Origin of the sequence: Burkholderia anthina (genome assembly GCF_902498995.1) — a bacterium.
GTDB lineage: Bacteria > Pseudomonadota > Gammaproteobacteria > Burkholderiales > Burkholderiaceae > Burkholderia > Burkholderia anthina.
Genome location: NZ_CABVLY010000035.1, coordinates 1 through 56,497, shown reverse-complemented (window position 1 = coordinate 56,497; position 56,497 = coordinate 1). Strand labels below are relative to the sequence as shown.

General features: G+C 66.3%; 51 protein-coding genes, 1 tRNA gene and 1 pseudogene (1 of these 53 cut by a window edge). 32 read left to right on the top strand and 21 right to left on the bottom strand.

Annotated features, from left to right (window positions below):
* On the bottom strand, positions 1-632 hold the 5' portion of the coding sequence (locus tag BME24068_RS31410) for a fatty acid desaturase (protein WP_174928397.1). 481 nt of this gene lie to the left of the window's left edge; 632 of the gene's 1,113 nt are visible here — the first part of the coding sequence; its start codon is at positions 630-632; the stop codon falls past the left edge of the window.
* Positions 633-858: 226 nt separating this feature from the next.
* Between BME24068_RS31410 and BME24068_RS31405 the strand changes: the two genes are divergently transcribed.
* Positions 859-1,896 (top strand): AraC family transcriptional regulator, encoded by a 1,038-nt coding sequence (locus BME24068_RS31405; RefSeq protein WP_174928396.1) that lies wholly within the window; start codon positions 859-861, stop codon positions 1,894-1,896.
* Positions 1,897-1,959: 63 nt separating this feature from the next.
* Here the strand turns inward: BME24068_RS31405 and BME24068_RS31400 are convergent, their stop codons facing one another.
* The 5 genes from BME24068_RS31400 to cysD form a co-directional block, all read right to left on the bottom strand.
* Positions 1,960-3,009 carry a lactonase family protein gene (locus BME24068_RS31400; protein WP_174928395.1) on the bottom strand — a complete coding sequence of 350 codons (1,050 nt, stop codon included), beginning with the start codon at positions 3,007-3,009 and terminating at the stop codon, positions 1,960-1,962.
* Positions 2,996-4,357, bottom strand: a complete 1,362-nt coding sequence (locus BME24068_RS31395; protein WP_174928394.1) for an MFS transporter — start codon at positions 4,355-4,357, stop codon at positions 2,996-2,998. The genes BME24068_RS31400 and BME24068_RS31395 overlap by 14 nt, the downstream gene beginning before the upstream one ends.
* 254 nt (positions 4,358-4,611) lie before the next feature.
* The gene (locus tag BME24068_RS31390) at positions 4,612-5,799 is read right to left on the bottom strand and encodes a helix-turn-helix transcriptional regulator (RefSeq protein ID WP_174928393.1); all 1,188 of its coding nucleotides are present in this window, start codon (positions 5,797-5,799) and stop codon (positions 4,612-4,614) included.
* Between the two features lie 121 nt (positions 5,800-5,920).
* A complete protein-coding gene (cysN, locus tag BME24068_RS31385) occupies positions 5,921-7,834 on the bottom strand; it encodes a sulfate adenylyltransferase subunit CysN (protein WP_174928392.1) in 1,914 nt (637 codons plus the stop codon).
* On the bottom strand, positions 7,834-8,799 hold the full coding sequence (gene cysD, locus BME24068_RS31380; protein ID WP_279608815.1) for a sulfate adenylyltransferase subunit CysD: 966 nt from the start codon (positions 8,797-8,799) through the stop codon (positions 7,834-7,836). The genes cysN and cysD overlap by 1 nt, the downstream gene beginning before the upstream one ends.
* A 144-nt stretch (positions 8,800-8,943) precedes the next feature.
* Here cysD and BME24068_RS31375 point away from each other — a divergent pair, with 144 nt between their 5' ends.
* Genes BME24068_RS31375 through BME24068_RS31360 form a run of 4 tightly spaced genes read left to right on the top strand, consistent with a single transcriptional unit; the run spans position 8,944 to position 13,072 of the window.
* Positions 8,944-10,053, top strand: a complete 1,110-nt coding sequence (locus BME24068_RS31375) for a DUF1214 domain-containing protein (RefSeq protein WP_174928390.1) — start codon at positions 8,944-8,946, stop codon at positions 10,051-10,053.
* Positions 10,050-11,243, top strand: coding sequence for a sulfotransferase family protein (locus tag BME24068_RS31370; RefSeq protein ID WP_174928389.1), 1,194 nt, complete (start codon positions 10,050-10,052; stop codon positions 11,241-11,243). Before BME24068_RS31375 ends, BME24068_RS31370 begins: the two co-directional genes overlap by 4 nt.
* A gap of 39 nt (positions 11,244-11,282) precedes the next feature.
* Complete coding sequence (locus tag BME24068_RS31365; RefSeq protein ID WP_174928388.1) at positions 11,283-12,074, top strand: SDR family oxidoreductase; 792 nt, start codon at positions 11,283-11,285, stop codon at positions 12,072-12,074.
* A 17-nt stretch (positions 12,075-12,091) separates the two neighbouring features.
* Entirely contained in the window at positions 12,092-13,072 is a 981-nt protein-coding gene (locus BME24068_RS31360) for an acetyltransferase (RefSeq protein WP_174928387.1), read from the top strand.
* 65 nt (positions 13,073-13,137) lie between these two features.
* Here BME24068_RS31360 and BME24068_RS31355 read toward each other — a convergent pair whose 3' ends face one another.
* Positions 13,138-13,590 carry a nuclear transport factor 2 family protein gene (locus BME24068_RS31355; protein WP_174928386.1) on the bottom strand — a complete coding sequence of 151 codons (453 nt, stop codon included), beginning with the start codon at positions 13,588-13,590 and terminating at the stop codon, positions 13,138-13,140.
* A gap of 13 nt (positions 13,591-13,603) precedes the next feature.
* Positions 13,604-14,083, bottom strand: coding sequence for an SRPBCC domain-containing protein (locus tag BME24068_RS31350; protein WP_174928385.1), 480 nt, complete (start codon positions 14,081-14,083; stop codon positions 13,604-13,606).
* A gap of 243 nt (positions 14,084-14,326) precedes the next feature.
* Here BME24068_RS31350 and BME24068_RS35595 point away from each other — a divergent pair.
* A pseudogene (locus BME24068_RS35595) lies at positions 14,327-14,485 on the top strand (deoxyribodipyrimidine photo-lyase); the annotation flags it as partial.
* A gap of 72 nt (positions 14,486-14,557) precedes the next feature.
* Here BME24068_RS35595 and BME24068_RS35350 read toward each other — a convergent pair.
* From BME24068_RS35350 to BME24068_RS31340, 3 genes are all read right to left on the bottom strand, one after another.
* Complete coding sequence (locus tag BME24068_RS35350) at positions 14,558-14,680, bottom strand: hypothetical protein (protein WP_275404940.1); 123 nt, start codon at positions 14,678-14,680, stop codon at positions 14,558-14,560.
* Positions 14,671-15,903 carry an MFS transporter gene (locus BME24068_RS31345; protein WP_239007600.1) on the bottom strand — a complete coding sequence of 411 codons (1,233 nt, stop codon included), beginning with the start codon at positions 15,901-15,903 and terminating at the stop codon, positions 14,671-14,673. Before BME24068_RS31345 ends, BME24068_RS35350 begins: the two co-directional genes overlap by 10 nt.
* A gap of 306 nt (positions 15,904-16,209) precedes the next feature.
* The gene (locus BME24068_RS31340) at positions 16,210-17,151 is read right to left on the bottom strand and encodes a LysR substrate-binding domain-containing protein (RefSeq protein WP_115531448.1); all 942 of its coding nucleotides are present in this window, start codon (positions 17,149-17,151) and stop codon (positions 16,210-16,212) included.
* A 120-nt stretch (positions 17,152-17,271) separates the two neighbouring features.
* Here BME24068_RS31340 and BME24068_RS31335 point away from each other — a divergent pair, with 120 nt between their 5' ends.
* Entirely contained in the window at positions 17,272-18,327 is a 1,056-nt protein-coding gene (locus tag BME24068_RS31335; RefSeq protein ID WP_174928384.1) for an alpha/beta hydrolase family protein, read from the top strand.
* Between the two features lie 203 nt (positions 18,328-18,530).
* Entirely contained in the window at positions 18,531-19,283 is a 753-nt protein-coding gene (locus BME24068_RS31330) for a 4'-phosphopantetheinyl transferase family protein (protein WP_174928383.1), read from the top strand.
* Positions 19,284-19,304: 21 nt separating this feature from the next.
* Here BME24068_RS31330 and BME24068_RS31325 read toward each other — a convergent pair whose 3' ends face one another.
* Positions 19,305-20,225 (bottom strand): glutamate/aspartate ABC transporter substrate-binding protein, encoded by a 921-nt coding sequence (locus BME24068_RS31325; RefSeq protein ID WP_174928382.1) that lies wholly within the window; start codon positions 20,223-20,225, stop codon positions 19,305-19,307.
* 226 nt (positions 20,226-20,451) lie between these two features.
* On the opposite strand from BME24068_RS31325, the gene hutH reads away from it, so the two are divergent.
* The 10 genes from hutH to BME24068_RS31275 all read left to right on the top strand — a co-directional run bounded on the left by hutH (position 20,452) and on the right by BME24068_RS31275 (position 32,807).
* Complete coding sequence (gene hutH / locus BME24068_RS31320) at positions 20,452-21,975, top strand: histidine ammonia-lyase (RefSeq protein ID WP_174928381.1); 1,524 nt, start codon at positions 20,452-20,454, stop codon at positions 21,973-21,975.
* Between the two features lie 4 nt (positions 21,976-21,979).
* Entirely contained in the window at positions 21,980-22,675 is a 696-nt protein-coding gene (gene hutC / locus BME24068_RS31315) for a histidine utilization transcriptional repressor HutC (protein ID WP_174928380.1), read from the top strand.
* A gap of 39 nt (positions 22,676-22,714) precedes the next feature.
* Entirely contained in the window at positions 22,715-24,403 is a 1,689-nt protein-coding gene (gene hutU / locus BME24068_RS31310) for a urocanate hydratase (RefSeq protein WP_174928379.1), read from the top strand.
* A gap of 2 nt (positions 24,404-24,405) precedes the next feature.
* Positions 24,406-25,017: a HutD/Ves family protein gene (locus BME24068_RS31305; protein WP_174928378.1), complete on the top strand. Its 612-nt coding sequence runs from the start codon at positions 24,406-24,408 to the stop codon at positions 25,015-25,017.
* A 4-nt stretch (positions 25,018-25,021) separates the two neighbouring features.
* Positions 25,022-26,266, top strand: a complete 1,245-nt coding sequence (gene hutI, locus BME24068_RS31300) for an imidazolonepropionase (RefSeq protein WP_174928377.1) — start codon at positions 25,022-25,024, stop codon at positions 26,264-26,266.
* A 2-nt stretch (positions 26,267-26,268) separates the two neighbouring features.
* A complete protein-coding gene (locus tag BME24068_RS31295) occupies positions 26,269-27,645 on the top strand; it encodes a formimidoylglutamate deiminase (RefSeq protein WP_174928376.1) in 1,377 nt (458 codons plus the stop codon).
* A 60-nt stretch (positions 27,646-27,705) separates the two neighbouring features.
* A complete protein-coding gene (gene hutG / locus BME24068_RS31290; RefSeq protein ID WP_174928375.1) occupies positions 27,706-28,503 on the top strand; it encodes an N-formylglutamate deformylase in 798 nt (265 codons plus the stop codon).
* 724 nt (positions 28,504-29,227) lie between these two features.
* Complete coding sequence (locus BME24068_RS31285; RefSeq protein ID WP_174928374.1) at positions 29,228-30,034, top strand: gamma-glutamyl-gamma-aminobutyrate hydrolase family protein; 807 nt, start codon at positions 29,228-29,230, stop codon at positions 30,032-30,034.
* A gap of 12 nt (positions 30,035-30,046) precedes the next feature.
* On the top strand, positions 30,047-31,384 hold the full coding sequence (locus tag BME24068_RS31280; protein ID WP_174928373.1) for a glutamine synthetase family protein: 1,338 nt from the start codon (positions 30,047-30,049) through the stop codon (positions 31,382-31,384).
* Positions 31,385-31,412: 28 nt separating this feature from the next.
* Positions 31,413-32,807 carry an aspartate aminotransferase family protein gene (locus BME24068_RS31275; protein WP_174928372.1) on the top strand — a complete coding sequence of 465 codons (1,395 nt, stop codon included), beginning with the start codon at positions 31,413-31,415 and terminating at the stop codon, positions 32,805-32,807.
* An 18-nt stretch (positions 32,808-32,825) separates the two neighbouring features.
* Here BME24068_RS31275 and cysC read toward each other — a convergent pair whose 3' ends face one another.
* Positions 32,826-33,368, bottom strand: a complete 543-nt coding sequence (gene cysC / locus BME24068_RS31270; RefSeq protein ID WP_174928371.1) for an adenylyl-sulfate kinase — start codon at positions 33,366-33,368, stop codon at positions 32,826-32,828.
* 599 nt (positions 33,369-33,967) lie between these two features.
* On the opposite strand from cysC, the gene BME24068_RS31265 reads away from it, so the two are divergent.
* Both BME24068_RS31265 and BME24068_RS31260 read left to right on the top strand, forming a co-directional pair.
* Positions 33,968-34,438, top strand: coding sequence for a hypothetical protein (locus BME24068_RS31265; RefSeq protein WP_239007599.1), 471 nt, complete (start codon positions 33,968-33,970; stop codon positions 34,436-34,438).
* Positions 34,435-34,638 (top strand): hypothetical protein, encoded by a 204-nt coding sequence (locus BME24068_RS31260; RefSeq protein ID WP_096508634.1) that lies wholly within the window; start codon positions 34,435-34,437, stop codon positions 34,636-34,638. The genes BME24068_RS31265 and BME24068_RS31260 overlap by 4 nt, the downstream gene beginning before the upstream one ends.
* Before the next feature lie 246 nt (positions 34,639-34,884).
* Here BME24068_RS31260 and BME24068_RS31255 read toward each other — a convergent pair whose 3' ends face one another.
* On the bottom strand, positions 34,885-35,193 hold the full coding sequence (locus BME24068_RS31255; RefSeq protein ID WP_174928370.1) for a hypothetical protein: 309 nt from the start codon (positions 35,191-35,193) through the stop codon (positions 34,885-34,887).
* A gap of 22 nt (positions 35,194-35,215) precedes the next feature.
* On the bottom strand, positions 35,216-35,821 hold the full coding sequence (locus BME24068_RS31250) for a DUF6680 family protein (protein WP_174928369.1): 606 nt from the start codon (positions 35,819-35,821) through the stop codon (positions 35,216-35,218).
* Positions 35,822-36,620: 799 nt separating this feature from the next.
* Here BME24068_RS31250 and BME24068_RS31245 point away from each other — a divergent pair.
* From BME24068_RS31245 to BME24068_RS31225, 5 genes are all read left to right on the top strand, one after another.
* Entirely contained in the window at positions 36,621-37,118 is a 498-nt protein-coding gene (locus tag BME24068_RS31245) for a hypothetical protein (RefSeq protein ID WP_174928368.1), read from the top strand.
* Positions 37,108-37,854, top strand: a complete 747-nt coding sequence (locus tag BME24068_RS31240; RefSeq protein WP_174928367.1) for a hypothetical protein — start codon at positions 37,108-37,110, stop codon at positions 37,852-37,854. Before BME24068_RS31245 ends, BME24068_RS31240 begins: the two co-directional genes overlap by 11 nt.
* A 157-nt stretch (positions 37,855-38,011) precedes the next feature.
* Positions 38,012-38,968 carry a reverse transcriptase family protein gene (locus tag BME24068_RS31235; protein ID WP_174928366.1) on the top strand — a complete coding sequence of 319 codons (957 nt, stop codon included), beginning with the start codon at positions 38,012-38,014 and terminating at the stop codon, positions 38,966-38,968.
* A 362-nt stretch (positions 38,969-39,330) separates the two neighbouring features.
* Entirely contained in the window at positions 39,331-41,643 is a 2,313-nt protein-coding gene (locus BME24068_RS31230) for an ATP-dependent nuclease (protein WP_338138544.1), read from the top strand.
* Positions 41,640-43,514: a UvrD-helicase domain-containing protein gene (locus BME24068_RS31225; protein ID WP_174928365.1), complete on the top strand. Its 1,875-nt coding sequence runs from the start codon at positions 41,640-41,642 to the stop codon at positions 43,512-43,514. Before BME24068_RS31230 ends, BME24068_RS31225 begins: the two co-directional genes overlap by 4 nt.
* 231 nt (positions 43,515-43,745) lie before the next feature.
* Here the strand turns inward: BME24068_RS31225 and BME24068_RS31220 are convergent.
* Positions 43,746-43,820, bottom strand: a tRNA-Val gene (locus BME24068_RS31220).
* A gap of 83 nt (positions 43,821-43,903) precedes the next feature.
* Positions 43,904-44,386 (bottom strand): Lrp/AsnC family transcriptional regulator, encoded by a 483-nt coding sequence (locus BME24068_RS31215; protein WP_174928364.1) that lies wholly within the window; start codon positions 44,384-44,386, stop codon positions 43,904-43,906.
* Positions 44,387-44,574: 188 nt separating this feature from the next.
* Between BME24068_RS31215 and BME24068_RS31210 the strand changes: the two genes are divergently transcribed.
* The 4 genes from BME24068_RS31210 to BME24068_RS31195 all read left to right on the top strand — a co-directional run bounded on the left by BME24068_RS31210 (position 44,575) and on the right by BME24068_RS31195 (position 48,868).
* Positions 44,575-45,789 carry an amino acid aminotransferase gene (locus tag BME24068_RS31210; protein WP_174928363.1) on the top strand — a complete coding sequence of 405 codons (1,215 nt, stop codon included), beginning with the start codon at positions 44,575-44,577 and terminating at the stop codon, positions 45,787-45,789.
* 30 nt (positions 45,790-45,819) lie between these two features.
* Positions 45,820-46,206 carry a RidA family protein gene (locus BME24068_RS31205; RefSeq protein ID WP_096508631.1) on the top strand — a complete coding sequence of 129 codons (387 nt, stop codon included), beginning with the start codon at positions 45,820-45,822 and terminating at the stop codon, positions 46,204-46,206.
* A gap of 80 nt (positions 46,207-46,286) precedes the next feature.
* The gene (locus tag BME24068_RS31200; protein WP_420887514.1) at positions 46,287-47,357 is read left to right on the top strand and encodes a porin; all 1,071 of its coding nucleotides are present in this window, start codon (positions 46,287-46,289) and stop codon (positions 47,355-47,357) included.
* 92 nt (positions 47,358-47,449) lie between these two features.
* On the top strand, positions 47,450-48,868 hold the full coding sequence (locus tag BME24068_RS31195) for an amino acid permease (RefSeq protein WP_096508629.1): 1,419 nt from the start codon (positions 47,450-47,452) through the stop codon (positions 48,866-48,868).
* A gap of 12 nt (positions 48,869-48,880) precedes the next feature.
* On the opposite strand, the gene BME24068_RS31190 is transcribed toward BME24068_RS31195, so the two are convergent.
* Complete coding sequence (locus tag BME24068_RS31190; RefSeq protein WP_174928362.1) at positions 48,881-49,783, bottom strand: LysR family transcriptional regulator; 903 nt, start codon at positions 49,781-49,783, stop codon at positions 48,881-48,883.
* A gap of 173 nt (positions 49,784-49,956) precedes the next feature.
* On the opposite strand from BME24068_RS31190, the gene BME24068_RS31185 reads away from it, so the two are divergent.
* From BME24068_RS31185 to BME24068_RS31175, 3 genes are all read left to right on the top strand, one after another.
* Positions 49,957-51,708, top strand: a complete 1,752-nt coding sequence (locus BME24068_RS31185; protein WP_174928361.1) for an acyl-CoA dehydrogenase family protein — start codon at positions 49,957-49,959, stop codon at positions 51,706-51,708.
* Positions 51,705-52,907, top strand: a complete 1,203-nt coding sequence (locus tag BME24068_RS31180) for a CaiB/BaiF CoA transferase family protein (RefSeq protein ID WP_096508626.1) — start codon at positions 51,705-51,707, stop codon at positions 52,905-52,907. The genes BME24068_RS31185 and BME24068_RS31180 overlap by 4 nt, the downstream gene beginning before the upstream one ends.
* 140 nt (positions 52,908-53,047) lie before the next feature.
* Complete coding sequence (locus tag BME24068_RS31175; RefSeq protein ID WP_174928360.1) at positions 53,048-54,466, top strand: MFS transporter; 1,419 nt, start codon at positions 53,048-53,050, stop codon at positions 54,464-54,466.
* A gap of 125 nt (positions 54,467-54,591) precedes the next feature.
* Here the strand turns inward: BME24068_RS31175 and BME24068_RS31170 are convergent, their stop codons facing one another.
* The 3 genes from BME24068_RS31170 to BME24068_RS31160 form a co-directional block, all read right to left on the bottom strand.
* Entirely contained in the window at positions 54,592-54,867 is a 276-nt protein-coding gene (locus tag BME24068_RS31170; RefSeq protein ID WP_096508624.1) for an oxidative damage protection protein, read from the bottom strand.
* A 51-nt stretch (positions 54,868-54,918) separates the two neighbouring features.
* Complete coding sequence (argA, locus tag BME24068_RS31165) at positions 54,919-56,298, bottom strand: amino-acid N-acetyltransferase (RefSeq protein WP_096508623.1); 1,380 nt, start codon at positions 56,296-56,298, stop codon at positions 54,919-54,921.
* A gap of 8 nt (positions 56,299-56,306) precedes the next feature.
* A partial coding sequence (locus tag BME24068_RS31160) for a hypothetical protein (protein ID WP_174928359.1) occupies positions 56,307-56,497 on the bottom strand: 191 nt, incomplete at its 5' end.

The window sequence follows — 56,497 nt, the reverse complement described above, 5'->3', positions numbered from 1 at the left end:
TAATACGCGTGACCGATCGGCATGTACGACGACACCTGTTCGACGCGCAACTGCGCGCGCTCGGCCGCATCCTGCACCGGCTGCGCGGCGACGTACTGCTTGACCTTGCGGCGCATCGCGTCCGGCCGCAGCACGACGGCGAGCATCCCGTCCGCGATCATCAGCAGCCGCTTCACGCCCCAGCGTTCGCCGTTGGTGATGCCGAATTCCTCGAGATCCGATTCGCCGCCCGACACCTTGTGGTGATGCAGGTGCATGCGCCGACGCGTCCACGGGTTGATCGTGCCCGGCCGCGTGAGCCAGCACAGCGCCATCATCAGGTGATAGGCCCACGGCGTCTTCTTGAAGTACATCAGGTGGATCAGGTCGTGCTCGAGCTCGTGGATCAGCGACGTGACGAACGCGGCAAGCGGCAGCGCGACGTACCACGCGATCGCGCCGCGCGCATACAGCCACGCGATCGCGAGCATCGCGCTCACCGACACGGTCATCACGGTCGCACCGACGACGTTCTGGCGGTCGAGCAGCGGAAAACGCGCGCGAATCGCATCGCTCGCGGCGTTGACCTCGCGGCGGACGTACGCGACCTTGTCTGCGTCGTTGCGAAAGACGGTTCGTGCGGGTTGGCTCATCGAGCGGAATCCAGGCGGAAAGAGTAGGGCGCAATGCCGATGTGACAAGCATAGGTGCGCACCGGCGCGCACGCGAGGGCCGCCGGTGCCAATGATGGTGTCATTTCGGGCCACCTTGGCCGATGCGCCGGCGCCCTGGCCCGCGCCGCGCGGCTAGAGTGCCGCAGGGGTGTCATTGCGGGCCAGCGACGCTACAATCCGCCGAAACCGCTCCGGAGTCCGCCGCATGGCCCTGTCCGTCCCGGATGCCGCGCGCCAGTTGAACAAGGCGACGGTATCGTCCGCGTATGCGCTGTTCATGCTGATGCTCGCCGAGGAGCGCGGCATCGAGGCGGGCCGCATTCTCGCCGGCTCGGGCGTCGCGCGCGAGCGGCTCGCGCAGCCCGATGCGCGCATCACGCCGCTGCAACAGGCGGCGATCGTATTCAACCTGCTCGATGCGACGGGCGATCCGTCGATCGCGATCGAGATCGGCCTGCGCAGCAGCCTCACGAAATCCGGGTTGATCGGCTTCGGGCTGATGAGTTGCGCCACGCTCGGCGAGGCGGTCGCGCTCGGCATCCGCTACCTGCCGACGCGCGTGCCGTTCTTTTCGGTACGGCTCGCGGAGCTCGACGGAATCGTCGATATCGACGTGCTGGAGGCGTTTCCGCTTGGCCGGCTGCGGCAGTTCGCGATGGAGAACTTCCTGGTCGAGACGGCGATCCTGTTCAATTCGCTGCTCGATCCGGCGCCCGGGCGCACGCTGCAGTCGCGTGCCGAACTGCACTTCGAATGGCCGGAGCCGCCGTGGTTCGAGCGCTATCGCGCGCGGTTGCCGCGCTGTCATTTCGACGCGAGCGCGAACCGCATCCGCTGCGACGCCGCGCTGCTCGACGAGCCGATCGGCACCGCGAACGCGCAGACCGCGCAGATGATCGTCCAGCAGTGCGAGGCCGAGCTCGCGCGGCTCGGCTATGCGGAAAGCATCGTCGAGCGCGTGCGCAACCTGCTGATCTGCGGGGAGGCCGGTTATCCGTCGGTCGACGACGTCGCGCGCGAACTGCACGTGTCGGCGCGCACGTTGAAGCGCAAGCTCGCGGAATTCGGCGCGACCTATTCGACGCTGCTCGACGAGATCCGGTTGCGCGACGCGCTCAGGTTGCTCGAGGGCACACGGCTGCCGGTCGACGAGATCGCGGCGCGGGTCGGCTATACCGACCGCGCGAATTTCACGCGGGCGTTCAAGCGCTGGACCGGCGTGGCGCCGAGCGAGAGGCGCTGAAGGCGAAGAGCCGGCGAGCGGCGCGGACCGGTATCGCTCGCGAGGCCGGCGCCGATCAATCGATCAGACGATCGCCACCCAGTTCGCACCGCGGCCGCCCGGCACGCGCGCGTGCGGCGTCAGCACGCCGTCGTCCGGCGCGATCGCGTACACCGACACGTATTCCGATTGCTCGCCGCACGCGACGAGCCAGCGTCCCGACGGATCGATCGCGAAGCCGCGCGGCTGCGTTTCGGTGGTCGTCGCGTGCGCGGGTTCGAACGTGCCGTCCGCATTGCGGCGATAGCAGAGCAACTGGCTCGACGTGCGTTCGCTGACGTACGCGAAGCGTTCGTTGGGCGTCAGGTGGACGTCGGCGGCCCAGACGGAAGGCTCGACCGGCGCGGGCGGGCGCGCATGGCCTTGTGCGAGGCCGGCGACGGCAGGGTGACGCACGCTCACGCGTGCATCGCCGAGGCGGCCGCTGTTGGCGTCGCGCGGGAACGTGGCGAGCGTCGCGAGGAATTCGCTGACCACGACGAGCGTACGGCCGTCGTGCGCGAAGCGCAGGTGACGCGGGCCGAAGCCGCCCGGCACGCGCGTTTCGCCGTGTTCGTGCGCGCGCAGGCCGCCGGCATCCTCGACCAGCGCGAACGTGAAGATCCGGTCCGAGCCGAGCGAGCTCACGTAGGCAAACCGATTGTCCGGCGACACGACGACCGCATGCGCGTTCGCGATGCCGTCCGCGACCTGCAGCGGCGCGCCGTCGCCGTCGCGCATGCGCGCGGCGTCGTAGAGGCTCAGCGAACTGCCGCCGTACGACGCGCCGAGCAGCCACCGGCCGCTGCGATCGAGCGACAGGTACGCATGGCTCGCGTCGATCGCGGTCGTGCCGATACGCGCGAGCGCACCGGTCGCGGCCGCGACGCGGAACGCGACGATCGTCGGCTGCTCGCCGCGCGTCGCGACGTAGAGCCGCGCGCGATCGGGCTGCACGGCGATCGGCATCGCGACGTCGCCGGCCGGGTAGCGGGCGAGCGGCGCGAGCGCGCCGTCGGACGTGAGCGAGAACGTGGCGAGGTCGCCGTCGGCGGCATTCGAGACGACGACGGTCAGGCGGTCAGTGTTCGGCATGGCGGAGCATTGCGGTGTTCGTGAAGGAATCGTCGGCCGGCAGGCCGCGCGGCGGATCGCCGCGCCGGTGCGTGCGCGCGAACAGCGCGGCGACCGCGGCGACGACGGACGCGATCGCGAGCGCATACAGGCCGCCCGTGATCGAACCCGTATGTTGCTTCAGATAGCCGAAGGCCGTCGGCGCGACGAAGCCGCCGAGGTTGCCGATCGAGTTGATCAGCGCGATCACGGCCGCGGCCACGCGGGTGTCGAGGTAGCCCTGCGGAATCGGCCAGAACAGCGACGACGCGGCCTTGAAGCCGAGCGCGGCGAAGCAGATCGACGCGAACGACCAGACCGGGTCATGCGACGTCGACGCGAACAGCCCGCACGCGGCGAGCACGAGCGCGAACGACAGCCAGCGCTGCGGATGCTTCCATTTCGCGGACAGCACCGCGAAGCCGTACATCGCGCCGATCGCGATCATCCACGGAATCGTGTTGTACAGGCCGACCTGGAAATCGGTGAGGCCGCCCATCTTGCGGATGATCGTCGGCAGCCAGAAGGTGGCTGCGTAGATCGTCAGCTGGATCGCGAAATACAGGAAGCAGAACAGCACGATCTGCGGGTCGCGCAGCAGCGTGGCGGCCGATACGCGCACGGTCGAGCGCCCGTCGCGGATCGCACGCTCTTCGTCGAGCGCGTTCTGCAGCGCCGTGCGTTCGTCGGCGGTGAGCCACGTCGCGTCGCCGATGTGCGATTTCAGCAGGAGCCAGCTCGCGCCGCACAGCGCGACCGAGAACATCCCTTCGATCAGGAACATCCACTGCCAGCCCTGCAGGCCGAGGCCGTGGACCGACAGCAGCGCGCCCGTCACGGGGCCGGACAGCACCGACGCGAACGCGGAGCCGCCGAGGAAGATCGCCATCGCCTTGCCGCGCTCCTGCGGCGGCAGCCATTGCGACAGGTACAGCACGACGCCGGGGAAGAAGCCGGCCTCGGCCGCGCCGAGCAGGAAGCGCAGCACGTAGAACGACGTGTCGTTCCATACGAACGCCATCGCGGCCGCGACGATGCCCCAGGTCGCCATGATCCGCGCGAGCCAGAGGCGCGCGCCGTAGCGTTGCATCAACAGGTTCGACGGCACTTCGAACAGTGCGTAGCCGACGAAGAACAGGCCGGCGCCGAGCCCGTAGGCGGCCGCGCCGATACCGATCGACGCCTCGAGGTGGCGGTCGACGAAGCCGACGTTGACGCGGTCGATGTAGTTCGCGATGAACATGACCAGCACGAGCGGCAGCACGTGCCACTTCACTTTCGAGACGGCGGACGCGAGCGGGTCGCGGCCGGACAGGGCAGGCGAGGTCAACGGAGTCTCCGGTCGGGCGGCGAACGGGGCGGCGGCCCGCGTTGGCGTCGAGGTGATGGGTTAAGTAGTATGTTGTCGTACAACATACTACGCCTGAGATCGATCCATGAGGTTGCGGGTTTACCCGGTAATTATTCAGATATTGGGGAATGTCATGAAGCCGTGCAGCGGATACTCACATCCGATGACGTATGACATCGGGTGTGAGTATCCGGTTGCTGCCGGGCGACGCCGGCCCGGCGGTGTGTCGCCCGTTATGCCATCGACACGACGCTGTTCAGCAGCGTCTTCACGAGCACGGCCTGTCGCGTCGCGCCCGTTTTCGCGAAGATCCCGCGCAGGTGTGCGCGGGCGGTGTTCTTCGTGATGCCGGTCGCGGCGGCCGCCTCGTCGAGCGTCAGGCCGTCGACGAGCAGCAGCGCGATCTCGGTTTCCATCGGCGTCAGCCGGAACAGCCGATGCAGCATGTCGCGCGACGTCTGTGGCGACGCCGCCGGATCGCGGATGAAGACCGCCACGGCCGGCCGGTGCTGGCGGTCCTGCGCGCCGCGATAGGGCGCGAGCGGGCGCAGCAGTACGTTCAACGGCATCGCGCCGCCGGGGCGCGACAGCGTGGTGGCTTCGATGCGCGCGAGCGCACCCGTGCGGAAATGCTCGAGCGCGGCCTGCAGCGCCTTCTGCAGCCGGCGCTCGTCGAGCGGGCACGACGCATGCAGCCGGTCCTGGCGCAGGCACAGGCCGTCCTGCTGCTCGATCAGCCGCTCGGCGATGCGGTTGCGCTTGATCACGCGACCGTCCTCGTCGACGATCGCGGTGCCGACATCGAGCCGGTCGACGGTGCCCGCGTACAGCGCGCGTTCGGCATCGAGCACGTCGAGCGCCGCGTGCAGTTCGACCGCGCGCTGCAGGTGCGGCAGCAGCGTCGCGACTTGCGCGCGCTCGGCCGGGTCGAACTCGCGGCCGCCATGCGCGCGGCTCACGAAGAACGCGCATTCGACGCCGCGCTCGCCGCGCAGGTTCGCGCCGAGGATGTAGCGCAGGTCGAGCGGCTGCAGGTATTGCCGATAGAAGTCATGCGCGCGCCAGCGGGCTTCGCCGAACAGCGCATCGGCCGTGAAGACCTGGCCGGCCGGCTGATCGAGAAACGGGCAGAGCGCATAGAACTGTTCGCTGTACGACGGCTCGCCGGGCAGCAGCGGGCCGTGGCTCGATGCGTTGATGATGAGCCCGCGCCGCGTGCCGCCGGGATTGCGCAGCACGAGCGTCGTGAAGCTCGCGTCGAGCCGCACGCGGATCGCTTCGAGAAAGCCCGCCCACGGCGTCGCTTCGGACGGGCCCTGGTAGACGAGCCCAAGCCACGCGCTCAGCTCGCGGGCGCTCCAGGCAGCGTCGTCGAAACCGTCGTGCGCGGCCGTATCGCCGGGCGCCAGCGCGATCAGCATGCTCGTGTTCTCCTCGATCGGGTGAATGCTCCCGACCCAGCATACCGACCGGCCAGCGGCCCGCGTCATCCGAACGGAGTAGACGACGCGGGCCGTGCCCGTACGACGCCGCCGAAGCGGCTTATACGGCGCGTTCGCGCAGCAGGTACGCGACGATCCGGTCGGCCGCGGCTTCCGGCGATTCGGCCACCGTATCGATGCGCAATTCCGGCTGCGCGGGCGGCTCGTATGGCGAGTCGATGCCGGTGAAGTGCTTCAGCTCGCCCTTGCGCGCCTTCTTGTACAGCCCCTTCGGATCGCGTTCCTCGGCAATCGCGAGCGGCGTGTCGACGAACACTTCGACGAACTCGTCCGGGCCGACCATCGCGCGCGCCATGTCGCGCTCCGCGCGGAACGGCGAGATGAACGACACGAGCGCGATGAGCCCCGCGTCGAGCATCAGCCGCGCGACTTCGGCCACGCGCCGGATGTTCTCGACGCGATCGGCCTCGGTGAAGCCGAGATCGCGATTGAGCCCGTGCCGCACGTTGTCGCCGTCGAGCAGGTACGTGTGCTTGCCGAGCGCATGCAGCCGCCGTTCGACGAGATTCGCGATCGTCGACTTGCCGGCGCCCGACAGGCCGGTCAGCCACACGATGCGCGGCGTCTGCGCCTTCTGCAGCGCACGCGCGTCGCGGTCGACGTCGACGGCCTGCCAGTGCACGTTGTGCGCGCGGCGCAGCGCGAAGTGCAGCATCCCCGCCCCGACCGTGTCGTTGGTGAAGCGATCGATCACGATGAAGCCGCCGGTGTGGCGGTTGCGGTCGTACGGATCGAAGGCGACGGGCCGGTCGAAGCTCAGGTTGCACACGCCGATCTCGTTCAGCGCGAGCGTACGCGCGGCGAGATGCTCGCGCGTGTTCACGTCGATCTTGTATTTCGGCGTCGCGCAGGTGGCGCTGACGGTCTGCGTGCCGAGCTTCACGAGATAAGGCCGGCCCGGCAGCAGCGGTTCGTCGTGCATCCACACGAGCGTCGCCTCGAACTGGTCGGCGACTTCCGGCGGCGCGTCGGCGCGCGCGATCATGTCGCCGCGGCTGATGTCGATTTCGTCGGCGAGCGTGAGCGTCACCGCTTCGCCGGCGCGCGCGACGTCGGCTTCGCCGGCCGGCGTGATCACCGACACGACGCGGCTCTCCTTGCCGGACGGCAGCACGCGCACGCGCTCGCCGACGCGGACTTCGCCGGACGCGATGCTGCCGGCGTAACCGCGGAAGTTCAGGTGCGGGCGATTGACCCATTGCACGGGCAGCCGGAACGGTTCGTCGCGCGTCACGCGCTCGACGAGCGGCAGCGTGTCGAGATGCTGCATCAGCGTCGGGCCCGCATACCACGGCATCCGAGAACTCGGCGCGATCACGTTGTCGCCGCGTAGTGCCGACATGGGAATACTGACGATCTCCTCGAGACCGAGTTCGGCCGCGAACGCGCGATAGTCGGCGTCGATGCGCTCGAACATCGCGCGATCGTAGTCGACCAGGTCCATCTTGTTGATCGCGAGCACGATGCGCTTGATGCCGATCAGCGCGACGAGATGGCTGTGGCGGCGCGTCTGCGTGAGCACGCCCTTGCGCGCGTCGATCAGGATGACGGCAAGATCGGCGGTCGATGCGCCGGTGATCATGTTGCGCGTGTACTGCTCGTGGCCGGGTGTGTCGGCGACGATGAACTTGCGCCGCGCGGTCGCGAAGAAGCGGTACGCGACGTCGATCGTGATCCCTTGCTCGCGCTCGGCCGACAGGCCGTCGACGAGCAGCGCGAAATCGAGTTCGCCGCCTTGCGTGCCGACTTTCTTCGAATCGGCTTCGAGCTGCGTCAGCTGATCGTCGAACAGCATGTTCGATTCGTAGAGCAGGCGGCCGATCAGCGTGCTCTTGCCGTCGTCGACGCTGCCGCAGGTGATGAAGCGCAGCAGGTCCTTCGTCTGCGTATCGTCGGCGTGCAGATCGGACGCCGCGTGCGCGAGCGCGTCGGGGGAAGCGAGAACGTGTGCCATCAGAAATATCCCTCCTGTTTCTTCTTTTCCATCGAACCGGCCGAATCGCTGTCGATCAGCCGTCCCTGGCGCTCGGACGTGCGCGTGTCGCGCATCTCCTGCAGGATGTCGTCGAGCGATGTCGCATCGCTGTCGATCGCGCCGGTCAGCGGATAGCAGCCGAGCGTGCGAAAGCGCACCTTGCGCATCTGCGGCACTTCGCCGTCACGCAGCGGCAGGCGGTTGTCGTCGACCATGATCAGTGCGCCGTCGCGTTCGACGACGGGGCGCTCCTTCGCGAAGTAGAGCGGCACGATCGGAATGTCGTGAAGCTGGATGTACTGCCAGATGTCGAGCTCGGTCCAGTTGGAAATCGGGAACACGCGCAGGCTTTCCCCCTTGCGCTTGCGTGCGTTGTACAGCGACCAGAGCTCGGGCCGCTGACGCTTCGGATCCCAGCGGTGCTGCTCCGAGCGCAGCGACACGATGCGTTCCTTCGCGCGCGATTTCTCCTCGTCGCGGCGCGCGCCGCCGAACGCGGCGTCGAAGCCGTAGTGGTCGAGCGCCTGCTTGAGCCCCTGCGTCTTCCACACATCGGTGTGCACGGCCGAACCGTGCGCGAACGGATTGATGTCGTTCGACAGGCCGTCGGGATTCACGTGCACGCGCAGGTCGAGGCCGAGGCGCTCGGCCGTTTCGTCGCGAAACGCGATCATCTCGCGGAACTTCCACGTCGTATCGACGTGCAGCAGCGGAAAGGGCGGCTTCGCCGGGTAGAACGCCTTCATCGCGAGATGCAGCATCACCGAGCTGTCCTTGCCGATCGAGTAGAGCATCACCGGGTTTTCGCTTTCGGCGACCACCTCGCGCATGATGTGGATGCTCTCGGCCTCCAGCCGCTCCAAGTGGGTCAACATCGTTCGTCTCCTTGTTTCATGCCGGCGCCGCGCGACATGTGCGGCGTTTCGTGCATGGCACCAAGGTATCGAGCACGGGCGGTGCCGCTCTTCGTCCGGGTGGACTAACCCCGGGCGCCGTCGGGCAGCGGATCTTTCCTTAGTCCACCCGGACGAAGTGGCGCGCCGGACGCTCGCTTAAGGTGAGCGCTCGACCATCGGCGGAGACGACACATGACGGACGACACACGTGCCACGCAATTGCTTTCGGGCCAGACCTGGGCCGATTTCTGCGACACCCTGAAGCGCAGCGGACAGCAGATCCTGCGCACCGAGGCGCCGGACGATCCGCTTACGCGGGCGGAAGGTTTCCGCTACCTGAGCCGGCTGATGCGCATCGCGCTCGAAATGCACGTCGAGTTCGCGGACGGTGCGTGGCCCGGTTTCTTCTCGCCGTCGCACGAGACCGCGAAGATCGGCGCCGACAATCCCGACAACCTCTACCAGTACGCACGCATCGACGGCCGCTGCGCATATCGCGTGACGGGGCGGCGCGGCACGGTCGCGTACCTGAGCTTCGGCACGCAGAAGGGCGGGTACGAGACCGACGGCAAGATGCTGCAGACGGGCTTTCTCGATGCGAAGCAACTCGAGGTCGCGCCGGACGGCAGCTTCGAGATCGTGCTGAGCGAGACGTCGCGCGCGGGCAACTGGGTGCGCATGGAGCCCGGCACGAACGCGCTGCTGGTGCGCCAGACCTTCCTCGACAGGCGCGCGGAGACGCCCGCGCAACTGAAGATCGAGCGCATCGGCGCGCACGAGCGGCCGGCGCCGCTCGATCCGCTCGCGCTGCAAGGCGGCCTCACGCGCGCCGCGCAGTTCGTCGAGCAGACGTCGAAGCTGTTCGCGGACTGGGCCGCGAGCTACGGGCCGCACGTGAACGCGCTGCCGCCTGCCGACCAGGCGCTGTGCCAGTCGGTCGGCGGCGACCCGAACATCTACTACTACCACTCGTGCTGGTCGCTGGCCGAGGACGAAGCGCTCGTGATCGACGTCGATACGGTGCCGGCCTGTGATTTCTGGAACGTGCAGCTCAACAACTACTGGATGGAGTCGCTGGACTACCGGCACTTCGACATCTGCGTGAACAAGCACAGCGCACGGCTGAATGCCGACGGCGGCGTGACGGTGGTGGTCGCCGCGTCGCGGCCGGGCGGCGCGAACTGGCTCGATACGGCCGGGCATCGCACGGGCACGATCTGCTGGCGCTGGGTCGGCGCCGCGCAGCCGGTGCATCCGCGCACGCGCGTCGTGAAGCTCGCCGCGCTGAAGGAGGCCGCATGAACGCGCTGCTCGACCCGATCCGCGCGCAGCTCGACGCCGACGGACTGATTGCCGAGGCCGTGTCGCGCACCGGCGGACTCACCGCGTTCGGCGACGGCCCGTATCGCGAGGCGCTCGACGTGATGTGCGCATCGCTGATCGACGAAGCGAAGCTGTCAGGGCGCGGCGCGCAGATGATGCGCGAGAAGCTCGTCGGCCAGCTCGTGAACCGGCTCGTCGTCGAGGATTACTTCCACCGTCATCCGGAGATCGCCGACATCGCGATCGACGATCCGCTCGTGATCGTCGGCCTGCCGCGCACCGGTACGACGCTGTTGCAGCGGCTGCTTGCCGTCGACGCACGGTTTCATTCGGCCGCATGGTGGGAAACGCGCTATCCGGCGCCGCTCGCCGGCGAGACGCTCGCCGCGCCGACCGTGCGCATTGCGCGCGCGCAGGCCGAAGTCGCGACGATGATCGACTGCATTCCGCAGATCCTGACGATCCATCCGCTCGACGCGATGCTCGCCGACGAAGAATTCATGCTGATGGAGCATTCGTTCGTGTGCGCGATGGATTCGTACGCGAACGTGCCGCGCTACACGGCGTGGCTCGCGCAGCAGGACCTGACGCCGGTCTATACGTACCTGAAGCGGATGCTGCAGTTCCTGCAGTGGCAGAAGGCGCGACGCGGCGTCGCGCCGGCCGGGCGCTGGCTCTTGAAGACGCCGCAGCACCTGCACGCGCTCGACGTGCTGTGCCGCGTGTTTCCGCGTGCGCAGGTCGTGCTCACGCACCGCGATCCGGCGCAGACGATTCCGTCGATGGCGAGCATGGCGCACACGCTGTGGCAGATGTATGCGGACGACCCGGACCCGCTCGCGGTCGGCGCGCAGTGGAACGCGGGGATGGCGCGCGCGATAGGCGCCGCGATGAGCGCGCGCGACGCGCTGCCCGCCGACCGGTTTCTCGACGTGCGTTTCGAGGACACCGTATCGAATCCGCTCGGCGTCGTCGAAGCCGTGTACCGCTTCGCGGGGATGCCGCTCGATGCGGCGCAGCGCGCGGCGATGACGGACTGGATGGCGCGCAACGGCCGCGACAAGCGCGCGGCGCACGACTATTCGATCGCGCGCTTCGGCTTCACCGATGCGCAGCTCGCGCACGACTTCGCCGCGTATCGCGCGCGGCACCTGCAGGCGGCCGGCTGACGGCACGCCGCAAGACGAACGACAACCAGGAGACAACCCATGTTGCTGAAGGACAAGATCGTCGTGATTTCCGGGATCGGGCCCGGGCTCGGCGTGAAGCTTGCGGTCGAGGCGGCGCGCGAGGGCGCGCGAGGCGTGGTGGTCGCGGCGCGCACGATGGAAAGGCTCGACGACGCGGAAGCCCGGATCCGCGAGCTGGGCGTCGCGTGCGACGTGCTGAAGGTGCGAACCGACATCGCCGAGCGTGCGCAATGCCGGCGGCTCGCGACACAGACGATCGAGCGCTTCGGCCGGATCGACGCGCTCGTGAACAGCGCGTTCGTGCACGGCACGTTTCCGGAGCCGGTCGAGGAGGCCGATCTGGACGGCTGGCGCGCGGTGTTCGACACCAACGTGTTCGGGACGATGACGCTCACGCAGGAAGTCGTGCCGCACATGAAGCGGCAGAAGCGCGGCGCGATCGTGATGATCAACACGCAGGCGACCCGCAAGCCATTTGCAGGGGAATCGGGCTACGCTGTATCGAAGGGCGCGCTCGCGGTTGCGGCAAAATACCTGGCCCGCGAACTCGGCGTGCACGGCATCCGCGCGAACAGCATCCACATGGGCTGGATGTGGGGCGTGCCGACGCAGGCGTATTTCCGGCAGGCCGCGGCCGAATACGGGATGACGGAAGACGAGATCATCGCGCCGATCGCGTCGAACATCGCGCTCGCGAAGCTGCCGACCGACGACGATTGCGCGCGCGCGGCGCTGTTCCTGGCGTCGGATTACGCGAACGCGGTGACCGGCGCGACGCTCGATGCGAACGGCGGCGATTTCATGCCCTGAGGAGGGAGTAACGGATCATGCGGGAAAACCATCAGGGACGGCATTTCTTCGCGTTCAACGGCGATGCGGACGGCCTGTGCGCGCTGCAGCAGCTGCGGCTCGCGGAAGGGGGGCCGGGCACGCTCGTGACGGGCGTGAAGCGCGACATCAAGCTGCTCGAGCGGATCGATGCGCGCGAGGGCGATCGCGTGACCGTGCTCGACGTGTCGCACGACCAGAATCGCGACGCGTGCGCACGGCTGCTGCGCGACGGCGCGGCGGTCCGCTATTTCGATCATCACTTCGCGGGCGATCTGCCGGGCGATGCGCGTTTCGACGCGTATATCGACACGGCGGCCGACGTCTGCACGAGCGCGCTCGTGAATCGCTATCTCGACGGCCGGCACGTGCGCTGGGCGATCGTCGCGGCGTTCGGCGACGAATTGCCGGCGCTCGGCGACGCGCTGGCGCGCGAGCACGGGATCGACGAAGCCGAGCGGTGCACGCTTGCCGAACTCGGGCTCTATCTGAACTACAACGCATATGGCGAGTGCGTCGGCGATCTGCATTTCGATCCTGCCGTGCTGGCCGACGCGATGCTGCCGTGCGTCGATCCGCTCGACTTCGTGCGCGGCACGCCGGTGTTCGCCGCGCTGCGCGACGGCTACCGCGACGACATGGCGCTGGCGTGCGCGCTCGCACCGCTGCGCGACGTGCCGGGCGCGACGCTGATCAGGATGCCGGATCATCCATGGGCGCGGCGCGCGACCGGCATGCTCGCGAACGAGCGGATGCGCAACGCGCCGCATGCGGCGCTCGCGGTGCTGTCGCCGCGTGCGCAGGGCGGGCTGGTCGTCAGCGTGCGCGTGCCCGACGGCCGGCCGCTCGGCGCCGACGAGTTCTGTCGCGGGTTCCCGACCGGCGGCGGACGCAAGCGCGCGGGCGGCATCAACCATTTGCCGGAAACCGAGTTCGACGCGTTCGCCGCGCGTTTCGAAGCGGCATTCCGTCTCGACTGACCCGAGGGGCCGGGACGCGCGCCGTGCCGCGAGGCCACGGCGCGCGCGTCATGCGGCGTGCGGGTTCAACCGGTCGCGCCCGCCAGTACGGGCGGCACGTTGTGGCCGTAGCAACGTTCCTCGACACGCTCGGCGATGCGCCAGCCCCGGGCCGTACGCACGAACCGGTCGACGTACCAGAGCCCGAGAAACATCACCTGCGTGCCGCCGTCCGGCAGCACGACTTCCATCGGATTGAAGCAGATCGTGCGGCCGCGCGCGGTGTCGCCGTCGAGCGTGATCGATACGTTACCCACCATGTGCTGGTACCGCGGAAACTGCGGCAGCACGGTGCGCAGCCATGCCTTCACGTCCGGATACGCGCCGGCGATGCCGCCCATCGCGCGATAGTCGATCGCGGCGTCGCGCGTGAACACGGCATCGAGCGCGTCGAAGTCGCGCGCGTCGATCGCGCTCGAATACGCGACGATCAGCTCGCGGATGTCGTGATGATCGGAGAGCGTCTGCAAATCGGGCATCGATTGTGCTCCGTCACGCACGCTTGCGCCGGCGCGCCGCATGCAGGGCTTCCGCACGCTGCTTCACGTCGCGTGCGCACTGGTCGAACCCCTGTTTCACCCAGCCGCCGTGCTCGCGCATGATCGTTTCCGCGTTGACGCCGAGGAACTGGTCGGTCGTGAAGTAGCGGCAGCGTTCGGCGCCGTCGGCTTCGACGTATTGATCGCGGCGCGCGGCGTCCTTGTTGTCGTCGGTCGGGCGCTGTTCCCATGACAGCAGGCGTCCGGACTCGCACGCGACGAGGATCTCGTTGACCGGAATCACGGTGTCCGTGCCCGGAATGCGCACCTGCATGTACACGAAGTCGCCGATCCGGCCGGTCGTTTCGAGGCTGATGCAGAACGTGTTCCATTCGCCGTAGCGCGGGAAATCGGTCAGCACTTCCCAGACGACGGAAGCGGGCGCGTCGATGTCGACGGTGATCGAGGTGACGAGGTTGGCTGGTTTGGTCATGGCAGGTATCGGGTGAAATTGAGAGGAGGGCGGGACCGCGAGTGCGCGCCTGAGTCGCCGGCGTATGCGGGCATGGCGGATGCGCCGCGCATCGCGGCGAACCCGACGTCGAGCGTAGGCCGGTGCACGCGGGGAAGAATCGTCGGAATGGACTAAGGCGTTTCACCGGGCCGGCGATTCGGCGATGTGGCATCGCCGGTCAGCGGCGCCTGGGCGTGCGGAGCATGCATCCCGGATATCGACATCGCCCGACCCTGCCGCGACAATACGGGTCACTTTTCAGTTTCCTGCCGCGAGGTGCCAGTGCCAGCCAAGTCGTCCGTTGCTCCGGCGATCGTGTGGTTCCGTGACGATCTGCGCGTGACCGATCAGCCCGCGCTGACGCGCGCTCGATGCGCTGGCCACGTTGCCGAAGCGTCGCTAGCGGCGCGTTGCGCCGCCGATCGTCCCTGGCGGGCGGCATGGCGCGCCGCGTCACTCGCAGAACGCCGCGTGCTCGAGCAGCGCGAGCGCGACGCCCGAATCGAAGTAGGCGGCGCCGCACCACGCGACGAACGCGAGCGCGCCGGCGGCGAGCGCCGTGCGGATCAGGCCCATGCGGCCTTGCCCGGTGCCGGGCGTGCGACGCGTGCGTCGTCGATCGGCAGGTGCAGCAGCGCCGCCAGCACGCCGAGCGCGATCGAGCCGATCCACAGCGGCAGGTACGAATGCGTCGCGTCGTACACGAGCGCGCCGAGCCACACGCCGAAGAAGCTGCCGAGCTGGTGGCCGAAGAACACGAAGCCGAACAGCGTCGCGATGTAGCGCACGCCGAACACCTGCGAGATCACGCCGTTGGTCAGCGGCACCGTGCCGAGCCACGTGAAGCCCATCACGGCCGCGAACACGTAGACGCTCGCGGGCGACAGCGGCGCCGCGACGAACGCGGCCATCGTCAGCGCGCGCACGAGATACAGCACCGACAGCACGTACTTGCGCCGCAGCAGGCCGCCGAGATGGCCGCATGCATAGGTGCCGGCCACGTTGGTCAGCGCGATCAGCGCGAGCGCGACGCTGGCATGGCGCGCCGGCAGGCCGTGATCGAGCAGATAGGCGGGCAGGTGGGTCGCGATGAACGCGAGCTGGAATCCGCATGCGAAGAAACCGGCGTTCAGCAGCCAGAAGCCGCGATGCGCGAACGCTTCGCGCACGGCCGCGCCGATCGACTGGTCGGGGCCGTCCGCATGGCCGGCGGCCTGCGCGGGCCGGTCGCGCACGAACATGGCGAGCGGCGCGAGCAAGGCCGCGACGAGCGCCAGCGCGATGAACGCATGCTGCCAGCCGATGCCGCCGATCAGCACCTGCGCGACCGGCACCATGCAGAACTGGCCGAGCCCGCCGATCGCACCGGCGACGCCGAGCGCCCAGCCGCGCCGGTCGGGCGGAAACAGGCGGCTCAGCGCGCCGTAGATCGACGCGAAGGCCGAACCCGACAGCGCGATGCCGATCACGAGCCCCGCGCCGACCGTGAACGCGCCGGTCGATGCCGCCAGCGCCATCATGACGAGCCCGGCCGCGTACAGCAGCATGCCGGCCACGATCACGCGCAGCGACCCGAAGCGGTCCGCGATCATTCCCGTGAACGGCTGCGCGATTCCCCAGATCAGGTTCTGCAGCGCGAGCGCGAGGCCGAACGCTTCGCGCGACCAGCCGTGGTCGAGCGTGACGGGGGCGAGAAACAGTCCCTGCACGTGGCGGATGCCGAGCGCTGCGCCCATGATCAGGCCGCCGGCGAGCACCGGCAGCCAGCGGCGCCGGACGTCTTGTTCGATCGGGGTCATGCGTGTCTCCGGATGAATGCATGCGGCGCGACGGCCGCGTTCGATCCGATTAGACGATCCGGCCGCGATGCCGCTCAAGCAATCATTCGGTCGGGTTCGCATGCGTGGCGGGAATGCGACGGGACTGGCGGCGATGCCGGACGGAGCGGGGCCGGCAGCGGGGCGGACAGGCGGCGCGTATCGGGACGATGGCGGCGGCGGAGCGGGCATACGTCCGGATCGCTTGCCGAGACGCGATCCAGCCTGCCATGCCGCGCCGGCGTCACTTTCCGGCCCGATGCGGAAAATCGGAAAATCGCGCCCGGCTTACGGCTGCGTCACGTCGTACACATGCATCGCCGCATCGCACTCGACCGCTTCCGCGACGATCCAGTCGCGCACGTCGGCGACTTCGCGCCGCGGGGCCGGATCATGCCGGAACAGCCAGTAGCCGTACGCATCCGACAGCGCCTGCGAGTGCGGGCCGAGCACCGCGAGCCGCCCGTCCGCGAGCATCGGCGCGACGAGCGCGAGCCGTCCGAGCGCAACGCCCTGGCCGGCGATCGCGGCCTGGATCACCTGGTCGTACTGGTTGAAGCGCAGCACGCCCTTCGGGCGCGCATCGCCGAGCCCGGCCGCGTGCAGATGCGCGCGCCACTGCAGTTGCGGTTGCGGCGGCCCGTCGAATTCGAGCAGCACGTGATCGGCGATCGCGGCCGCGTCGGTGACGGGCCGCGCGGCGAGCGCCGGGTGCGCGACCGGCACCACGATCTCGTCGAACAGCCGCAGTGCGCCGGCCGGCGCGCGCTCGCGCGGGCAGTAGCGGATCCCCAGGTCGATGCCTTCCGCGCGCAAATCGAGTACCTTGTCGTTCGCGGCGACGCGCAAGTCGATGTCGGGCAGGCGCGCCTGCAGGCGCCCGAGTCGCGGCAGCAGCCACAGCGCGGTGACGCCGATGCTCGCGGTGATCGTGACGGGCTGACGCTCGCGCACGGCGGCGAGCGATGCGACGGTGTCCTGCAGGCTGAGCAATGCCGCATCCGCGGCGCGGAACAGCCGTTCGCCTTCCGGCGTGAACGCGATCTTGCGATAGCCGCGCTGCAGCAGCGCGACGCCGAGATGCGCTTCGAGCGCATGCACCTGGCGGCTGACCGCCGATTGCGTGACGCACAGATCCTGCGCGGCGAGCGTGATGCTCATGCGGCGGCCGACGGCGACGAAGCCGCGCACGAGGTCCAGCGACGGGAGACGGACGAGCGGCGTTGACATGCGTTTGGCTCATGCGAACGGAGCAGCAAGATTGGTTGAGAACGCGGGGCGCGTCAAGTTCAATGGAGGCTGGCCGACGATCGCGGGCGCGGGGTCATGCGGGGCGGCACAGGAGACAGGATGACGATTTCGAACGAAGCAGGCGGTGCCGTGCAGGCCGCGGGCCCGACGGAGCGCGCGGCCGGTGCGTTGCCGCCCGAGCCCGTGACGCTGAGCGCGGCCGACGGCTACACGCTGCGCGGCTACGTGTGGCGCCATCGCGGGGGCGGCGGGGCCGCGCGGCCCGTGACGGTCGTCAATTGCGCGACCTCGGTGCGTTGCGACTATTACTTCCGCTTCGCGGCGTGGCTGTTCGCGCAGGGGCGCGACGTGCTCGTGTACGACTATCGCGGGATCGGCGGATCGCGCCCCGCGCAGCTCGCGAAGCTGCGCGCGAACTGGCTCGACTGGGGGCGGCTCGATTGCGAGGCCGCGCTGCGCTACGCGCTCGATGCGTTTCCCGGCCAGCCGCTCGACGTCGTCGCGCACAGCATCGGCGGGTGTGTGCTCGGGCTCGCGGCGTCGAACGCGCACGTGCGTCACGTCGTGACCGTCGGCGCGCAGTATGCGTACTGGCGCGACTATCGCCCGGAAGAGCGGCGGCGCATGTGGTGGAAGTGGCACGTCGCGATGCCGGCGCTCGCGGCCGTGTTCGGCTACGTGCCCGCGAAACGGCTCGGCTGGATGGAAGATACGCCGCGCGGCGTCGCGCTGTCGTGGGTGCGATCGCAGCCGCGCTTCGAGGACACCTACACGCACGGCCTGCTCGCCGAGAGCGCCGCGAGCCGCGCGGCGTTGCCGGGCCGTTTCGCGCGGCTGGCCGCACCGATGCTCGCGATCGGTCTCGACGACGACGGGTTCGGCACGGTCGACGCGATCGAACGGCTGGTCGGCTACTACACGGACAGCGACGTCACGCACCTGCGGATCGCGCCGCGCGATATCGGCGTCGACGCGATCGGCCACTTCGCGTTCTTCCACAGCCGCTTCACCGACACGCTGTGGCCAGTTGCGCTGTACTGGCTGCAGCACGGCGCGCTGCCGGCCGACGCGCCGGGCAGCGTTCACGCGCGTCATCCGGCCCAACGTGCGCGACGGGCGGCAAGCGGCGTGCCGGGCGTCGCCGCGAACGGGTGAGCGTGCGCGGCGTGCAGCCGTGCGCGGCGCGGCGATGAAGACGATGACGAACACATGCACGGTGCCGCCGCGCATGATGCAAATCGCACCGCATCGCATCGCATCGCATCGCACCGCACCGCACCGCACCGCACCGGCTCCTGATCGACGCAATCGATTAACATCGGACGTTTCATTCCACTGCCACTGGCTGCTGCGTGCCGATGTCCATTCCACCCGATTCCGGTTTCCCTGCCGACACGCCCCGCGCGTGGCGCTTGCACATGCTCGACGTGCCGCCGGCCGCGTCACGTGCCGGCGTGCAGGTCGCGCGCATCGATTTCGATTGGCACGTGCCGCTCGCGTCACCCGCGTATGCGGCGCTGAGCGATGCCGAGCGCGCGCGCGCCGGACGGTACTTCAGGCACGAGGACGCGGTACGCAGCGCCGGCACGCGTGCCGCGCTGCGCGACGTGCTGGGCGCCGCGCTCGGCGTTGTGCCGAACCGCATCGCGATCGTCGTCGACGCATCGGGACGTCCGTCGCTGGACCCGGCGCATCGCACGTCGCTCGATTTCAACGTCTCGCACGCGGGCGATTACGCGCTGATCGCGTGGGCGGCTGCCGCGCGCGTCGGCGTCGACATCGAATGTTGCGACCGGCCGACCGACTGGCGTGCGCTGACGAGCGAAGTGTGCGCCCCCGCCGAGGCCGCGTATCTCGACAGCCTGCCGCCCGCCGCCCGCGCGGACGCGTTCATGCGCGTGTGGTCCGCGAAGGAGGCGCTGCTGAAGGCGCTCGGCACCGGCATCGGCGGCGGGCTGCGTGCGTTCGCGGTGGTGCCGCCGCGCGATGCGGCGACACCGGCGACGACGATCGTCGAGCCGGCTGCGCCGGCCGCCGGCGTGGCCGCGTTCGACGCGGGCTGGCTCGACGCCGCGCCCGGCTACGCGGCGTGCGTCGCGTGGACGCGCTGAACCGGCGTCCGCCCGTGCCAGTTACTCGAGCGGTGCGTCGTTCGGCGCCGCGTAGCGCGCCTTGATCACGTCGCTCATCGGGAAGTCGAACGCGAGCCCCTTCGGCGGCACCGGCTTCATGAACCACTTGTCGTACAGCGCGTTGATCTCGCCGCTCTTCATCAGCTGCACGAGCACGCCATCCACGAGCGCCTTGAACTGCGGATCGTCCTTGCGCGACATGAACCCGTACGCTTCCGACGATTGCGGCGTGCCGACGATCGCCCAGTCGGCCGGCTTCGCCGCGAGCTGGCGCACGCCGGCGAGCAGCACGTCGTCCATCATGTAAGCGGCCGCGCGGCCCGATTCGAGCGTGAGGCGTCCTTCGCCGTAGTCCTTCGCGCTGATGATCTGCATGTTCATCTTCTTTTCCTCGTTCATCTTGCGCAGCAGGCGCTCGGACGTCGTGCCCTGGTTCGTCACGACCGTCTTGCCGGCGAGATCGGGGAAGTCGTGGATGCCCGAATTCGTGCGCGTGAGCAGGCGCGTGGTCGCGACGAAGAAGGTGGTCGAGAACGCGACCTGGGTGTGCCGTGCGGCGAGGTTGGTGGTCACCCCGCATTCGAGATCGACGGTGCCGTTCTGCACGAGCGGGATACGGTTCTGCGACGTGACCGGGATGAAGCGCACCTGCAGGTCGGGCTTGCCGGTGCGCGCCTTCACGGCGGCGATCACGCGATCGCACAGATCCTGCGAGAAACCGATGACCTTGCCGCTGGTGTCGACATAGGAGAACGGCACCGACGTTTCGCGATGGCCGATCGAGATCAGGTTGTTCTGCCGGATCTTCTCGAGCGTGCCGGACAGCGGCTCGGCTGCGACCGGCGCGCCGCACGCGAGCGCGCATGCGGCGACGAGCAGGCTGCGGCCGAAAAGGGCGGTCAACCGGGGCGGGATGTTCATGGCGAGTCTCCGTAGGCGGATTGTAGGCGAGTGAGGATTCATATGTTGCCAAAGACAAAATAATTGCAACATATGTTAAACGCGGAGTGCGTCAGGCCGACCCGGCGGGCCGCGCCGGACATCAGGGAAACTCCCGAGTCGAAATCATGAAAAACGGGGTTGTCTAGACAAGTTCCGGTGGCTAAACTGCAATCCATCCCGAACTTGTCTAGACAGGATTGCTCACATGATTACGTTGACCCCCGGCCACCTGACCCTCCCGCAACTGCGCAAGATCGCTCGCGAATCCGTGCAGCTCACGCTCGACCCGGCGAGCTTCGCGAAGATCGACGCCGGCGCGAAGGCCGTCGCCGACATCGCGGCGAAGGGCGAGCCGGCATACGGCATCAACACGGGCTTCGGCCGTCTGGCCAGCACGCACATCCCGCACGACCAGCTCGAGTTGCTGCAGAAGAACCTGGTGCTGTCGCACGCCGTCGGCGTGGGCGAGCCGATGGCGCGCTCGTCGGTGCGCCTGCTGATGGCGCTGAAGCTGTCGAGCCTCGGCCGCGGCCACTCGGGTATCCGCCGCGAAGTGATGGACGCGCTGATCACGCTGTTCAACGCCGACGTGCTGCCGCTGATCCCGGTGAAGGGCTCGGTCGGCGCATCGGGCGACCTCGCGCCGCTCGCGCACATGTCGGCCGTGCTGCTCGGCGTCGGTGAAGTGTTCATCCGCGGCGAGCGCGCCAGCGCGCTCGACGGTCTGCGTGTCGCGGGCCTCGCGCCGCTGACGCTGCAGGCGAAGGAAGGTCTCGCGCTGCTGAACGGCACGCAGGCATCGACCGCACTGGCGCTCGACAACATGTTCGCGATCGAAGACCTGTACCGCACCGCGCTCGTCGCGGGTGCGCTGTCGGTCGACGCGGCAGCCGGCTCGGTGAAGCCGTTCGACGCACGTATTCACGAACTGCGCGGCCATCAAGGCCAGATCGACGCGGCGGCGTCGTACCGCGACCTGCTCGAAGGCTCGCCGATCAACCAGTCGCACCGCGACTGCGACAAGGTGCAGGATCCGTACAGCCTGCGCTGCCAGCCGCAGGTGATGGGCGCGTGCCTGGACCAGATGCGCCACGCGGCCGCCGTGCTGCTCGTCGAAGCGAACGCCGTGTCGGACAACCCGCTGATCTTCCCGGATACCGGCGAAGTGCTGTCGGGCGGCAACTTCCACGCCGAACCCGTCGCGTTCGCGGCCGACAACCTCGCGCTTGCAGCATCGGAAATCGGCGCGCTGGCCGAACGCCGCATCGCGCTGCTGATCGACGCGACGCTGTCGGGTCTGCCCCCGTTCCTCGTGCGGGACGGCGGCGTGAACTCGGGCTTCATGATCGCCCACGTGACGGCTGCCGCACTGGCATCGGAAAACAAGACGCTCGCGCACCCGGCGTCGGTCGACTCGCTGCCGACCTCGGCGAACCAGGAAGACCACGTGTCGATGGCGACGTTCGCCGCGCGCAAGCTCGCCGACATCGCGGACAACACGAAGCACATCCTCGCGATCGAACTGCTGGCCGCCGCTCAAGGCGTCGACCTGCGCGCGCCGTACCACACGAGCCCGAAGCTGGCGCCGGTGATGGAAACGATCCGCGGCAAGGTTGCGCACTACGAGCTCGACCACTACTTCGCACCGGACATCGCCGTGATCGCGAAGCTCGTCGGCGAGCGCGCGTTCGCGAAGGTCGCGCCGTTCTCGTTCGCATCGGAACAGTAAGCCCATGAGTGCGCCGGTCTACCAGGAGATCAAGGATTTCATCCTGGGCCGCATTCACGCCGGCGAGTGGGCGGAGGGCGACCAGGTGCCCTCCGAGAACGAACTGGCCCGCGAGTTCAAGGTCGCGCGCATGACCGTCAACCGCGCGTTGCGCGAGTTGACGGCCGAGCAGGTGCTGACGCGCATGAAGGGCGCCGGCACCTACGTCGCGCGGCCGAAGTACGAGTCGACGCTGGTTGCGATCCGCAGCATTTCGGAGGAGGTCGGCGCGCGCGGGCATGCGTATCACGCCAGCGTGCTCGGCCTCGCGACGATCCGCGCCGACGAGGCGCTCGCCGACGAGATGCAGGTGGCCATGCGCGCGAAGCTGTTTCATTCGCAGGTGTTGCACTTCGAGAACGACGAACCTGTCCAGCTCGAAGAACGATGGGTGAATCCGGCGGTCGCGCCGGATTATGCCGAGCAGGATTTCACGAATACGACGCCGAACCTGTACCTGATGCGCGCGGCACCGCTGCAGCGCGTCGAGTACCGGATCGAAGCGGCGGCTCCGGCGCCCGAGCGGCGCGAGCAGTTGCGGATGGACGACGTCGAGCCGTGTCTGGTTTTACATCGGCGTACCTGGTCGCAGGGCGTCGTCGCCTCGGTGGCGAATCTGTGGCATCCCGGCAGCCGTTATCGCTTCACCGGGCATTTCTGATTCCTTATTGATATTCACTTTCCCTCGGGAGCAGTCGTCATGAACCATCCGAAACACATCGATCCCCGTCTCGATCCGACGCGCACGATCCGCGCACCGCGCGGCAGCGAGAAGGTCTGCAAGACCTGGCTGGCCGAAGCGGCCTACCGGATGATCCAGAACAACCTCGACGCGGAAGTCGCCGAGCATCCGCATTCGCTCGTCGTCTACGGCGGCATCGGCCGCGCGGCGCGCAACTGGGAATGCTACGACCAGATCCTCGCGTCGCTGAAGGATCTCGAAGAGAACGAGACGCTGCTGATCCAGTCGGGCAAGCCGGTCGGTGTGTTCCGCACGCACAAGGATGCGCCGCGCGTGCTGCTCGCGAACTCGAACCTCGTGCCGCACTGGGCGACCTGGGATCACTTCCATGAACTCGACCGCAAGGGCCTGATGATGTACGGCCAGATGACGGCCGGCAGCTGGATCTACATCGGTAGCCAGGGCATCGTGCAAGGCACCTATGAAACGTTCTTCTCGGTCGCGAACCAGCACTTCAACGGCGATCCGTCGGGCCGCTGGATCCTGACGGGCGGCCTGGGCGGCATGGGCGGCGCGCAGCCGCTGGCAGCGACGATGGCCGGCTTCTCGATGATCGCGGTCGAATGCGACGAGACGCGCATCGATTTCCGTCTGAAGACGCGTTACGTCGACAAGAAGGCGACGACGCTCGACGAAGCGCTCGGCATGATCGAGGAAGCGAAGCGCACCGGCAAGCCGGTGTCGATCGGCCTGCTCGGCAACGCGGCCGACGTGTTCCCGGAACTCGTCAAGCGCGGCATCACGCCGGATTGCGTGACCGATCAGACGAGCGCGCACGACCCGATCAACGGCTACCTGCCGCAAGGCTGGACCGTCGCGCAATGGCGCGAAGCGCAGAAGGTCGACCCGCAGAGCATCGTGAAGGTCGCGAAGCAGTCGATGGCCGTCCAGGTGCAGGCGATGCTGGATCTGCAGGAACGTGGCGCGGCGACGCTCGACTACGGCAACAACATCCGCCAGATGGCGCTGGAAATGGGCGTCGAGAACGCATTCGACTTCCCGGGCTTCGTGCCGGCGTATATCCGCCCGCTGTTCTGCGAAGGCAAGGGCCCGTTCCGCTGGGTCGCGCTGTCGGGCGATCCGGAAGACATCTACAAGACCGACCAGAAGGTGAAGGAGCTGATCCCCGACGATCCGCACCTGCACAACTGGCTCGACATGGCGCGTGAGCGCATCGCGTTCCAGGGCCTGCCGGCACGGATCTGCTGGGTCGGCGTGAAGGATCGCTATCGCCTCGGCCAGGCGTTCAACGAGATGGTGAAGAACGGCGAACTGAAGGCCCCGATCGTGATCGGCCGCGACCACCTCGACACGGGTTCGGTCGCGAGCCCGAACCGCGAGACGGAATCGATGAAGGACGGTTCGGACGCCGTGAGCGACTGGCCGCTGCTGAACGCGCTGCTGAACACCGCGGGCGGCGCATCGTGGGTGTCGCTGCATCATGGCGGCGGCGTCGGCATGGGCTTCTCGCAGCACTCGGGCGTCGTGATCGTCGCCGACGGCACCGCCGATGCGCACGAGCGTCTCGGTCGCGTGCTGCTGAACGATCCGGCGACGGGCGTGATGCGCCACGCGGATGCCGGCTACGAACTCGCGCAGCAGACGGCCCGCGAAGCCGGCCTGAAGCTGCCGATGCTCGGCCGCTGAGCATGACGGCGCTCGACCAGGCGCCGGTGATCGCGACGACGATCCGCGCAGCGGATCTCGTCGCATCGCCGTGGAAGAACGGCGGCGGCGTGACGCGCGAAATCGGCGCGTTCCCGCCGGGCGCCGCGCTCGATACGTTCGCATGGCGCGTGAGCGTCGCGGACGTCGGCGCGGCCGGGCCGTTCTCGCGTTTCGACGGCATCGACCGCACGCTCGTGCTGCTGTCCGGCGCGGGCATGACGCTCGCGGAAGCGGGCGGTGCGAAGCACGTGCTCGACGTGCCGCTCGCGCGCGCGGATTTCGCGGGCGAAGCGGCGATCGACGCGACGCTGCACGACGGCGCGACGCGCGACTTCAACCTGATGACGCGCCGTTCGGCTGCGCGCGGGTCGGTCGACGTGTGGCCCGAAGGCACGCACCGTGTCGAGCGCGCCGATACCGTGCTGCTGTTTTGCGCGACCGGCGCGGTCGGCGTCGAGATCGACGGCGCGCACTACGCGCTGCAGGAAATGGACACGCTGCGGCTCGACGGGCCGCAGCGTGCGCTTGACGTCGTCGTGAGCGGAGGCGGCGCGCTGCTCGCCGTGTCGCTCACCGTCGGCGAACGAGACTGAACGCATGAAACCGACTGTCTGGCATCACCTGAGGCTGTGTCCGCACGGCCATCCCGACGAGACGATCGACGACGCGGCGATCGCCGTCGACGAAACCGGCACGATCGCATGGCTCGGCGCGTTCTCCGCGCTGCCGCACGGCTATGCGCACTGGCAGCGCGAGGATTTGCACGGCGCGTGGGTGACGCCGGGCCTCGTCGACTGCCACACGCACCTCGTGTACGGCGGCACGCGCGCCGACGAGTTCGCGCAGCGCCTCGCGGGCGTCAGCTACGAGGAGATCGCGCGGCAGGGCGGCGGGATCGTGTCGACGGTGCGCGCGACGCGCGCGGCCGACGAGACGACGCTGTTCGTGCAGGCCGCCTCACGCCTGCAGCCGCTGCTCGCCGAAGGCGTGACCGCGCTCGAGATCAAGTCGGGCTACGGGCTCGACCTCGCGAGCGAACGCAAGATGCTGCGCGTCGCGCGCCAGCTGGGCGAGCGTTTCCCGGTCACCGTGTACACCACGTTCCTCGGCGCGCACGCGCTGCCGCCGGAATATGCGGGCCGCGCGGACGAATACATCGACGAAGTGTGCGAACGCATGCTGCCGGCGCTGGCCGACGAAGGGCTCGTCGACGCGGTCGACGTGTTCTGCGAACGCATCGGTTTTTCGCTCGCGCAGACCGAGCGCGTATTCGAGGCCGCGACGCGGCGCGGCTTGCCCGTGAAGCTGCACGCGGAACAGCTGTCGAACGCGGGCGGCACCGCACTGGCCGCGCGTTACCGCGCGCTGTCCGCCGATCACCTCGAGTTTCTCGACGAAGCCGGCATCGAAGCCATGAAGGCGGCCGGCACGGTCGCCGTGCTGCTGCCCGGCGCGTACTACTTCATCCGCGAAACGCAATTGCCGCCGCTCGACCTGCTGCGCAAGCACGGCGTGCCGATCGCGCTCGCGACCGATCACAATCCCGGCACGTCGCCGCTCGAATCGCTGCTGCTGACGATGAACATGGGCTGCACGCTGTTCCGCATGACGGTACCCGAGGTGCTGCAGGGCGTGACGCGCCATGCGGCCGCGGCGCTCGGCCGCGCGGATCGCCATGGTGCGCTCGAAGCCGGCCGCCAGGCCGACTTCGCGGTCTGGCCGGTCGGCTCGCTGGCGGAGCTCGCTTACTGGATCGGCCGGCCGCTGTGCCAGCAGGTCGTGCGCGGCGGTGCGACCGTGTTTCGCCGGACGAACGGCCAGCCCTGGACGAATCGAGACTGACGATGACCGAAATGACGTTGTTCGCGGACCACGCATACCTGCCCGATGGCTGGCGCCGCAACGTGCTGCTGCGCTGGGACGCGGCCGGCACGCTGACCGGCGTGACGCCCGACACCGACGCGCCGGCAGGCGTCGCGCGCGCGGCCGGGCCCGTGCTGCCCGGCATGCCGAACCTGCATTCGCACGCGTTCCAGCGCGCGATGGCGGGGCTCACCGAATACCGCGCGAATCCCGCCGACAGCTTCTGGAGCTGGCGCGACCTGATGTACCGCTTCGCGCTGAAGATCACGCCCGATGCACTCGCGGCGATCGCACGCTGGCTGTACGTCGAGATGCTCAAGTGCGGCTACACGTCGGTGTGCGAATTCCACTACGTGCACCACACGCAGGACGGCTCGCGCTATCCGCAGATCGCGGAACTCGGCACGCGCGTGATCGACGCGGCGCGCTCGGCCGGCATCGGCATCACGATGCTGCCGGTGTCGTACCAGTTCGCCGGCTTCGGCAACAAGCCGCCGCGTGACGACCAGCGCCGCTTCATCAACACGCCGGACGGGCTGCTCGAGCTGCTCGACGCGATGCGCCGCGTCGCGCCCGAGCATGGCGGGCTGCGCTACGGCGTCGCGCCGCACTCGCTGCGCGCGGTGTCCGAGAACGGGCTGCGCATGCTGCTCGAAGGCTTGCCCGACGATGCGCCGGTGCACATCCATATCGCCGAGCAGACGGCCGAAGTGGACGACTGCGTGCGTGCCTACGGCGCACGTCCCGTGCAATGGCTGCTCGATCGCTTCGACGTCGATGCGCGCTGGTGCCTCGTGCACGCGACGCACGTCGACGCGGCCGAAACGGCGGCGCTCGCGAAGCGCCGTGCGGTGGCCGGCCTGTGCCTGACGACCGAAGCGAACCTCGGCGACGGCGTGTTCCCGGCCGTCGACTATCTCGCGCAGGGCGGCGTGATCGGCGTCGGTTCCGACAGCCATGCGTCGGTCGACTGGCGCTCTGAGCTGCGCCTGCTCGAATACGGGCAGCGGCTCGTACATCGCGCGCGCAACGTGCTGGCGAGCGACACGCAGGCGCATGTCGCCGATCGTCTGTTCGATGCGTCCCTCGCGGGCGGTGCGCAGGCAAGCGGGCGGCGCATCGGCGCGCTGCGCGAAGGCGCGCGCGCCGACTGGCTCGTGCTCGATCCCGATCATCCGGCGATCGCGGAACACGACAGCGCGTCCTGGCTGTCGGGCGCGGTGTTCGCCGAGCACGGCGACACGCCGGTACGCGACGTCTACACGGGCGGCGAGTGTGTCGTGAGCGGCCGTCGCCATCGCGACGAAGCCGTTGCGTATGCCGACTACCGCGCCGCGCTGGCGCAACTGCTGCGCTGAACGCGCAGCATCCGGCGCACGCCGTCCGCGTGCGCCGGCAGACTTTTACGGTGAAGCGACATGACTGAACAACCGGCTGTATTCACGCTGAAGCAGGGCACGCTGCCGCTGCTGATCTCGATTCCGCACGCTGGCACGCATATTCCCGACGACATCGCCGCGACGATGACGCCCGACGCGCGCTTCGTCGACGATTGCGACTGGCATCTCGAGCGGCTGTACGGGTTCGCCGCGAAGCTCGGCGCATCGATCCTCGTGCCGTCGCACACGCGTTACGTCGTCGACCTGAACCGCCCGCCCGACAACGAGAACCTGTATCCCGGGCAGGACACGACCGGGCTCGTGCCGGTCGACACGTTCGACAAGGCGCCGCTGTATCCGGCGAACGCGCTGCCCGGCAACGACGAGATCATGCGCCGTCGCGACCGTTACTGGCTGCCGTATCACGACGCGCTGCAAGGCGAGATCGCGCGCCTGAAGCGCGAGCACGGCCGCGTGCTCGTGTGGGAAGCGCATTCGATCCGCTCGCACGTGCCGCGCTTCTTCGACGGGCGCCTGCCGGACTTCAACTTCGGCACGTCGAGCGGCGCGAGTGCGGCGCCCGGCCTCGCCGAGGCGCTGGCCGCGTGCGTGAGCGCGCATGGCGGCTATACGGCCGTCGCGAACGGGCGCTTCAAGGGCGGCTACATCACGCGTCACTATGGCGTGCCCGAGACCGGCGTCGAAGCCGTGCAGCTCGAACTGTCGCAGATCACGTACATGGAAGAGACGCGTCCGTACGCATACGACGAAGCGCGCGCCGCGCAAATCGTGCCGCTGCTGCAGACGCTCGTCGAAACCGCGCTCGCACATCGTTGAGCCATCGGCCGCTGCATGCGGCAGCGCGAGGCAGCATCGCGTCGCGTCCCGCCGGCGCGGGCTGAACGCATCGACGCGGCGCACAAAACGGCATCGACCCGCCCGGTCGATGCCGTTTTTTTCGTCTGATCGATGTCGGATTCGACACCTGAAAATTTGACGCAATTTTTAGGTGATATAAGCTGAATGTCAGGAAGTCGTCGCGCGCGCACCGGTGCAGACGGCGTGGATCATCGCCGTACCGTGCCGGAATCCGCTGCGAGACACCTTGCCGACGTGTCGCCGCGCGGCATTGCCGCTCCCGTTTCATCGCGACACGTGTCCTGCCTTCATCAGTCAGTCGAGTACGATCGTGAAAGCCGCCAGCCCTTCGATACGTCGGACCCGAAGTCCGTCGGCGGGCGCGCCGCCTCAAGCCGGGCCGATCCGGCCTGCAGATCGCGGCACGCGCACCGCCCTCCCACGCGAGCCTCGTTTCTTCGCTGTGTCCCATCGCGGCCTGCGCCGCTTCAACCTCGTGACCGCGTACGTGTTCAGTGCCGTGCAGTGCGACGGCAGCGCGTCGTTGTTACCCTAGCGTCCCTTCACGCTTGAGCTTCGGGCCGCGCCGCACGTTGCCGCACCGATCGCGCGGCAGCATCGCGCATGGACGCGTGCCGCGCCGGCGCGGGTTTCCCTCGTCGTGCGTGCCGGCATGTGCCGCGCGCTTACCGCGGAGGCGACCATGCGCGCGCGCCCGATCGTAGCCGTCACCGCCGATCGCATCATGCGCGGCGCTCATCCGAACCACACGGCAGGCGAGAAGTACCTCGTCGCGCTCGTCGACGGCGCCGGCGCGCTGGCGTTCGTGCTGCCCGCGCTCGGCGCGCGGCAGCCGGTCGATGCGCTCGTCGCGTCGATCGACGGGCTGCTGCTGACCGGCAGCTATTCGAACGTCGAACCCCATCATTACGGCGGTCCGGCCAGCACGCCCGACACGCTGCACGATCCCGCGCGCGATGCGACCGCGTTGCCGCTGATCCGCGCGGCGATCGACGCGGGCGTGCCCGTGCTCGCGATCTGCCGCGGCATGCAGGAGCTGAACGTCGCCTATGGCGGCACGCTGCATCAGCGGCTGCATGCGAGCCCTGGTTTCGACGATCACCGCGAGCGCACGGGCGACCCGCTCGAGCGGCAGTACGGCCCCGCGCACCGTGTGCAGCTCGCGCCGGGCGGGCTGTTGCAACGCGTGGCGCGCGGCGCGCACGACGCGATGGTCAATTCGCTGCACGACCAGGGCATCGCGCGGCTCGGTGCCGGGCTCGCGATCGAGGCGAGCGCCCCCGACGGCCTGATCGAGGCCGTCAGCGTGCGCGGCGCGCGCGCGTTCGCGCTCGGCGTGCAGTGGCATCCCGAGTGGCGTTTCGCGGAGCAACCGCTGTCGCGCGACATCTTCGCGGCATTCGGCGCGGCGTGCCGCGCGCGCATGACGCATCGCATTCATGCGGCAGGCGGCACCATGCCGTCGCCGGCCGCATCCGACATCGACTGAACGAGGCCGATCATGCAACCCGAACTGAGCGAATTCCTGCGTCAGCATCGCATCACGGAAGTCGAGGCGATCATTCCCGACATGGCCGGCATCGCGCGCGGCAAGATCATTCCGCGCAACAAATTCGAGTCCGGCGAATCGATGCGCCTGCCGCAGGCCGTGATGGTGCAGACCGTCACCGGCGACTATCCGGAGGACGGCACGCTGACCGGCGTGACCGATCCCGACATGGTGTGCGTGCCCGATCCGTCGACGATCTGCCTGATTCCGTGGGCCGTCGATCCGACCGCGCAGGTGATTCACGATTGCGTGCACTTCGACGGCTCGCCCGTCGAGATCTCGCCGCGCTACGTGCTGCGCCGCGTGCTCGATCTGTACAAGGCGAAGGGCTGGAGGCCGGTGGTCGCGCCCGAGCTCGAGTTCTATCTGGTCGACATGAACGCCGATCCCGATCTGCCGTTGCGTCCGCCGGTCGGGCGCACCGGCCGTGCGGAAACCGGCCGCCAGTCGTATTCGATCGAAGCCGTCAACGAATTCGATCCGCTGTTCGAGGACATCTACGAATACTGCGAGATGCAGGGCCTCGATATCGAGACCCTGATTCACGAAGTCGGCGCCGCGCAGATGGAGATCAATTTCGTGCACGGCGATGCGCTGTCGCTGGCCGATCAGGTGTTCCTGTTCAAGCGCACGGTGCGCGAGGCCGCGCTGCGCCACAACATGTACGCGACGTTCATGGCCAAGCCGATGGAAAACGAGCCGGGCTCCGCGATGCATATCCACCAGAGCCTGGCCGATGCACGCACGGGGCACAACCTGTTCGCCGACGAAGGCGGCGCCGTGTCGCCGATGTTCCACAGCTATCTCGCCGGGCTGCAGAAATACACGCCCGCGCTGATGCCGATCTTCGCGCCGTACATCAACTCGTATCGCCGGCTGTCGCGCTTCATGGCCGCGCCGATCAACGTGCAGTGGGGCTACGACAACCGCACGGTCGGCTTTCGCATTCCGCAGTCGGCGCCGGCCGGGCGGCGCATCGAGAACCGGATTCCGGGCGTCGACTGCAATCCGTATCTGGCGTTCGCGGCGACGCTCGCCGCCGGCTATCTCGGCCTCACGCAGAACCTCGCGCCGACCGAGCCGATCGCGTCGGACGGCTACGACCTGCCATACCAGTTGCCGCGCAATCTGGAGGAGGGCATCTCGCTGATGGCCGCGTGCACGCCGCTCGCCGGCATTCTCGGCGACAAGTTCGTGAAGGCGTATCTGGCGTTGAAGGATACCGAATACGAAGCGTTCTTCCGCGTGATCAGTTCGTGGGAACGCAGGCATCTTCTGCTGCACGTATGAGCGTGCGGCATCGTCTTGCGGAGAAAACATGACCGAACGAAACGAATCCGTCGCCGCGCGCTCGACCGCCGAATACCGCGCGCTCGACGCCGCGCACCACATCCACCCGTTTTCCGACATGGGCGCGCTGAACCGCGCGGGCAGCCGCGTGATCGTGAAGGCCGACGGCGTCTATCTGTGGGATTCCGACGGCAACAAGGTGATCGACGGGATGGCCGGCCTCTGGTGCGTGAACGTCGGCTACGGCCGCAAGGAACTCGCCGACGCCGCGTATCGCCAGCTCCAGGAACTGCCGTTCTACAACACGTTCTTCAAGACGACACACCCGCCGGTGATCGAGCTGTCGGCGATGCTCGCCGAAGTGACGCCCGCGGGCTTCAATCACTTCTTCTATTGCAACAGCGGCTCGGAAGGCAACGACACCGTGCTGCGCCTCGTGCACCAGTACTGGCGCGTGCAGGGCAAGCCGCAGAAGAAATACGTGATCTCGCGCAAGAACGGTTATCACGGCTCGACGATCGCCGGCGGCACGCTCGGCGGGATGGGCTACATGCACGAGCAGATGCCGTCGAAGGTCGAGCACATCGTGCACATCGACCAGCCGTACTTCTTCGGCGAAGCGCAGGCCGGCGAGACGCCCGAGGCATTCGGCCTCGCACGCGCGCAGCAGCTCGAAGCGAAGATCCTCGAACTGGGTGCCGAGAACGTCGCCGCGTTCATCGGCGAGCCGTTCCAGGGGGCGGGCGGCGTGATCTTCCCGCCGTCGACGTACTGGCCGGAAATCCAGCGGATCTGCCGCAAGTACGACATCCTGCTCGTCGCGGACGAAGTGATCGGCGGGTTCGGCCGCACCGGCGAATGGTTCGCGCACCAGCATTTCGGTTTCGAGCCGGACCTGATCACGATGGCCAAGGGCCTGACGTCGGGCTACGTGCCGATGGGCGCGGTGGGCATTCACGAGCGCATCGCGCGCCCGATCATCGACAACGGCGAATTCAATCACGGCCTCACGTACTCGGGCCACCCGGTCGCCGCGGCCGTCGCGGTCGCGAACCTGAAGCTGCTGCGCGACGAAGGCATCGTCGAGCGCGTGAAGCGCGACATCGGTCCGTATTTCCAGCGCCGGCTGCGAGAGGCGCTCGGCGAGCATCCGATCGTCGGCGAGATTGCGGGGGCAGGGCTGGTTGCCGGCGTGCAGATCGCGCGCGATCGCGACCGGCGCGAGCGTTTCGACGCGAGCGTCGATGTCGGCACGATCTGCCGCGACTTTTGTTTCAACGGCAACCTGATCATGCGTGCGACCGGCGACCGGATGCTGCTGTCGCCGCCGCTCGTGATTCGGGAGGGGGAGGTCGACGAGATCGTCGACAAGGCGAAGCGCGCGTTCGACGCGACGGCGGAGCGTGTCGCGCGCGCAAAGTGAGCCGTCGCGGTGCGTCGATCAGACGTGGTCGAAGCGCTGCTGGTCGAATTCGATGATGCGCGCGACGCACTCGGAGATGGACATCGCTCCGGTTTCGACGACGAGATCCGGGGACACGGGTACTTCGTACGGATCGGAGATGCCGGTGAACTGGCGCGTCTGGCCGGTGATCGCCTTGGCGTACAGACGTTTCGGATCGCGCGCGGAGCAGGTCTCGATGTCGGTCTTCAGATAGATTTCGACGAAGCGCTCGGCACCGACGATCTTGCGCGCCAGTTGCCGGTCGACTTCATACGGCGAAATCAGCGCGACCACAACCATGATGCCCTGGCTGTTCAGCAGCTTCGCGATTTCCGCGGTGCGTCGGCAATTCTCGGCGCGATCGTCGCGCCTGAACCCGAGATCGGGGGAGACACCCGAGCGCAGTTCGTCGCCGTCGAGAATACAGACAGGAATGTTGTTGTGCGCGCGCAAGTGTGCGGCGATCTCGCGCGAGAGCGTGGACTTGCCGGCGCCACTCAAGCCGGTCAGCCACAGGGTGTGTGAATTCGACAATGTCATGGGTAGTCGCGACGGTATGAACCAGCCGCGCAACGCGCGGTCCAGATCCCCGTTCGTCTTGATTGGACTCGGGAGCCGGTGCCGCTCGGCCGGCTGTCATTGTCGATCGATTCTAGTCAGCCGCTATCAGATCAGTGTTACGAATTCGTTACTGGATATTACGTGGCGGACGGATGTCGCGTGACGCGCTGTCGCTTGCGACGCATGAAACATGCGAAAGCGGCGCGCAAAACGAAAAGGGCCTGCGTCGTGAGACGCAGGCCCTTGAATTCTTTGGTGGGCGGTACTGGGATCGAACCAGTGACCCCTGCCGTGTGAAGGGACGGCTTCATGCAGACCGACGGCAGCATAAAGCAAACTGACATCCCTTTCAGGTCTGTATGCGACAAACTGTCACCTTTTGACGGTTTGGTTTTCGGGCCGTAGGGCCGTTCGTGATGCGGGGTAAGGGTTGGGCGGCGGCCTAACCCTAGCAACCCGCCCTAGCGCCGATGCGGACCATTGGCGTAGCCTCCATCTTCCGGATGACCTGTTAGGGTTGTCGGGTCGGGCGGTATGGCGGATATGCGAAAATTCCCGCTCAATCCGGAGAAAGCCCCATGTCGTCACCGACTTGCACCAGTTTTTCGCAAGCCTTCCAAGACAATATGAACGCGCTTCATATGCCCGTTCCCGCAACGCTGTTCGCGACACTGCAAACGTCGCTCGCGAGCGTAGGATCAATGATGGGTGCCCTGAAGGCATTAGGCGCAAACGCGACGGTCGCCGAATTGATCGGTGCGACGACGAAGTTGGAAATGGTCACGGTCGGCACGTCGATTCTTGGCAGCATCTATCTAGGCGCGGTTATCGGTAGCCTGATGGTCGCGACTGATGCGTCGCTTGCTTGCGGCATCGGCAAGGGCAACGCAAACACGTCACTTGCGGTCGCGCAATGGGGGGCACGCTACGGGCTGGCGATTCATCCGCTCGTCATGGCGCAAATCCTGCGGCATCCCGAAGTTCTCGCGCCCGGCCCGCATAGCTATCTCGGTCTGAAAACCAACACGGCGATCCGGGGTGCGCGATGAAATGGATTGCGGATCGCCTCTTGCTTATCGGAACGGCACTCATTTGCTTCGTTGTCGGCTGGGCCATCATCGCCGGGACTGGCGAATGGTTTCCCATTTTGATGATGGTGTCTGCGTTCGCTACGCTATGGATGGACAACACGCGCCTCCGCAAGCTACTCGAACAGAACGGCATCGATCCGCGACGCCGCAAGCGCTAATCCCGACTCACGGCGCGACCGCTGACGCCTGTCAGTTTTGCGACGTGTTCACGCGACTCGTTTGCGGGCCGCTGAGGCGGCTCTCGATCGTGGACAGCTACCGACGCCTGCTACGCCGAAGTCGAGCGGCCTGAACACTCTCGCGGACGTTCTGCGACGCTATGTTTGGAGTGCGCCGCGCGACCAGTCGAGTGCGAGGCGCAGCGCAGTGACGTCCTGGTCCGTGAGGCTTTCGACCCACGCGGACTAGCCGCGCCAACCGGGGAACCAACCGCAGTACTGTGCGCGGTCGTCGCTGGACGCGAAGTCGCCTTGGTCGTCCGCTATGCTGTCAAACATCTCGTCCGACTCGCCATGCACGAGACTGACGCGCAAGAAGGTGGGAACCCAGCCGCCCCACATCCTGCGCATCGCCGCAAGCCAGTCGAAACACTGCGCGCTGAGACCGTCCGTGCGCTGATAGATCGGGCTGCGCTCGTCCATCGGGTGATCGACATACATCGCACCGTAGCCAAACGGGTCATACCGCGCGAGCATTGGCTTGGCGATCTTCATGCTGTTGGTCTCGTGCGGGAAGTTATTCTTTGACCTTCTCAGACTGCATCGCTAGTGGCGGGCTGCGCTTTCCCTCAAGCCATTCGATTAGGAGCGTTTGAACCTCCGCAGTCCGCTTCATCATGTCCGGGTCGGTCGGGAATTTGTCAATGCTCATCGGCAATGTGGCCTTACCTGATATCAGGTCGACTATCCCTTTGCGTAGCAACTCTTGATCGTTCATCAGCGAAACCTGCCAATTGGGGACGTAGGCGTGCGCTTGCAACTCGGCATCTCGAAAGCCGTAGTGCAAGCTTTTGCCCATAACCTTCAACAACTCCATGAGAAGAGAAATTCGGCGCTGCGCCCAAACGTCCGGCTGTGCCTGAGCGTCGGTATTTAGGTGCATGAGCAAGTCGCGCCAGCAATCCATGACTGCCTTGTTGTCATGAAACTCTAGAGGGACAGCGTTCAGTGCGTTGACGAACGGAGGGGAGTTTGAGGTGATCCGCGTCATCATCAGCGTTCGATAGACCTCGACCTGCCGCCTGTTGCGCTCACCTTTTCTATCTAGGTATTTCTGGACCTGTATACCGAGAACCGGCCCCAGCAACGTAGCGCAAGCGATCACCAAGTCGGCAGCGTGCATGATTGTCCCCGTTTATTCGCACTGAACGATCATAGCAGGCAGGCCGTGCTCAAAAGTAGCCTGGCCAGTTAGCGAGGACGGAATTTTCCCCGGGTGAGTCATCGAGACTGCCGCGTGGTGTCCTCCTTCCCGTACACATCGACGCGTCCGCATAGGTCGAGCCGCGACCCGTTGATCGGTCGCCGGGTGTCCGGGGCAGTCTCCCCACGCCTACGGCGCGGGTCTTGGAAGAGCAGCCTTTCCAAAGATGAGGACGCGTGTCAGCCCGTATTGCTTTCGGCATCAGCACGCTTCGGATCTCAAGAGTGCCCCCAACGTATCGCTTGAGGAAGCGGCCAAGGCCATGGGGCACCTATCCGACTATTCGATCGGCAAGTATGGTCATGCGGTACACGGACAAAAAGGGGCGGCAAAGCACTGATAGTTGAGACGTCGAGGCCTATCACGCATTCGCCGAAGGTGAATCGCATAGCTCGGTTCAAGATATCCAGCGCAAAGCGCCGCGACGCCAAACCAGGTTGATCCGTGGTTACCGCGCTTCCACAATGCGTCGTTCTTGCGTCGAAGTTGCGTCGTTTGTAATTGCTATGGAAGGGGGCGCGGCGCGTCACGAAGTGCGTCAAAAGTGCGTCGTTTTCGACGCACTCGCAATCGCGACGAAGTAAGCTCACGTTTTGCTGGTCGGTCTGCTTTCCACGACATTAGTCAGCGAGCGCAAGACACCTGTTCGCTGCGATTACGGCACCGGGACTGTTGTAAAATGGGGTACGAGTGTGGTTGCTGACGGGGAGGGCTTCCGGTGGAGATCGTCGGGGACTATTTGGTTCAAGCTGTCTCAAAGATCGAAGGGGCTGTAGATCAGGATCTGTTCGGTCGCAGTGCTTTTAATCGTTATTATTACGCTGCATTTCTGCGCGTGCGAAGTCTTTTCGCAGAGATTGACGATAAACTTAATGAGCCGCAGCATGGGCAGATCCCCGATCTTCTTACTGTGACGCTGCGGGGTAGGGTAAATAAGATAATAAAAAGGCAGGAGAAGGGTGGTATATTGAGCCCTGAGGATGCCCAAGGTGTTCGTGATCAACTGGATTCTTCGCTTAAAACTCTCGCGGATTTGATGAGGTATGCATACTCCATAAGAAAGATTGCTGATTATGAGCCGGATATTAAGATTGATTTGGTTGATGGTAATCTTGGTATTGGGGGGTGTGATTCGGCAGCTGCGCGAAAGTGGGGTGAAGAGGTAATGTTGATATCTGAGCAAATTCGCGAAATTTGGAGGGGTCTTGGCAACTAAATTGGATCGTGTTTTGGATCTCCTTCGAGAGAGGGGGGTCGATTTTTTTACATCAAATTTTGAGTTGCCAGCATTTAACTCTATTTTCGTTGAAATTCCTCGGAGCAAGTTGTCGGAATTTTCTGGGAAGGGGGTGGTAACTAGACGGCAACTGCACGCGATAGCTTCTGAGTTGGGTGCTGAGACTGGCTGTCAAATTGAGTTTGTCGTCAATGGCGACTCGGCTCGCCACGCGTACGCCCAAGCTTTAAAAGACGTTCTTTCTAGGAGGTTGGGCAGGGGCGAATACGGGGTGATGATTTCGTTTTTGTCTGGAGATAAGTGTGACGTATGGGTTGATGCAAGGAAATCTCCACAAGCCATAACAGAGCATGATGTCAGAGATCTGATTGAAAAATTTCTCTCCGCATTGGGGGTGGCTGCGGGTAATTTGTATCTTCTAGTGCCTGAGGTTCGACAACCAAATGATATGGAAATTCTTCGCGCCTTAAAGATAAAGGCGCCGCTAAATGTTGGGGCATTAAAAATAGAATTGCTAGCGGGAAAGGATGTGCCCATTGACGAAAAGTGGTTGAATGCAAAGCTCGACGGTCTTAGAAAAAAAGGACTAGTGAGCCGTATTGGTGCCGGCAAATATTTGTTGACTGAGCAAGCACTGGGGCTGGTGCCGGTATCTCGTAGTCGTAGGAGCCTAGACATCTCTCGAGCCCTAGAACTTGCGCGGAGGAAATGGTGATAGACTACGCACGGCGGTGTGTTGCGCGAGAGTGTGCATCACACTCACATGCGAAGACCCTTCGACAGAAGGACGCCTGCCGAACGGCGGGCGATCCTTCGAATCGCCCGCCGTTCGGCAGGCGGCGTCAACGAAAGCAACCAGCTTTGCTCTTCCCGTGAACACACCGCCACCTCTTCTCTACTTTGGATCAGTTGACGAGCTTATTGCGGCTCTCAGCCCGGTCACACGCGAACGTTACGAGTATCAGATTCGGACGATTTGTGACTTAAATCTTCCACCTGCTGTATCGATCCATGTCATAGCCACACTCTTTGGATATAGTCCGTCCTTCGTCGTGGCGCTACTCAAGCGACCAGAGCGCTACTATCGAATTTTTACAATTCGATCTGGTAAAAAAAGACGGGAGATAGTTGCTCCGAAGGTATCTGTTAAGATAATCCAGAGATGGATTGGCGGGAATATCGAGCGCCACATAGAGTGGCTTCCGTGCGTTTTTGGCTTTGTTTCTGGTCGATCATCAATTGATGCTGCATCGATTCATTGTGGTGCGGATTGGGTCTATTCGATCGATTTGAGGGATTTTTTTCCGTCAACTACTCGCGCCACAGTTCAGGCTGCTTTGACGGATATTGGCTATGAGCCTCACTGTGCGGAGCTGATCGCAAGATTATCCTGTTATGGTGGCAGGCTGGCGCAAGGGGCGCCATCGAGTCCGGTGCTATCAAATTTGGCGTTTATGAGATTTGATCAAAGATTGATGGAGCTATCGAACGCATTTGATGTGAAATATACGCGATACGCAGATGATATGGTGTTTTCTGGAAATGGAACCTTCCCGGCGGCGTTGAAGGGTGAGATTGAGGCTGTTTTTCGTGATTCTGACTGGAAGTTTGCAGGGGACAAAGAGTATTTTGCGGAAAAGCCATCTCGATTGAAGGTGCATGGATTATTGGTCGATGGAGGGGTGCCAAGATTGACGAGAGGGTATAGAAACAAGATTCGGGCGTTTAGGCATTTGATGTCCACTGGAAGGGTAAGGGAAAAGGATGTATCTAAGATAAGCGGACATATAGCTTACGCGAATCTTGTATTGCGGAAGGCGGGCCGATAATCTCGCCATCGGCATGCTTCAGTATGTATGTTGACCCTGCGGGAGGGCGGGCGAGTAAATTCGCCGGCTGGTTTCAACGAGCGCAGACATTCGGAATGTCTGTATATTGTGATTGATCTGTCGATGTGCCGAGCGGCAATGCGGCGGGGTGCTGGTGGTTGTCGGTATCTGACGGTCGTGTGACCGAAAAGATATCGAAAGCGGCCAATCTGAATCGTCCCAACTTTCGAGGAGGCCGAACGGCGGAAATCCATTCGCCCGGGATGGCGCTTGAAAAGCGGACGCGCGTTAGCTCGCAAGTTCACGCTTTCGCAGATAACATGGGACCCATTCACGTGGGGCTCAAAATCGGTGCGTGATTAATGGGGGGGATGATGCACCTAAAGAAGCTAGCCGTACGCAATTTTCGACGACTGCGCGACGTCGTGATCGATCTCGCTTCGGATATCTCGATTTTCGTTGGCGCGAACAACAGCGGAAAGACTTCGGTCGGCCATGCGCTCCAGCTCTTTACTGAGCGGGGAAAGTTCAGTGTCGATGATTTCAGCGCCGATCAGTGGCCGCAGATCGTAGCGTACGGCGAGGGCGATGCCAATGCGGTCCTGCCAACGATCGAGGTCGATCTCTGGCTGGAGATCAGTGCCGACGACATCCACCGTGTGGTTGACCTGCTGCCCAGCTTGGCATGGGAAGGTTCGCTAGTTGGGATGAGGGTGGTGTTCGCACCCATCGATTCTGAGGCGACCCGCGCGCGGTATACCGAGGCGCGGCAACGCGCACTCGAGGCTGTTGCTGGCGGAGACGGCCCCGCATTCGATCCCTCGCCGCGGAATTTGCAGGACTATCTGCGCGACCGGTTGAACGACGAATATGAGCTTCGCCACTTCGTGCTCGACCCCACCCGGTTCGACGCGAACATGGTCGCGCAGCAAAATTATGACCCCATGGCCCTAACCGGGCGTGATCGCAGTGGGCGCGACATTCTCAATGGTCTGCTGCGCATCGACTTCCTGCACGCGCAGCGGCATCTTGCTGACGCACCGGGCAGCGCGCGGGCAGAGACCCTGTCCCGCGTGCTGAGCCGCTTCTACGAACGCAACCTCGAGCAGAAGGGTGAGGATCTTGCGGCGCTGCGGGCGCTCGCGGAGTCCGAGGTCTCGCTGAACGAGCATCTCGAGCGAGTGTTCGGGCCGACTCTACAGCGTTTGGCACAACTCGGTTATCCGGGGCTCAGCAATCCCCGGTTAGTGATCCGCTCGGCGCTCGATCCAGCATCCATCATGAGCAGTCCGCACGGCGCGCGAGTGCATTATGCGCTCGGCCCGGACGACGGTGCACCGGAGCCGCCGACGCTGCCCGACAGCTATAACGGTCTCGGCTTCAAGAACCTGATCTTCATGGTGGTTGAGCTCCTTGACCTTCAAGCCCAATGGCTCGCGATCGAGGATAACAGGCCGCCTGTGCACCTCATCTTCATCGAGGAGCCTGAAGCCCATCTGCACGCCCAGCTTCAGCAGGCCTTCATCCGCAAGGTGATGTCCATCCTCGCCTTGAGCGCGGAGGAGCGAACACACTATACAAGCCAGGTCGTCGTCACGACCCACTCAACTCACATTCTGTACGAGCGCGGTTTCCGGCCAATTCGCTACTTCCGCCGCAGCCGCGCCGAGCATGTCTCGACCTCGGCCGTGCTGAACATGTCGTCGTTCTACGACGCCACCGACCACGATGTCCGGACGTTCCTCGAGCGCTATCTCAAGCTCACCCACTGCGATCTGTTCTTCGCAGATGGCGCGGTGCTCGTGGAAGGCAATGTCGAACGGCTGCTGCTGCCGCAGATGATCGCCAATACGGCGCCGCGCTTGCAGTCGACATATCTTACTGTTCTCGAGATCGGCGGTGCCTTCGGCTATCGCTTTAAGACGCTGATCGAGTTCCTCGGGCTCACAGCCCTCATCATCACGGACCTAGACAGCGTCTTTGGGCCCCGGGCTCCCGCTGCTGGCGCTGTAGCGAACGGCGCGAACGCCGAGGCACCGGCCGAGGTTGGCGATGATGGGGCGGAGCCCGAGGAAGAAGATGATGACGAGGATGCTGTAGCTGACGCCGAAGCAGAGGGCAAGCCCGGCAAGGTATGCATCGCGAGTCATCCCGGCGCTGTGACCTCGAACCAGACCCTGCTGCAATGGCTGCCGAAATTCGGCACGGTGGCCATGCTTTGGGAGGCTACAGACGACCAGAAGACGCAGGCACGGAGCGAGAACAGCGAGGCGATTGTGCGCGTTGCCTATCAGTGCCGCACCGATGTGACATGGGCAGGTGAAACGCAAGCTTTGGCCGGTCGCACTCTCGAAGAGGCATTCGCACTCGAGAACCTCGCCTGGTGCCAAGATATCGCGCGCAAGCCGCTGCAGCTTCGCATCGCCAAGTCCGGCAACAAGGACCTAGCCGAGCTAACCCGCCGCATACATCGACGGGTCCAGGCGAAGAGCTTCAGCAAGACCGATTTCGCCTTGGCTCTGTTGGCAGAGGATTCGACGCAATGGTCGGTACCGACCTATATCGCCGAAGGGCTGCGCTGGCTCGAGGGCGAGGTCGCCCCGCCGGCCGAACCCGATGACGGCGATCAAGAGGGGCAGGCGGTTGGTGATCCGGCTATCGTGGTGGTGGCATGACGAGCCGCATCGGTAGCCCCGACACCCAAGCCGACATCGATGTCCGCGACTGTCTCGGTCAGGCGCCGCCGCGCTCGTTCGTGATGGTGGCAGGCGCGGGGGCGGGAAAGACCACATCGCTGATCAAAGCGCTCGCGCATCTTCGCGAAACGCGCGGAAAGGCGCTGCGGCGCGCAGGCCAGCAGATCGCCTGCATCACTTACACCGAAGTCGCGGTCGGCGAGATCTCCGCCGATGTCGGCATAACCCCGCTGTTTCATATCTCGACCATCCACAGCTTCCTGTGGTCGGTCGTTCGCGCGTTTCAGTCAGACATCGCCGCTTGGGTCGTCAGTCGCATCGAGGAGAAGATCGCCGAGAAGCGCGCCCATTACGACAAGCCAGGTACACGGGCTGCGACCAAGATGAAGCTCGATCAGGAAATCGCTGGCCTCGAAGTCGAGCTCGAGGCGGTCGGTCGGGTCGAGAGGTTCATCTACGGAACGGGCAGCCGTTACTCCGAGGGCATTCTCGGCCATGACGACATCCTCAAGTTGACCCCGGCGTGCGTCGAGAAGCACCACTTGCTATGCGAGATCGTGGCGCGGCGGTTTCCCTATATTTTCGTCGACGAGAGTCAGGACACCCAGCCCGCCGTCATTGAAGCGCTCCGGAAGATTGCCGGCGAGCAGCCCCTGTGCGTCGGCTTTTTCGGTGACCCGATGCAGAAGATCTATGGTAGTGGAGCCGGCCCGATCGAGCTGCTGCCCGGCTGGGCTGAGATTACCAAACCGGAAAACTTCCGCTGCCCGACCTCGGTCTTGGGCGTGATCAACGCGGTGCGTGCGCCGGGGGACGGTCTCGTCCAGACACGTGGCCGTACCGTGACCGTGGATGGGCAGGAGCAGCCCGTGGTCGGCACAGTCAACATTTTCATCCTGCCAAGCGACGATCAAAGGACCGCCCGTCTCGGTGCAGTGCGGGCATGGCTTGCCGCGCAGACCGGAGACGATCTGTGGACCAGTGACATGCGCGACGGCGATGTCCGATTGCTGGTGCTCGTGCATCGCATGGCCGCCAAGCGGCTAGGTTTTGCTTCGCTCTACTCGGCGCTCAACGATCGCGCGCCGCAGAGCCTGAGCGAGGGCATTGCCGACGGTTCGGCTTGGCCGCTTCGGCCGTTCGTTCAGCAACTGCTGCCGCTAATCGTCGCATCGCGCGCAGGTGACCAGTTCACGATCATGTCGATCCTTCGCGCAGACTGTCCGTGCCTGGAACCAGAACGGTTGCGCGGGCAGGCAGTGGCTCCCGTCCTCGCGGCCCTTCAGCACGCAATCGAGCAACTGGCCGTGCTGCTGGCCGACGGGTCAGCGGCGACGGCCCGCGACGTCCTCCGGCACGTCCGGGACACCGAGCTGTTGGCGCTCGACGACCGCTTCGCCGCGCACTTTGTGGACGACCCGGTCGACGATGGGTCGGAAGGGTTTGGCAATGTCGCGGCGTTTCTTGAGTGCAATGTCGGCGACCTTTGGGCGCACCATAGATATATCCTTGAAGAGTCGCCGTTCGCGACTCATCACGGCGTCAAAGGTGCGCAGTTCGAGCGTGTGCTCGTGGTACTCGACGACGAGGAGGCATCCTACAACCAATACTCCTACGGCAAATATCTCGGCTACACGCCCCTGTCCGACACTGACGAAGACAATATTGCCGAGGGTAAGGAGTCGGTGCTCGATCGCACGAGGCGGCTGTTTTACGTTTGCTGCTCTCGTGCGGTGAAGGACTTGGCAGTCGTGCTGTTCGCCGCTGACGTGGCGGCGGCAAGAGCTGCCGTGATCGAGGCCAAACTGTTTCCGGACGCTTCGCATCATGGAGTTGAGGAACTCAGCTAGCCGATTCTGCGGATCTCGACCCGCCAATACTTTCCCCGCTTCCAGATTCCAGCCATTGGTTGCTCCAGACGATTTTGCGTGTTGCTTTTTGTCTGGGGCTATTTTTCAACTCCGCCACTTTCCGCCTAATGGCGTTGTGAGCGAGTTAGGCTTGGTCGCCGGAAAAGAAAAAGGCCCTCGGCTTTCGCCTGAGGGCCTTTGTTCTTCGGGCTTCACACACCGATGAATCCTTGGTGGGCGGTACTGGGATCGAACCAGTGACCCCTGCCGTGTGAAGGCAGTGCTCTACCGCTGAGCTAACCGCCCAAAGAAGAATCAAATTATGTCAGAGCTTTTGGGGTTCGTAAAGACCTTTCTGCAAATAATTTTCAGGGCCGCGCGACTGTCCGTCAGCCGGCCGTCGACGGCTCGACGAGATCCAGGATCGAGCCGTCGCGTTTGAGCGTCGCGAGCACGATGCTCGAATTGATCGACATCACGCCGGTGGCGCGGTGCAGCCGATTGATCACGAAGTCGGAGTAGTGGTCGAGGTCGCGCGCGCGCACCGTCAGCACGTAGTTCGATCCGCCCGTCACGATCTGCGCGGCGACGACTTCCGGCCACTGCTGGATCGCCTCCACGAACCGGTCGTGCCACTCGGGCACGTCCGGGCGCATCGAGACGTGCACCAGCGCCTCGAACGCCACGCCCACCTTCTTCGGCTCGATCGTGCAGCGGTAGCCCGCAATGGCGCCGCGTTCCTCGAGCAGCTTCACGCGCCGCAGGCATGCCGACGGCGACAGCGCGACCGCGTTCGACAGGTCCTGATTGCTGATGCGTCCGTCCCGTTCGAGGTGCCGGAGGATCCGCATGTCGGTTCGATCCAGGATCATTTCGCAGAATCCCGTCAATTTTGAGATGGTAGTCGAAGACTCTACTGCAATCGGTTCGGATCGTCACCGAAAAGTGAAGCTCATTCTATTTCGTCCTCGATAACATGCGCCCCATGCCTCGATCGCACGGCCCGGCCCGATGCCATGCCGCCGGTCGCACCGATTTCCACTCCTACCGACATTCCGCCATGTACGAACACATTCCCGCCTATCCGGGCGATCCGATCCTGTCGCTGTTCCAGGCATTCCAGCAGGATGCGCATCCGCACAAGGTCAACCTCAGCATCGGCCTCTACTACGACGACGCGGGCCGCATCCCGGTGCTCGAGAGCACGCGCATCGCGGCCGAGCGGCTGCGCGAAGCGGGCGCGCCGCACACCTACCTGCCGATGGAAGGGCTCGCCGCGTACCGGCAGGGCGTGCAGCGTCTCGTGTTCGGCGCCGATTGCGCGGCACTCGCGCAGGGCCGCATCGCGACGCTGCAGACGCTCGGCGGGTCGGGCGCGCTGCGCCTCGGCGCCGAGTTCGTGAAGCGCTATTTCCCCGACAGCGCGATCTGGATCAGCGATCCGACGTGGGACAACCATCGCGTGATCTTCTCGGCGGCCGGGCTCGACGTGCACACGTATCCGTACTACGACGAAGCACGCAACGGCTTGCGCGTCGACGCGATGCTCGCGGCGCTCGACGCGCTGCCCGCGCGCAGCATCGTGCTGCTGCAGCCGTGCTGCCACAACCCGACGGGCCTCGACCTGAGCCGCGACGCATGGCGCGCGGTGATCGACGTGCTCGTGCGCCGCGGGCTGATTCCGTTTCTCGACATGGCGTATCAGGGCTTCGGCGACGGTCTCGACGACGATGCATGGGCTGTGCGCGCGATCGTCGAGGCAGGGTTGCCGGCGATCGTCAGCAATTCGTTCTCGAAGAATTTCTCGTTGTACGGCGAGCGCGTCGGCGGGCTGTCGATCGTCTGCGCGAGCGCGGGCGAAGCCGCGACGGTGCTGAGCCAGCTGCAGGCCGGCGTGCGCCGTACCTATTCGAGCCCGCCGCTGTTCGGCGCGCAGCTCGTGTCGACGGTGCTGAACGACGACGCGCTGCGCGCGCGCTGGGAAGACGAGGTCGCACAGGTGCGCGCGCGCATCAAGCGCATGCGCGGCGCGCTGAAGGCGCGGCTCGATGCGCGCCTGCCCGCGCCGGCCTTCGACGCACTCGTCACGCAGCGCGGGATGTTCAGCTATACGGGCATCGCCGCGACCGACGTGGATCGCCTGCGCACGTCGCACGGCGTCTATCTGCTGCGCTCGGGCCGCATGTGCATCGCGGGGCTGAACGACGCGAACGTCGAGCACGTCGCGAACGCGATCGCCGACGTGCTCGGCGGCGCGCCGCGCCAGGCGGCCTGAGCAACCGGTTTCGAATCGAAGGAGGACACGATGGCAGACAGGATCCCGGTCGACTTGCCGCAGCTCGCGCAGCCGTTCTCGTGGGCGACCCGCGCGGGCGGGCTGATGTTTACCGGTCACGGGCCGGTCGATGCGTCCGGCGCGATCGTCGGCGACACGATGACCGAGCAGGCGCGCATCACGCTCGGCAATCTCGCGAAGGCCGCGGCCGCGGCGGGCGCGACGATGGACGACGTCGCGCAGGTGCTCGTCTACCTGTCCGACGTGAGCGCAATGCCGGAATTCGACGCCGAATACCGGCGCCACTTCCGTGAACCGTACCCGAACCGCACGTGCGTGGGCGTGCAGGGCTTCGCGCATCCGGACATGCGCGTCGAACTCGTCGCGTACGTCGCGCTGCCGGCGGCGCGCGACTAGCACGCATGCCGCCACGCGCGGACAGCAGTCGCCACGATACCGACAACATCAACAAACGAAAGACAAGGATGGAGACAAGCATGAAGAGAATCAGTCGATTCGCACTGCCGACGATGGCGGGCCTGCTCGCCGCGAGCGGCGCGATGGCGCAGAGCAGCGTGACGCTGTACGGGATCGTCGACCAGAGCATCCGCTATACGACGCACGCGGACGCATCGAACGACGCGAGCGTGCAGATGACCAACGGCGCGATCACCAACAGCCGCTGGGGCCTGAAGGGCAGCGAAGCGCTCGGCGGCGGGCTGAAGGCGATCTTCCAGCTCGAGAGCGGCTTCGAGCCGCAGAACGGACAGCTCGACGGCGCATTGTTCGGCCGCTACGCATATGTCGGCCTCGCCGGCGACTGGGGCACCGTGAAGCTCGGCCGGCAGGCAACCGAAGCGTTCAACCTGTTCGGCGATCTCGATCCGCTGACGGTCGGCAACTACACGGCCAACATGTGGCCGTACTTCCTCACGCAGGGTCGCGCGAGCAACGTCGTCAGCTATGACGGCACGTTCGGCGGGCTGAACGTCGGCGCGAGCTACGGCTTCGGCGGCGTGGCGGGCAGTCTTAGCGCGAATGCGTACTGGGGCACGCACGTGTCGTACACGCTCGGCGGGCTGATGGTCGGCGCGACGTACCAGCAGGTGCGCGACCTGACGAGCCGCGCGCAGCAGGCATGGGGCGCGGGCGCACGCTATGCGTTCGGCGTGGCGACGCTGTATGCGGGCTACCTCGGCGGCATCGACCGCACGGGCATGCTCGACCAGCAATTGCTGAATGCGGCGGGGCGCGACGTGACCTACGGTTCGTTCGTCGACAACCCGCGCCGCGACGCGATCTTCTACACCGGCGCGAGCGTGAAGATCACGCCCGCGGTATCGGTGACGGGCGTCGCGTACTACGACGACATCCGCAACGTCAACGGCGTCGCGGGCAACGGCGGAAAGCGCTATACGGGCGTGCTCGAGGCCGAGTACGCGCTGTCGAAGGCCACGCAGGTCTACGCGACGCTCGACTACAACCGCGTGAGCGGCGGCGCGTTCACCGAAATGCCCGGACGCGGCAACCAGACGGGCATCGCGGCCGGCCTGCGCCACATGTTCTGAGCACACGGCGCGCGACGGCCGGTGCGGTCCGGCGCCGGCCAGCGCGCCGTCGAAGTTTCGACCGGACAATCGCTTTCGAACGAGGTCATTCGATGCAACCAGAAGGGCAATTCCAGCACATCGCGGCGCGCGAGCACGGTCTGCGCCGCACGCTTTCCGCACGGCAGATGGCGATGATCGCGATCGGCGGTGCGATCGGCACCGGTCTCTTTCTCGGCAGCGGGTTCGCGATCGGCTTCGCGGGCCCGAGCGTGCTCGTGAGCTACGCGATCGGCGCGTTCATCTCGCTGTTGCTGATGGGCTGTCTCGCGGAGATGACGGTCGCGCACCCGACCTCCGGGTCGTTCGGTGCGTACGCCGAACATTACGTGAGCCCGTGGGCCGGGTTTCTCGTGCGCTATGCGTACTGGGCGTGCATCGTGCTCGCGGTCGGCACCGAAGTCACCGCGATCGCGCTGTACATGAAGTACTGGTTCCCGGGCGTGCCGGGCTGGCTATGGATCGTCGGCTTCTCGGCGCTGCTCGTGTTCGTCAATGCACGCAGCGTCGACGTGTTCGGCGCGGTCGAATACGGCTTCTCCGTCGTGAAGATCGCGGCGATCGTCGGCTTCATCGTGCTCGGCGCGTACGTCGTGTTCGGCGATCCGGCGCTCGTGGGCAACGGCGCGGCGCGTGCCGGCTTCCACCATTACACGGATCACGGCGGCTTCTTTCCGAAGGGCGTGTGGGGGATGTGGGTCGCGGTGATCGTGTCGATCTTCAGCTACCTGAGCATCGAGATGATCGCGGTCGCGGCCGGGGAGGCGGAAGACCCCGAGCACGCGGTCACGCGCGCATTCCGCTCGACCATCGTGCGGCTCGTGCTGTTCTATCTCGTCACGCTCGCGCTGATGCTCGCGATCGTGCCGTGGACGGCGGCAGGGCGCGACGAGAGCCCGTTCGTGAAGGTGATGGAGGCGATCCACCTGCCGGGCGCGGCGGGGCTGATCAACTTCGTCGTGCTGATCGCCGCGCTGTCCGCGATGAACAGCCAGCTCTACATCACGACGCGGATGATGTTCAGCCTGTCGCGCGCGGGCCATGCGCCGAAGGCGCTCGGCGAAGTGAACGCGCGCGGCGTGCCGTTCGGTGCGCTGATGCTGTCGACGCTCGGCATCGCGCTCGCCACGGTGTTGAGCGTGCTGTATCCGGACGCGTCGTTCACGATCATGATGGCGGTGTCGATGTTCGGCGCGCTGTTCACGTGGATGATGATCTTCGTCACGCACTATTGCTTCCGGCGTCGCCGCGCGGCGCTCGGCCTGCCGGCGCCCGCATTCCGGATGCGCGGCTTTCCGCTGCTGACGCTGCTCGGTGCGGGGCTGATGCTCGCGGTGATGGTGACGACCTACTTCACGGCCGAGTTCCACATGACGCTGATCTTCGGGATTCCGTTCCTGATCGTGCTGTCCGTCGTGTACGCAGTGTGGTACCGGCGCGCGCAGCCGGTGCTGCAACCGGGAGCGAAGTAGCGGCGGGCCGAGTCAGCCCGCCAGCGCGGGCAGCGCGTCGATCGACGCGCGCACGTAGTCGGCGAAGCGCAGCGCAACCGGTTCGGCGGTGCCGCTGCGCTTCAGTTCGAGCGTGCGCGATTCGAGCGACCCATCCCTCAGCGGCCGGAATGCCAGCCGGTCGCTCTTCACTTGCTGCAGCACGCGCGGCACCAGCGCGATGCCCATCCCGAACTCGATCATCGACAGGATCGTCTGCCACAGCCGCGCCTCGTGACGGATCAGCGGGCTGAATCCCGCGTTCACGCATTGCGCGATGATCAGGTCGTGATAGTGCGGCGCCGCTTCACGCGGAAACAGGATGAACGGCTCCGCGGCCAGCGCGGCGAGCGCGACCTGCCGGCGCCGCGCGAGCGGATGCGCGGCCGGCAGGCAGCACATGAACGGTTCCGCGTAGACGGGCGCCGATTCGACCTCGGGCGGGCAGTGGCCCCAGTGCGCGTAGCCGAGATCGATCTGGCCGCGCTGGATCGCCTGGACTTGCGCCTGCGTGTTCATCTCGCTCAGCACGACCTCGACGCCCGGATAGTCGGCCTCGAAGCGCCGCACCGCATCGGGCAGCCCGCGATACAGCATCGAATGCACGAAGCCGATCCGCAGCCGGCCCGCGAGCCCCGACGCCGAACGCACGGTGAGGCGCTCGGCCTCGGCCGCCTGCAACAGCAGCCGGCGCGCTTCGCCGAGCAGCACCGCGCCCGCATTGGTCAGTGCGACGGTCTTGTTGGTCCGCGAAAAAAGCTGCACGCCGAGCGCTTCCTCGAACTTGCGGATGTCGAAGCTCAGCGCCGGCTGCGAGATGAACAGGCGCTTCGCCGCGCGCCCGAAATGCAGCTCTTCGGCGACCGCCACGAAGTAGCGCAACTGCCTCAGTTCCATGCTGTCTCCTCACCGCATCGGCATCGATAAGCGTCGTCTATCGTACCGGATAAATCCTGTATTGGACGCTTATCGATCGCGCGCCTACGCTCTGCTGAACGACTGGCATCGGCCGGCCGCGCCGCCACGGCGCGGGCAGCGGCCGGCAGCCGGGCCACCATGGAGACGCACGCATGAACGACACCGCTCGCACGCCGGAGGCCGGCGCATCCAATATCCCCGACAGCCGGGGCATCAATTTCTTCACGGCCGATCCCGATCTCGGCGCATTGCTGAAGCTGCATCTCGGCACGGACCAATACGCAGCACTCGAACCGCGGCTGCATGCGCTCGGCGCACGCGTGTCGGGCGAGCTCGACGAATGGGCATCGCGCGCGGACAAGCATCCGCCCGTGCTCGAGTACCGCAACCGGCGTGGCGAGGCCGTGCAGCGGATCGACAAGGATCCCGCGTATGTCGCGCTCGAGCGCGTCGCTTATGCGGAGCTCGGGCTGGCGTCGCTGAGCCACCAGCCCGAGGCGGTGGCGCCGCTCGTCAAATACGCGCTGACGTTCCTGTTCGTGCAGGCCGAATTCGGGCTGTGCTGCCCGGTCAGCATGACCGATTCGCTTACGCGCACGCTGCGCCGTTTCGGCGAGCCGGCGCTCGTCGAGCGTTACCTGCCGATGCTCGCGTCGCGCGATTTCGACACGCTGTTCCAGGGCGCGATGTTCATGACCGAGCAGGCGGCCGGCTCCGACGTCGCGCGCATCGCGACGCGCGCGGCGCGCGAAACGGATGCGCTGGGCAACGCGGTCTGGCGTCTGTACGGCGACAAGTGGTTCTGCTCGAACGCGGACGCCGATCTCGCGATGGTGCTGGCGCGGCCCGACGGCGCGCCGGACGGCATCAAGGGCCTCGCGCTGTTCCTGTTGCCGAAGACGCTGCCGGACGGCACGCGCAACGCGTACCGGATCGTGCGGTTGAAGGACAAGCTCGGCAGCCGCTCGATGGCGAGCGGCGAGATCGCGCTCGAAGGCGCGCAGGCGTATCTGATCGGCGAGATCGGTCGCGGCTTTCACCAGATGGCCGACATGATCAACATGTCGCGGCTGTCGAACGGCGTGCGGGCGGCCGGGCTGATGCGGCGCGCGCTGAACGAGTCGCTGCACGTGGCGGCGAACCGCGCCGCGTTCGGCCGCAAGCTGATCGAGATGCCGCTGATGCAGCGCCAGCTGATGAAGATGCTGCTGCCCGCCGAGGCCGCGCGCGCGATGTTCATGCAGATCGCGCTGCTGCTGCCGCAGGCGGATGCGGGTGACGAGCAGGCCGCGCGCTGCGTGCGCATCCTGACGCCGCTGATCAAGTTCCGCGCGTGCCGCGACGCACGCCGCGTGACGGGCGACGCGATGGAAGTGCGCGGCGGCACCGGCTACATCGAGGAGTGGAGCGATGCGCGTCTCGTGCGCGATGCGCATCTCGGCTCGATCTGGGAGGGCACGAGCAACATCGTCGCGCTCGACGTCGCGCGTGCCGCGCAGCGCGAGCATGCGCTCGACGCGCTGCGTACGTTCCTCGGCGACCGGCTCGGCGCCGCGCCGCTGCCCGACGCGAGCCGCGCGGCACTGCGGCGCATCCTGACGCGCGCGTGCGACGCGCTCGCGCGGGTCGCGGCGGACGGCGACGATGCACGCGTGCGGCAGGCCGCGTCGGCGCTGTATTACGCGAGCGCGGCCGTGCTGATGGCATGCGAAGGCGTGCGGCTCGCGCCCGATTACCGGCGCCTCGCGCTCGCGCACCTGATCGTGCGTCACAAGCTGCTGCCGGTCGACCCGCTCGCGCCGCCGTCGCGCGACGACGAACCGGCGGCGTTCGACGCGCTGCTGCGCGGCACGCCGGTGCCGCTCGACATGGCGCTCGACCTGCTGCCGGAGGTCGAACGATGAGCGCGACGCGAGGGGCACTGGACGGTCTGAAGGTCGTCGACCTGAGCCGCGTGCTCGGCGGCCCGTACTGTACGCAGGCGCTCGCCGACCACGGCGCGACGGTCGTCAAGATCGAGCCGCCGGACGGCGACGAGACGCGCGGCTGGGGGCCGCCGTTCCTCGGCGACACCGCGTGGTACTTCATGGGCGTGAACCGCAACAAGGAAGGGCTCGCGCTCGACCTGTCCCGCGATGAAGGGCGCGCGATCCTGTGGCGCCTGCTCGAAGAGGCCGACGTACTCGTCGAGAACTTCAAGCCCGGCACGCTCGCGCGCTGGGGGATGGACTACGCGCGCGACCTGCGGCCGCTTTTTCCTCGCCTGATCCACTGCGCGGTGACGGGCTTCGGCGAAGACGGCCCGCTCGGCGGGCTGCCCGGCTACGACGCGGTGATCCAGGCGATGGCCGGGCTGATGAGCGTGAATGGCGAGCGCGACGGCGGTGCGATGCGCATCGGTCTGCCGATCGTCGACATGGTCACGGGGCTCAACGCGCTGGCCGGCATCCTGCTCGCGCTCGCGGAGCGGGAGAAGAGCGGCCAGGGCCAGTCGATCGACATCGCGCTGTACGACTGCGGCGTGTCGCTGCTGCATCCGCACCTGCCGAACTTCTTCGGCTCGGGGCGCGTGCCCGAGCGCAGCGGCAACGCGCATCCGAACATCGCGCCGTACGACAGCTACCGCACGGCCACCGTGCCGATCTTCCTCGCGGTCGGCAACGACCGGCAGTTCGCGCGGCTCGTCGCGCATCTCGGCGCGCCGGCGCTGGCCGGCGACCCGCGCTTCGTCGACAACCGCAGCCGCTGCGCACACCGCTCGCAGCTGAAGGTCGAGCTGGAGGCACGGCTCGCCGCGCATTCGTGCGAGCCGCTCGCCCGCGACCTGATGGCAGCGGGCGTGCCGTGCGGGCCGGTGCGCAACGTCGGCGACGTCACGCGCGATCCGCATGCGCTGCACCGGAACCTGTTCGTCGAGCTCGGCGCGTATCGCGGCACCGCATCGCCGGTGAAGCTGTCGCGTACGCCGGCGACTTACCGCACGCCGCCGCCCGCGCTCGGGCGCGACACGCGCGCGGTGCTCGATCGCCTCGGCGTCGATCCGGTGCTCCAGCAGCAACTGCTCGACGCCGGCGTGCTGAAGGTCGCACCGGACCCGACGTGACCGGCCGAGGGGGCGGCTGCACGTGAACCCCCTCGGCGGACTCACCGCAACACCGCAACACCGCCAGCCGGCGGCGCAATGCCGGCCATCCGGCAACGCGCGCGACAGTCGCGCGGCCGATCACGAACATGGAGACATCGATGAGCCGTCCGCAATCCCCGTCCGCCGCACAACCGCAACCACGGCCCGGCCGCGCCGCCCTCGCGGCATTCGTCGGCACCACGATCGAGTGGTACGACTTCTACATCTACGGCACGGCCGCGGCGCTCGTGTTCGGCAAGGTGTTCTTTTCCAGCACGATGGATCCCGGCGTCGCGACGCTGCTCGCATTCGTCACGTTCTGGGCCGGCTTCGCCGCGCGGCCGCTCGGCGGGATCGTGTTCGGGCATCTCGGCGATCGCGTCGGCCGCAAGACGGCGCTCGTGATCACGCTCGTGATGATGGGCCTCGCGACGACCGGCATCGGTCTCTTGCCCGGCTATTCGTCGATCGGCGTATGGGCGCCGGTGGGGCTCGTCGTGCTGCGCGTGCTGCAGGGCATCGCGGTCGGCGGCGAGTGGGGCGGCGCGGTGCTGATCGCGAGCGAGAACGCGCCGAAGCATCGCAGCATCCTGTACGCGGCATTCGCGCAGCAGGGTTCGCCTACCGGCAACCTGCTCGCGACGGCCGCGTTCTTCGCGCTGAGCGCGCTGCCGACGCCGTCGTTCCTGATGTGGGGCTGGCGCATCCCGTTCCTGCTGTCGGCCGTGCTCGTGCTCATCGGGATGGTGATCCGGCTGCGGCTCGAGGAATCGGTCGACATGCAGCGCGTGCTCGCGCGCAAGCGTACGGTGAAGCTGCCGCTGCGCGACGTCGTGCGCGACCACTGGCCGATCGTGCTGCTCGCGGCCGGCACGCTGCCGGTGATCAACGTCACGTACTTCCGCAGCACGTTCGCGCTGTCGTGGGCCACCAAGGAGCTCGGCTATGCGCAGGGCACCTTCCTCGGCATCCTGTCGATCTCGCTCGTCGTGCAGTTCCTGATGCAGCCGATCGGCGCGTGGTTCGTGTCGAAGGTCGACATGCGGCGTGCGATGTGCTGGATCCTGATTCCGGAGATCGTGCTGATGCCGGTGATGTTCCATGCGCTCGCCACGCGTTCGTACGGGGTCGCCGTTGCGGGCATGTGCATCTCGACGATCCCGTCCGCGATGTTCTACGGCGCGGTCGGCGGTGTGCTCGCACGCGTGTTTCCGGCCAACATCCGCTACACCGGGCTGTCGCTCGCGTACCAGTTGAGCGCGCTCGTCGTCGGCGGCGGCACGCCGGTGCTCGCGCAGGCGATCCTGAATGCGACCGGCAGCATCGTCGGCGTCGCGATCGCGTCGGGGCTCTATGCGCTCGTATCGCTCGCGTGCATGCTGGCGCTGCTGAATCGCACCGGCTATCGCGCGAACGAACTGTCGACGGCCGAGCGCAGCGATGCGGCCGAATGGGGCACCGAAAGTGCCGGCGCCGACAACCCGGCCGGCACGACGGCGCGCGAGGACGAGCGCGCCACGTTGAAACCGGCGGGGTAAGCCGGGCGGGGCGGCGCGTTCCCGGAAAACGCCCCGCCAAAAGCAAACGGCACCGTGCGATACACGGTGCCGTTTGCTTTTTGTGCGATGCGCCGGCATGGCCGGCCATCGCGATTCGCGGGTGCTCAGCCTTCGGTCGGCGGCACGTAGCCGGACGCCTGGTCCGCGCCGTCGCCGAAGAAGTACTTCTCGGTCTGCTTCATCAGGTACTGGCGCGCGCGCGGGTCGGCCATGTTCAGGCGGTTCTCGTTGATCAGCATCGTCTGCTGCTTGAGCCAGCCTTGCCATGCTTCCTTCGACACGCTTTCATAGATGCGCTTGCCGAGTTCGCCCGGCAGCGGCGGGAAATCGAGCGCTTCGGCTTCCTTGCCGAGCTTCGCGCATTGGATCATTCGAGCCATCGTGTACTTCTCCTGTAATCGGTGTCTGGGGGAGGGCAGTCGTGCCTGCGCTCAGAGCTGTTTCATCAGCACGAGCGACTTGCGCTGCCAGTTATAGAGTTTGCGGCGGTCTTCCGGCAGGTCGTCGACGCTGACCTTGACGAAGCCGCGCTTGAGGAACCAGTGCTCGGTGCGCGTCGTGAGCACGAAGATGTGCGTGAGGCCGCGCGCGCGGGCGCGCTGCTCGATGCGCTTGAGCAGGCGTTCGCCGTCGCCGGAGCCTTGCGCTTCCGGCGCGACCGTCAGGCACGCCATCTCGCCGATCTTTTCCTGCTGGTACGGATACAGCGCCGCGCAGCCGAACAGCACGCCATCGTGCTCGATCACCGAGAAGTGGTCGATGTCGCGTTCGATCTGGTGACGGCCGCGTCGTACCAGCGTGCCATCGGATTCAAGCGGCTCGATCAGCGACAGGATGCCGCCGACGTCGTCCGGCGTCGCTTCGCGCAGGCTCTCGAGGTTCTCGTACGAGATCATCGTGCCGACGCCGTCGTGCAGGAACAGTTCGAGCAGCATGCTGCCGTCGAGCGACTGCGGAATCAGGTGGGCCCGGGTCACGCCGCCGCGGCATGCGCGGATCGAATGCTTCAGGAAGAACGCGTCGTCGCCCTGGACGTTGCCGGAATCGAGCAGCTCGGCGGCCGCATCCAGCGACATTTCGCGGACCAGCTCGCCTTCGTCGTCGACGATGCCGGGCGCTTCGGTCAGGAAGATGATCTTGTCGGCGCGCAGCGCGATCGCGGCGGCCGATGCGACGTCTTCCATCGACAGGTTGAACGCTTCGCCGGTCGGCGAGAAGCCGAGCGGCGACAGCAGCACGAGCTTGCGGCTCGCGAGCGAATGACGGATCGATTCGGCGTCGATCTTGCGCACGATGCCCGTGTGCGCGAAGTCGACCCCGTCGAGAATCCCCACCGGCCGCGCGGTCACGAAGTTGCCGGACACGACGCTGATGTGCGCGTGCGCCATCGGCGAGTTCGGCAGCCCTTGGCTGATCGCGGCCTCGATGTCGAGACGCACTTCGCCGGCCGCTTCCTTCGCGGACTCGAGCGCGCGCGCATCGGTGATGCGCAGCCCGTGCGAAAACTCGGATTCGACACCATGCAGGCTCAGCTGCTCCTCGACCTGCGGCCGCGAGCCGTGCACGAGCACGATCTGGATGCCCATCGCCTGCAGCAGCGCGATGTCGGACACGAGCGCGTTCAGCAGCCCCTGCTGCACCACTTCGCCGCCGAACCCCACGACGAACGTGCTGTTGCGGAACTTGTGGATATAGGGCGCGACGGAGCGCATCCAGTCGACGAACTGCGCGTGGCTGGCGGCCGAATCGTCGGCGGCCGGCGACGTCGCGGCGTCGGTCTGGGCGGGAGGGAGGTCGGTTTGGGAATTCATGGGCGGGATTATAATGCGCCCCCATGTCGAATGTACCTAAAAGTCCCGCGCCGACGCGGGCCAAAGCGCCGTCGGCGAAGCACCCGGATGGTGCGGCCGATGCGCGTCAGCAGCAGGGCCAGCCGCCGCGCCAGCAGCAACAGCAGGCCGGCCAGCCGCCGCGCGGGCCGCGCGGCGGCGAACGGCGCGGCGAGCCGGG

What these genes read in the sequence shown, in the direction of transcription:
- BME24068_RS31230 (WP_338138544.1), top strand. Translation starts at nt 39,331, where the DNA reads ATGGGGGGGATGATGCACCTAAAGAAGCTAGCCGTACGCAATTTTCGA.
- BME24068_RS31360 (WP_174928387.1), top strand. Translation starts at nt 12,092, where the DNA reads ATGCGGGAAAACCATCAGGGACGGCATTTCTTCGCGTTCAACGGCGAT.
- BME24068_RS31215 (WP_174928364.1), bottom strand. Translation starts at nt 44,386, where the DNA reads ATGATCCTGGATCGAACCGACATGCGGATCCTCCGGCACCTCGAACGG.
- cysN (WP_174928392.1), bottom strand. Translation starts at nt 7,834, where the DNA reads ATGGCACACGTTCTCGCTTCCCCCGACGCGCTCGCGCACGCGGCGTCC.
- hutU (WP_174928379.1), top strand. Translation starts at nt 22,715, where the DNA reads ATGAACCATCCGAAACACATCGATCCCCGTCTCGATCCGACGCGCACG.
- BME24068_RS31350 (WP_174928385.1), bottom strand. Translation starts at nt 14,083, where the DNA reads ATGACCAAACCAGCCAACCTCGTCACCTCGATCACCGTCGACATCGAC.
- BME24068_RS31225 (WP_174928365.1), top strand. Translation starts at nt 41,640, where the DNA reads ATGACGAGCCGCATCGGTAGCCCCGACACCCAAGCCGACATCGATGTC.
- BME24068_RS31340 (WP_115531448.1), bottom strand. Translation starts at nt 17,151, where the DNA reads ATGTCAACGCCGCTCGTCCGTCTCCCGTCGCTGGACCTCGTGCGCGGC.
- BME24068_RS31330 (WP_174928383.1), top strand. Translation starts at nt 18,531, where the DNA reads ATGTCCATTCCACCCGATTCCGGTTTCCCTGCCGACACGCCCCGCGCG.
- hutG (WP_174928375.1), top strand. Translation starts at nt 27,706, where the DNA reads ATGACTGAACAACCGGCTGTATTCACGCTGAAGCAGGGCACGCTGCCG.
- BME24068_RS31255 (WP_174928370.1), bottom strand. Translation starts at nt 35,193, where the DNA reads ATGAAGATCGCCAAGCCAATGCTCGCGCGGTATGACCCGTTTGGCTAC.
- BME24068_RS31210 (WP_174928363.1), top strand. Translation starts at nt 44,575, where the DNA reads ATGTACGAACACATTCCCGCCTATCCGGGCGATCCGATCCTGTCGCTG.
- BME24068_RS31370 (WP_174928389.1), top strand. Translation starts at nt 10,050, where the DNA reads ATGAACGCGCTGCTCGACCCGATCCGCGCGCAGCTCGACGCCGACGGA.
- BME24068_RS31365 (WP_174928388.1), top strand. Translation starts at nt 11,283, where the DNA reads ATGTTGCTGAAGGACAAGATCGTCGTGATTTCCGGGATCGGGCCCGGG.
- hutC (WP_174928380.1), top strand. Translation starts at nt 21,980, where the DNA reads ATGAGTGCGCCGGTCTACCAGGAGATCAAGGATTTCATCCTGGGCCGC.
- BME24068_RS31295 (WP_174928376.1), top strand. Translation starts at nt 26,269, where the DNA reads ATGACCGAAATGACGTTGTTCGCGGACCACGCATACCTGCCCGATGGC.
- BME24068_RS31405 (WP_174928396.1), top strand. Translation starts at nt 859, where the DNA reads ATGGCCCTGTCCGTCCCGGATGCCGCGCGCCAGTTGAACAAGGCGACG.
- BME24068_RS31175 (WP_174928360.1), top strand. Translation starts at nt 53,048, where the DNA reads ATGAGCCGTCCGCAATCCCCGTCCGCCGCACAACCGCAACCACGGCCC.
- BME24068_RS31345 (WP_239007600.1), bottom strand. Translation starts at nt 15,903, where the DNA reads ATGACCCCGATCGAACAAGACGTCCGGCGCCGCTGGCTGCCGGTGCTC.
- BME24068_RS31205 (WP_096508631.1), top strand. Translation starts at nt 45,820, where the DNA reads ATGGCAGACAGGATCCCGGTCGACTTGCCGCAGCTCGCGCAGCCGTTC.
- cysC (WP_174928371.1), bottom strand. Translation starts at nt 33,368, where the DNA reads ATGACATTGTCGAATTCACACACCCTGTGGCTGACCGGCTTGAGTGGC.
- BME24068_RS31190 (WP_174928362.1), bottom strand. Translation starts at nt 49,783, where the DNA reads ATGGAACTGAGGCAGTTGCGCTACTTCGTGGCGGTCGCCGAAGAGCTG.
- BME24068_RS31265 (WP_239007599.1), top strand. Translation starts at nt 33,968, where the DNA reads ATGTCGTCACCGACTTGCACCAGTTTTTCGCAAGCCTTCCAAGACAAT.
- BME24068_RS31170 (WP_096508624.1), bottom strand. Translation starts at nt 54,867, where the DNA reads ATGGCTCGAATGATCCAATGCGCGAAGCTCGGCAAGGAAGCCGAAGCG.
- BME24068_RS31260 (WP_096508634.1), top strand. Translation starts at nt 34,435, where the DNA reads ATGAAATGGATTGCGGATCGCCTCTTGCTTATCGGAACGGCACTCATT.
- hutH (WP_174928381.1), top strand. Translation starts at nt 20,452, where the DNA reads ATGATTACGTTGACCCCCGGCCACCTGACCCTCCCGCAACTGCGCAAG.
- BME24068_RS31375 (WP_174928390.1), top strand. Translation starts at nt 8,944, where the DNA reads ATGACGGACGACACACGTGCCACGCAATTGCTTTCGGGCCAGACCTGG.
- BME24068_RS31390 (WP_174928393.1), bottom strand. Translation starts at nt 5,799, where the DNA reads ATGCTGATCGCGCTGGCGCCCGGCGATACGGCCGCGCACGACGGTTTC.
- BME24068_RS31195 (WP_096508629.1), top strand. Translation starts at nt 47,450, where the DNA reads ATGCAACCAGAAGGGCAATTCCAGCACATCGCGGCGCGCGAGCACGGT.
- BME24068_RS31185 (WP_174928361.1), top strand. Translation starts at nt 49,957, where the DNA reads ATGAACGACACCGCTCGCACGCCGGAGGCCGGCGCATCCAATATCCCC.
- BME24068_RS35350 (WP_275404940.1), bottom strand. Translation starts at nt 14,680, where the DNA reads ATGGGCCTGATCCGCACGGCGCTCGCCGCCGGCGCGCTCGCGTTCGTC.
- BME24068_RS31200 (WP_420887514.1), top strand. Translation starts at nt 46,287, where the DNA reads ATGAAGAGAATCAGTCGATTCGCACTGCCGACGATGGCGGGCCTGCTC.
- BME24068_RS31305 (WP_174928378.1), top strand. Translation starts at nt 24,406, where the DNA reads ATGACGGCGCTCGACCAGGCGCCGGTGATCGCGACGACGATCCGCGCA.
- BME24068_RS31250 (WP_174928369.1), bottom strand. Translation starts at nt 35,821, where the DNA reads ATGCACGCTGCCGACTTGGTGATCGCTTGCGCTACGTTGCTGGGGCCG.
- BME24068_RS31335 (WP_174928384.1), top strand. Translation starts at nt 17,272, where the DNA reads ATGACGATTTCGAACGAAGCAGGCGGTGCCGTGCAGGCCGCGGGCCCG.
- BME24068_RS31400 (WP_174928395.1), bottom strand. Translation starts at nt 3,009, where the DNA reads ATGCCGAACACTGACCGCCTGACCGTCGTCGTCTCGAATGCCGCCGAC.
- BME24068_RS31275 (WP_174928372.1), top strand. Translation starts at nt 31,413, where the DNA reads ATGACCGAACGAAACGAATCCGTCGCCGCGCGCTCGACCGCCGAATAC.
- argA (WP_096508623.1), bottom strand. Translation starts at nt 56,298, where the DNA reads ATGAATTCCCAAACCGACCTCCCTCCCGCCCAGACCGACGCCGCGACG.
- BME24068_RS31285 (WP_174928374.1), top strand. Translation starts at nt 29,228, where the DNA reads ATGCGCGCGCGCCCGATCGTAGCCGTCACCGCCGATCGCATCATGCGC.
- BME24068_RS31180 (WP_096508626.1), top strand. Translation starts at nt 51,705, where the DNA reads ATGAGCGCGACGCGAGGGGCACTGGACGGTCTGAAGGTCGTCGACCTG.
- BME24068_RS31280 (WP_174928373.1), top strand. Translation starts at nt 30,047, where the DNA reads ATGCAACCCGAACTGAGCGAATTCCTGCGTCAGCATCGCATCACGGAA.
- BME24068_RS31325 (WP_174928382.1), bottom strand. Translation starts at nt 20,225, where the DNA reads ATGAACATCCCGCCCCGGTTGACCGCCCTTTTCGGCCGCAGCCTGCTC.
- BME24068_RS31355 (WP_174928386.1), bottom strand. Translation starts at nt 13,590, where the DNA reads ATGCCCGATTTGCAGACGCTCTCCGATCATCACGACATCCGCGAGCTG.
- hutI (WP_174928377.1), top strand. Translation starts at nt 25,022, where the DNA reads ATGAAACCGACTGTCTGGCATCACCTGAGGCTGTGTCCGCACGGCCAT.